Source organism: Streptomyces sp. NPDC002133, from assembly GCF_040296405.1.
In the GTDB taxonomy this organism is placed as follows: Bacteria; Actinomycetota; Actinomycetes; order Streptomycetales; family Streptomycetaceae; genus Streptomyces.
The window spans coordinates 1-55074 of the sequence record NZ_JBEOXF010000048.1 but is presented as its reverse complement, the minus strand read 5'-3'; the positions used below and the strand labels follow the sequence as shown (position 1 = coordinate 55074).

At 68.6% G+C, this 55074-nt stretch carries 51 protein-coding genes and 8 pseudogenes (1 of these 59 only partly in view); 26 read left to right on the top strand and 33 right to left on the bottom strand.

Annotated features, from left to right (window positions below; genetic code table 11):
* Positions 1–548: the 3' portion of a DNA polymerase Y family protein gene (locus ABT078_RS31935; RefSeq protein WP_351233911.1), read on the top strand. It extends 412 nt beyond the left edge of the window; the window shows 548 of its 960 coding nt (coding positions 413–960); the start codon falls outside the window, past its left edge; it ends in the stop codon at positions 546–548.
* 24 nt (positions 549–572) lie between these two features.
* Here ABT078_RS31935 and ABT078_RS31930 read toward each other — a convergent pair whose 3' ends face one another.
* The 3 genes from ABT078_RS31930 to ABT078_RS31920 are packed head-to-tail and all read right to left on the bottom strand — an operon-like array spanning position 573 to position 2565.
* Complete coding sequence (locus ABT078_RS31930) at positions 573–971, bottom strand: hypothetical protein (RefSeq protein ID WP_351233909.1); 399 nt, start codon at positions 969–971, stop codon at positions 573–575.
* A 32-nt stretch (positions 972–1003) separates the two neighbouring features.
* Positions 1004–2056, bottom strand: a complete 1053-nt coding sequence (locus ABT078_RS31925; RefSeq protein ID WP_351233907.1) for a DUF6292 family protein — start codon at positions 2054–2056, stop codon at positions 1004–1006.
* A gap of 56 nt (positions 2057–2112) precedes the next feature.
* Positions 2113–2565 carry a hypothetical protein gene (locus tag ABT078_RS31920; protein ID WP_351233905.1) on the bottom strand — a complete coding sequence of 151 codons (453 nt, stop codon included), beginning with the start codon at positions 2563–2565 and terminating at the stop codon, positions 2113–2115.
* Positions 2566–2986: 421 nt separating this feature from the next.
* Here ABT078_RS31920 and ABT078_RS31915 point away from each other — a divergent pair, with 421 nt between their 5' ends.
* Together ABT078_RS31915 and ABT078_RS31910 are read left to right on the top strand one after the other, a co-directional pair.
* Positions 2987–3517: a hypothetical protein gene (locus ABT078_RS31915; protein WP_351233900.1), complete on the top strand. Its 531-nt coding sequence runs from the start codon at positions 2987–2989 to the stop codon at positions 3515–3517.
* A gap of 159 nt (positions 3518–3676) precedes the next feature.
* On the top strand, positions 3677–4030 hold the full coding sequence (locus ABT078_RS31910; protein ID WP_351233898.1) for a DUF8825 domain-containing protein: 354 nt from the start codon (positions 3677–3679) through the stop codon (positions 4028–4030).
* Between the two features lie 89 nt (positions 4031–4119).
* Here ABT078_RS31910 and ABT078_RS31905 read toward each other — a convergent pair whose 3' ends face one another.
* The 3 genes from ABT078_RS31905 to ABT078_RS31895 form a co-directional block, all read right to left on the bottom strand.
* The gene (locus tag ABT078_RS31905; protein ID WP_351233896.1) at positions 4120–4371 is read right to left on the bottom strand and encodes a hypothetical protein; all 252 of its coding nucleotides are present in this window, start codon (positions 4369–4371) and stop codon (positions 4120–4122) included.
* On the bottom strand, positions 4371–4586 hold the full coding sequence (locus tag ABT078_RS31900) for a hypothetical protein (RefSeq protein ID WP_351233894.1): 216 nt from the start codon (positions 4584–4586) through the stop codon (positions 4371–4373). Before ABT078_RS31900 ends, ABT078_RS31905 begins: the two co-directional genes overlap by 1 nt.
* A gap of 84 nt (positions 4587–4670) precedes the next feature.
* A complete protein-coding gene (locus ABT078_RS31895; RefSeq protein ID WP_351233891.1) occupies positions 4671–5570 on the bottom strand; it encodes a hypothetical protein in 900 nt (299 codons plus the stop codon).
* Positions 5571–5635: 65 nt separating this feature from the next.
* On the opposite strand from ABT078_RS31895, the gene ABT078_RS31890 reads away from it, so the two are divergent.
* The 5 genes from ABT078_RS31890 to ABT078_RS31870 all read left to right on the top strand — a co-directional run bounded on the left by ABT078_RS31890 (position 5636) and on the right by ABT078_RS31870 (position 10363).
* Positions 5636–6202 carry an ATP-dependent DNA ligase gene (locus ABT078_RS31890; protein ID WP_351233889.1) on the top strand — a complete coding sequence of 189 codons (567 nt, stop codon included), beginning with the start codon at positions 5636–5638 and terminating at the stop codon, positions 6200–6202.
* A gap of 5 nt (positions 6203–6207) precedes the next feature.
* A complete protein-coding gene (locus tag ABT078_RS31885) occupies positions 6208–7191 on the top strand; it encodes an ATP-dependent DNA ligase (protein ID WP_351233887.1) in 984 nt (327 codons plus the stop codon).
* A gap of 230 nt (positions 7192–7421) precedes the next feature.
* Positions 7422–8429 carry an IS110 family RNA-guided transposase gene (locus tag ABT078_RS31880; RefSeq protein WP_351233885.1) on the top strand — a complete coding sequence of 336 codons (1008 nt, stop codon included), beginning with the start codon at positions 7422–7424 and terminating at the stop codon, positions 8427–8429.
* A 1068-nt stretch (positions 8430–9497) separates the two neighbouring features.
* Entirely contained in the window at positions 9498–10034 is a 537-nt protein-coding gene (locus ABT078_RS31875; protein WP_351233883.1) for a DUF6232 family protein, read from the top strand.
* A complete protein-coding gene (locus ABT078_RS31870) occupies positions 10031–10363 on the top strand; it encodes a hypothetical protein (protein WP_351233881.1) in 333 nt (110 codons plus the stop codon). Before ABT078_RS31875 ends, ABT078_RS31870 begins: the two co-directional genes overlap by 4 nt.
* 407 nt (positions 10364–10770) lie before the next feature.
* On the opposite strand, the gene ABT078_RS31865 is transcribed toward ABT078_RS31870, so the two are convergent.
* From ABT078_RS31865 to ABT078_RS31855, 3 genes are read right to left on the bottom strand one after another with little or no spacing between them, the layout of a single operon-like run.
* Positions 10771–12933, bottom strand: coding sequence for an AAA family ATPase (locus ABT078_RS31865; RefSeq protein ID WP_351233879.1), 2163 nt, complete (start codon positions 12931–12933; stop codon positions 10771–10773).
* The gene (locus ABT078_RS31860) at positions 12930–13796 is read right to left on the bottom strand and encodes an alpha/beta hydrolase (RefSeq protein ID WP_351233877.1); all 867 of its coding nucleotides are present in this window, start codon (positions 13794–13796) and stop codon (positions 12930–12932) included. Before ABT078_RS31860 ends, ABT078_RS31865 begins: the two co-directional genes overlap by 4 nt.
* A gap of 37 nt (positions 13797–13833) precedes the next feature.
* Positions 13834–16155: a WD40 repeat domain-containing protein gene (locus tag ABT078_RS31855; RefSeq protein WP_351233874.1), complete on the bottom strand. Its 2322-nt coding sequence runs from the start codon at positions 16153–16155 to the stop codon at positions 13834–13836.
* 280 nt (positions 16156–16435) lie between these two features.
* Between ABT078_RS31855 and ABT078_RS31850 the strand changes: the two genes are divergently transcribed.
* Both ABT078_RS31850 and ABT078_RS31845 read left to right on the top strand, forming a co-directional pair.
* Complete coding sequence (locus tag ABT078_RS31850) at positions 16436–16783, top strand: SDR family oxidoreductase (RefSeq protein ID WP_502981407.1); 348 nt, start codon at positions 16436–16438, stop codon at positions 16781–16783.
* 119 nt (positions 16784–16902) lie between these two features.
* Positions 16903–17391: pseudogene (locus tag ABT078_RS31845) on the top strand (helicase associated domain-containing protein); the annotation flags it as partial.
* A gap of 218 nt (positions 17392–17609) precedes the next feature.
* On the opposite strand, the pseudogene ABT078_RS42915 reads toward ABT078_RS31845, so the two are convergent.
* The 6 genes and pseudogenes from ABT078_RS42915 to ABT078_RS31820 form a co-directional block, all read right to left on the bottom strand.
* Positions 17610–17708: pseudogene (locus tag ABT078_RS42915) on the bottom strand (IS6 family transposase); the annotation flags it as partial.
* A gap of 434 nt (positions 17709–18142) precedes the next feature.
* A pseudogene (locus tag ABT078_RS31840) lies at positions 18143–18346 on the bottom strand (WhiB family transcriptional regulator); the annotation flags it as partial.
* 249 nt (positions 18347–18595) lie between these two features.
* Positions 18596–18826, bottom strand: a pseudogene (locus ABT078_RS31835) (WhiB family transcriptional regulator); the annotation flags it as partial.
* A gap of 88 nt (positions 18827–18914) precedes the next feature.
* The gene (locus tag ABT078_RS31830; protein ID WP_351233872.1) at positions 18915–19403 is read right to left on the bottom strand and encodes a hypothetical protein; all 489 of its coding nucleotides are present in this window, start codon (positions 19401–19403) and stop codon (positions 18915–18917) included.
* Positions 19400–19684 carry a hypothetical protein gene (locus ABT078_RS31825; protein ID WP_351233870.1) on the bottom strand — a complete coding sequence of 95 codons (285 nt, stop codon included), beginning with the start codon at positions 19682–19684 and terminating at the stop codon, positions 19400–19402. The genes ABT078_RS31830 and ABT078_RS31825 overlap by 4 nt, the downstream gene beginning before the upstream one ends.
* Before the next feature lie 91 nt (positions 19685–19775).
* The gene (locus tag ABT078_RS31820) at positions 19776–20048 is read right to left on the bottom strand and encodes a YjeF N-terminal domain-containing protein (protein ID WP_351233868.1); all 273 of its coding nucleotides are present in this window, start codon (positions 20046–20048) and stop codon (positions 19776–19778) included.
* 151 nt (positions 20049–20199) lie between these two features.
* Here ABT078_RS31820 and ABT078_RS31815 point away from each other — a divergent pair, with 151 nt between their 5' ends.
* Positions 20200–21408, top strand: coding sequence for an RNA-guided endonuclease InsQ/TnpB family protein (locus ABT078_RS31815; protein ID WP_351233866.1), 1209 nt, complete (start codon positions 20200–20202; stop codon positions 21406–21408).
* Positions 21409–21449: 41 nt separating this feature from the next.
* On the opposite strand, the gene ABT078_RS31810 is transcribed toward ABT078_RS31815, so the two are convergent.
* The 11 genes from ABT078_RS31810 to ABT078_RS31760 all read right to left on the bottom strand — a co-directional run bounded on the left by ABT078_RS31810 (position 21450) and on the right by ABT078_RS31760 (position 31595).
* On the bottom strand, positions 21450–21947 hold the full coding sequence (locus ABT078_RS31810) for a hypothetical protein (protein WP_351233864.1): 498 nt from the start codon (positions 21945–21947) through the stop codon (positions 21450–21452).
* A 95-nt stretch (positions 21948–22042) separates the two neighbouring features.
* The gene (locus tag ABT078_RS31805; protein ID WP_351233862.1) at positions 22043–22582 is read right to left on the bottom strand and encodes a hypothetical protein; all 540 of its coding nucleotides are present in this window, start codon (positions 22580–22582) and stop codon (positions 22043–22045) included.
* Positions 22583–22619: 37 nt separating this feature from the next.
* A complete protein-coding gene (locus ABT078_RS31800) occupies positions 22620–23327 on the bottom strand; it encodes a DUF6197 family protein (protein WP_351233860.1) in 708 nt (235 codons plus the stop codon).
* A 101-nt stretch (positions 23328–23428) separates the two neighbouring features.
* Positions 23429–23677: an SPFH domain-containing protein gene (locus tag ABT078_RS31795; RefSeq protein ID WP_351233858.1), complete on the bottom strand. Its 249-nt coding sequence runs from the start codon at positions 23675–23677 to the stop codon at positions 23429–23431.
* A 123-nt stretch (positions 23678–23800) separates the two neighbouring features.
* Entirely contained in the window at positions 23801–24403 is a 603-nt protein-coding gene (locus ABT078_RS31790) for a hypothetical protein (RefSeq protein ID WP_351233856.1), read from the bottom strand.
* Between the two features lie 187 nt (positions 24404–24590).
* Positions 24591–25787, bottom strand: a complete 1197-nt coding sequence (locus tag ABT078_RS31785) for a hypothetical protein (RefSeq protein ID WP_351233854.1) — start codon at positions 25785–25787, stop codon at positions 24591–24593.
* A gap of 192 nt (positions 25788–25979) precedes the next feature.
* Entirely contained in the window at positions 25980–28622 is a 2643-nt protein-coding gene (locus tag ABT078_RS31780; RefSeq protein WP_351233852.1) for a DNA translocase FtsK, read from the bottom strand.
* 108 nt (positions 28623–28730) lie between these two features.
* On the bottom strand, positions 28731–29120 hold the full coding sequence (locus tag ABT078_RS31775) for an RRQRL motif-containing zinc-binding protein (protein ID WP_351233850.1): 390 nt from the start codon (positions 29118–29120) through the stop codon (positions 28731–28733).
* The gene (locus ABT078_RS31770) at positions 29120–30703 is read right to left on the bottom strand and encodes a hypothetical protein (RefSeq protein ID WP_351233848.1); all 1584 of its coding nucleotides are present in this window, start codon (positions 30701–30703) and stop codon (positions 29120–29122) included. Before ABT078_RS31770 ends, ABT078_RS31775 begins: the two co-directional genes overlap by 1 nt.
* Positions 30700–31116, bottom strand: coding sequence for a hypothetical protein (locus ABT078_RS31765; protein WP_351233846.1), 417 nt, complete (start codon positions 31114–31116; stop codon positions 30700–30702). Before ABT078_RS31765 ends, ABT078_RS31770 begins: the two co-directional genes overlap by 4 nt.
* The gene (locus ABT078_RS31760) at positions 31113–31595 is read right to left on the bottom strand and encodes a hypothetical protein (protein ID WP_351233844.1); all 483 of its coding nucleotides are present in this window, start codon (positions 31593–31595) and stop codon (positions 31113–31115) included. Before ABT078_RS31760 ends, ABT078_RS31765 begins: the two co-directional genes overlap by 4 nt.
* Before the next feature lie 282 nt (positions 31596–31877).
* Here ABT078_RS31760 and ABT078_RS31755 point away from each other — a divergent pair, with 282 nt between their 5' ends.
* The 3 genes from ABT078_RS31755 (at position 31878) to ABT078_RS31745 (ending at position 35408) form a co-directional block, all read left to right on the top strand.
* Positions 31878–32606 carry a GntR family transcriptional regulator gene (locus ABT078_RS31755; RefSeq protein ID WP_351233922.1) on the top strand — a complete coding sequence of 243 codons (729 nt, stop codon included), beginning with the start codon at positions 31878–31880 and terminating at the stop codon, positions 32604–32606.
* 766 nt (positions 32607–33372) lie between these two features.
* Positions 33373–34695, top strand: coding sequence for a helix-turn-helix domain-containing protein (locus tag ABT078_RS31750; RefSeq protein WP_351233842.1), 1323 nt, complete (start codon positions 33373–33375; stop codon positions 34693–34695).
* Complete coding sequence (locus ABT078_RS31745; RefSeq protein ID WP_351233840.1) at positions 34692–35408, top strand: GIY-YIG nuclease family protein; 717 nt, start codon at positions 34692–34694, stop codon at positions 35406–35408. Before ABT078_RS31750 ends, ABT078_RS31745 begins: the two co-directional genes overlap by 4 nt.
* Positions 35409–35915: 507 nt before the next feature.
* Here ABT078_RS31745 and ABT078_RS31740 read toward each other — a convergent pair.
* Positions 35916–36773 carry a hypothetical protein gene (locus tag ABT078_RS31740; protein WP_351233838.1) on the bottom strand — a complete coding sequence of 286 codons (858 nt, stop codon included), beginning with the start codon at positions 36771–36773 and terminating at the stop codon, positions 35916–35918.
* 369 nt (positions 36774–37142) lie between these two features.
* On the opposite strand from ABT078_RS31740, the gene ABT078_RS31735 reads away from it, so the two are divergent.
* The 5 genes and pseudogenes from ABT078_RS31735 to ABT078_RS31715 all read left to right on the top strand — a co-directional run bounded on the left by ABT078_RS31735 (position 37143) and on the right by ABT078_RS31715 (position 39805).
* Positions 37143–37391 (top strand): antitoxin MazE7, encoded by a 249-nt coding sequence (locus ABT078_RS31735; RefSeq protein WP_351233836.1) that lies wholly within the window; start codon positions 37143–37145, stop codon positions 37389–37391.
* Between the two features lie 2 nt (positions 37392–37393).
* Positions 37394–37771, top strand: a complete 378-nt coding sequence (locus ABT078_RS31730; protein WP_351233834.1) for a toxin Doc — start codon at positions 37394–37396, stop codon at positions 37769–37771.
* Between the two features lie 171 nt (positions 37772–37942).
* Positions 37943–38065, top strand: a pseudogene (locus ABT078_RS31725) (DUF6207 family protein); the annotation flags it as partial.
* A 269-nt stretch (positions 38066–38334) separates the two neighbouring features.
* On the top strand, positions 38335–38937 hold the full coding sequence (locus ABT078_RS31720) for a hypothetical protein (RefSeq protein WP_351233832.1): 603 nt from the start codon (positions 38335–38337) through the stop codon (positions 38935–38937).
* A 181-nt stretch (positions 38938–39118) separates the two neighbouring features.
* Complete coding sequence (locus tag ABT078_RS31715; RefSeq protein WP_351233830.1) at positions 39119–39805, top strand: hypothetical protein; 687 nt, start codon at positions 39119–39121, stop codon at positions 39803–39805.
* A gap of 217 nt (positions 39806–40022) precedes the next feature.
* Here the strand turns inward: ABT078_RS31715 and ABT078_RS31710 are convergent, their stop codons facing one another.
* Complete coding sequence (locus tag ABT078_RS31710; RefSeq protein WP_351233828.1) at positions 40023–40166, bottom strand: hypothetical protein; 144 nt, start codon at positions 40164–40166, stop codon at positions 40023–40025.
* A gap of 76 nt (positions 40167–40242) precedes the next feature.
* The gene (locus tag ABT078_RS42910; RefSeq protein WP_502981406.1) at positions 40243–40470 is read right to left on the bottom strand and encodes a DUF7848 domain-containing protein; all 228 of its coding nucleotides are present in this window, start codon (positions 40468–40470) and stop codon (positions 40243–40245) included.
* Positions 40471–40574: 104 nt separating this feature from the next.
* On the opposite strand from ABT078_RS42910, the pseudogene ABT078_RS31705 reads away from it, so the two are divergent.
* Positions 40575–40646, top strand: a pseudogene (locus ABT078_RS31705) (DUF6207 family protein); the annotation flags it as partial.
* Positions 40647–40734: 88 nt separating this feature from the next.
* Here ABT078_RS31705 and ABT078_RS31700 read toward each other — a convergent pair.
* Positions 40735–41289 (bottom strand): hypothetical protein, encoded by a 555-nt coding sequence (locus ABT078_RS31700; RefSeq protein ID WP_351233826.1) that lies wholly within the window; start codon positions 41287–41289, stop codon positions 40735–40737.
* A gap of 990 nt (positions 41290–42279) precedes the next feature.
* On the opposite strand from ABT078_RS31700, the gene ABT078_RS31695 reads away from it, so the two are divergent.
* Both ABT078_RS31695 and ABT078_RS31690 read left to right on the top strand, forming a co-directional pair.
* Positions 42280–43629 (top strand): competence protein CoiA family protein, encoded by a 1350-nt coding sequence (locus ABT078_RS31695; RefSeq protein ID WP_351233824.1) that lies wholly within the window; start codon positions 42280–42282, stop codon positions 43627–43629.
* A gap of 205 nt (positions 43630–43834) precedes the next feature.
* Positions 43835–45156 (top strand): annotated as a pseudogene (locus ABT078_RS31690) (IS1380 family transposase).
* A 742-nt stretch (positions 45157–45898) separates the two neighbouring features.
* Here the strand turns inward: ABT078_RS31690 and ABT078_RS31685 are convergent.
* Positions 45899–46228, bottom strand: a pseudogene (locus ABT078_RS31685) (helix-turn-helix domain-containing protein); the annotation flags it as partial.
* Between the two features lie 1141 nt (positions 46229–47369).
* On the opposite strand from ABT078_RS31685, the gene dnaE reads away from it, so the two are divergent.
* The 4 genes from dnaE to ABT078_RS31665 all read left to right on the top strand — a co-directional run bounded on the left by dnaE (position 47370) and on the right by ABT078_RS31665 (position 53396).
* Positions 47370–50933, top strand: a complete 3564-nt coding sequence (dnaE, locus tag ABT078_RS31680) for a DNA polymerase III subunit alpha (protein ID WP_351233820.1) — start codon at positions 47370–47372, stop codon at positions 50931–50933.
* Complete coding sequence (locus tag ABT078_RS31675; RefSeq protein ID WP_351233818.1) at positions 50930–51280, top strand: DUF6300 family protein; 351 nt, start codon at positions 50930–50932, stop codon at positions 51278–51280. The genes dnaE and ABT078_RS31675 overlap by 4 nt, the downstream gene beginning before the upstream one ends.
* Positions 51281–52138: 858 nt before the next feature.
* Positions 52139–52744, top strand: a complete 606-nt coding sequence (locus ABT078_RS31670; RefSeq protein ID WP_351233816.1) for a hypothetical protein — start codon at positions 52139–52141, stop codon at positions 52742–52744.
* 85 nt (positions 52745–52829) lie between these two features.
* On the top strand, positions 52830–53396 hold the full coding sequence (locus ABT078_RS31665) for a BAR domain-containing protein (RefSeq protein ID WP_351233814.1): 567 nt from the start codon (positions 52830–52832) through the stop codon (positions 53394–53396).
* Here the strand turns inward: ABT078_RS31665 and ABT078_RS31660 are convergent.
* Positions 53314–54108 carry an IS5 family transposase gene (locus ABT078_RS31660; RefSeq protein ID WP_351233812.1) on the bottom strand — a complete coding sequence of 265 codons (795 nt, stop codon included), beginning with the start codon at positions 54106–54108 and terminating at the stop codon, positions 53314–53316. The genes ABT078_RS31665 and ABT078_RS31660 overlap by 83 nt on opposite strands.
* 133 nt (positions 54109–54241) lie before the next feature.
* Positions 54242–54982, bottom strand: coding sequence for a group II intron maturase-specific domain-containing protein (locus tag ABT078_RS31655; protein ID WP_351233810.1), 741 nt, complete (start codon positions 54980–54982; stop codon positions 54242–54244).
* Positions 54983–55074: the final 92 nt, after the last annotated feature.

The following is a 55074-nucleotide window of genomic DNA, read 5'->3' as shown; positions in this document are numbered from 1 at the left end:
TGACCGTGCAGCGCATCCTCGGCGCCCAGGCCGGCCGCATGCTCCACGCCCGCGCACACGGCATCGACGACCGCCCTGTCATCCCACAGGCAGCCCCCCGTTCCACCGCTGCCGAGTACCGCTTCGCCCGCGACGAACTCGACCCCGCCTCCCACCGGCGCGCTCTTCTTGGGCTGGCGGGGCAGCTCGGCGGCCGGCTGCGCGGCGAGGGCCAGATCTGCCAGTCCCTGACGCTGTCCGTCCGCTACGCAGACAGGACCACCAGCAGTCGCAGCCGTACCCTCGCCGAGCCGACCGACCATTCCCCAGCCCTCACCGCCACCGCGTACGGCCTCTACGACGCGCTCGGCCTGCAGCGGGCCCGCGTCCGCGCCATCGCGCTGCGCGCCGATGGCCTTCTGCCGGCCGAGCGTGTCGTACGGCAGCTCACGTTCGACCCGAGTGACGACAAGGCCCGGCGGATCGAAGCCGCCGCCGACCGTGCCCGTGCACGCTTTGGAGACGACGTCGTCAAGCCCGCTGCACTGGCCGCCCCGCGACGGCACTGACTACCTTCTCCGACCGTGGGCAGGTCAGCGGCAGGGGTGGAGCGTGGCGGTGCCTCCTGGCGTTGCCGTGCCGTAGCCGTCCCGGTCGCAGTTCGTGCACCGCCAGTGGGTGACCTCGTCCGTCTCCGGGTCGCGGCGCGTGGGAACCGGGGTGTGCCCCAGGTCGATCATCAGTCCGAGGATGCTGGGACGTTGCGAGCAGTTGCATCGGTCGCCGGCGCAGCCGTTCTGGGAGGCACCGGCGTCGTGGGTACGGGCGCCGCGGTATACCCAGCGGTCGCCGCTTGGGAGTTCGGGCGACCAGCTGTGGTGTGTTTCCGTCTCAGCGGTCGCACGCTCGACGGCGACGACGTTGAGGTCGAACGGTGTCACCGTGCGCGTGCGGCCGTCCATCGGTCCGCCGACGAGGGTCACAGTTCGCATCAAGCACTCCAGAGGATTCGGGTCGGCGGCTGTCAGACCTTGGGGCGCTTGGAGCCCTTGCGGCGGTCCGCGAGCGCCTCGAGGACCTCGGCCGGCTTCGGCCTGACGCTGTGGCCGAGGTAGCGAATGCCCTCGCCCTCCGGCGCGGTGCCGGCGTCCCTGCCGATGGGGTGGCGCCGGCTGGTTGCGGTGCGCCAGCCGTACCGCTCGTCCCACACCAGGGCCGGCACATCCTGCTCGGTGGCGAGCGGAACCGCGGCCGCCAGGTGCTCATCGGCGAGCCGGCGGACCTCGACCTGGACCGGCTCGGCGACGCCGGCCTCGGCGAGGGCGTCGGCCACCTGCTGCACGTACGGGCGTGCCTGGCGGGCGCGCAGTTCGGCCTCGGCGATCGCCACGGCGCCGCGGTGGGTGACGGTGGGGTATCCGAGGTGTTCCGCGGCCTGCAGCGGGGTGAGGTCGGGGTCGGCTTCGACCTGGTCGGCGATGCGCCGGCCGCGCACCTGGGCCAGGCCGGCCTGGGCGGTGGGGAACTTGGCGATGCCCAGGGTGTCGGCGACCTCGGTGAGGGTGATCGCCGGGTTGTTGTCGAGGAGTTCGGCGATTCGCGGCAGGATCTCGTCGCGCGGGATCATGTCGCCGCTGCCGAGGCGGCGGCCACCGCCGGCGCCGCGGCCGGGCCTGGACGCCTTGAACTCGCGCACCACACGGCGGGGCCAGTGCTCCGTGCCGTCCTGTTCGGGGACGAGGACGACGTGCTCGGTCAGCTTCGGGTCGCTCTTGTACTTGTTCCAGCTCGCCGGCGACACACCCAGCTCGGCCGCGGCCTCGTGACGGTCCAGCAGGTCCTCGTCGTCGTCGACGTCCGGCAGCGCCGGGACGGGCTGGCTGGCGTGGAACGCCTTGGTCTGCTCGCTGTCCCACAGCAGCGCCCTCGAGGTGGGCGAGCTGATCGGGGCGGGGTGCCCTTCCTGGGTGTGCGGCTTCTTGTTGCGGAAGGTGCCCAGCGGCATGCCGAGCTGGGCGGCCAGGTCGGCCATGGTCTGTGCGTACTTGATGCGTCCGGCGCGAATCATCTTCTTCATCTCTCCATCACGGGGCGGGCGGGGCACCGGTGTCGGCGCCCCGCCCGGAGTGGGCGTTAGACGGTTGAGGGGTCCGTACATTTCGGCAGGCACGGCTCGCCGGGGTCGGCGCCGCATCCCTCGCATCCGCGGGCGGCGGCGTCGATCAAGGGCTGGAGGTAGGCGAGGATGCCGGCGGCGTGAGTGAGCGGGACCAGGTCGGCGGCAGTGATCACATAAAGGGCATGCGGGGCGCGGCTCGTGGTACGCACGCGGATGCCGGCGGTGTCTTCCGAGCTTGAGGCGAGGTCCGGCAGGACGAGACCGTCGGGGCGCCATTGCACGGTGACGCCGGCGTCGGCCACGTTGCGGGCGAGGTCGGCGAGTTCGGCGGTCGCGGCCGCGGCGCTGGTGGGCCATGCGAGGTGGGCGCCGCTGGTGGCGGCGTGGTGCGCGGCGTCCGGGGCGGTGGGTGCCTCGAGCTCGCGGACGGGATGGCCGGCGTCGTGCCGGGTGAGGTAAACGGGCATAGGGGTGCTCCTTGCGAGAGGGTCTTCGGTGCTGGTGCGCTGCCACCACACTCCAGCAAGACAACAATAACCCTTTTACGTCACCACGGCAAGGGAGCTCGTACCGGGCGCCGCGCCGTGCGGATACACTCGATAACGAGATGCGCCTCTCGGGTTCTCCCGCGGAGTGTGTGTTTTCGGTTGGCCGGCGCCCTTGCCACCCGCTTCGGCGGATTGGGCGCCGGCCGTTTGCGTTCCTTCGCCGCGGGGCCGGTTGCAGCACGGTCGCGCACGGCGACCGCGGTCGCGTCCCGGCACGCGCGTGCGTGACTGAGCGCGCCACTTGACCTGGTTCGCCAGGATGAACGCTCAGTTCCCGCAACGGCACGCCACGGGCGTCCTAGCCTGCTCTTGACCGCCACACCTGAAGGGATGGGCAGCCATGGACCAAGGGTGGGCGGCGCTGCTCGGCGCCGCGATCGGTGCCGTCCTCGGCGGCGGCGCGGCGATTACCGCCGCATGGCTCGGACGTAGCGGAATGAAGATGCAGGCACGGGCGATGATCCAACAGGCGGGCTGGCAGGCCGACGCCACGCGCGAGCAGTGGAGACGGCAGGTATTGCGGGACGCATGTATCGAGTTCGTGGAGGCGTCCCGCTTACACGTCCATGCCATACGCCGGTACCACGCGCTGGTCATGTTCGATCAGCAGGGCTTCGATCGAGACCCGGAGCAGATCCGCCGGAACTACTTCAATCGTGGGATGCGGACACAGTCCGCCGGCCTGGTCCTGGAACTTGAGGGCAGCCACGAGCTACGGGAGGCCGCTGCGAGGGTCCTGGAAGCAGCTCGAGGGATTCCGCACCTGGGAGAAGATCACGGCAACTATCCCGAGGCCCAGGAGAAGACCCAGCACATGTGGGATGCCATCGACGAGTTCGTGCGGGTTGCCCGCACGCGCCTGGCACTCTGACTCTCCCCCGGCGCCCACGTACCGTGCGGGCAAATCGCGACGCGCAGTCCGGGTCAAATGGACGCTAAGCGGGCCAATTAGCGCGCCATGTCTCAGCGCGAGGATCTGCGCGCGGGTCGCTCCACGCCCACGAATTCGAACGGGCGTATTATTCAGGCCGTGGCCGACAACTTCCCTCCCGACCTGATCGACGCCCAGTTCCGCCTGCACCAGGCCCGGGCCGAGTACGAGGCTCTGTGCCGCTCTCTCCCCTGGTCGGTTGAGCCGGCCAAGGGCTGGCCTGGCGAAGAGAACCCCCACACCGGGGCCGTGACGGGCGGCCGTGAAGACAGTCCCGGCTACACCGCCACGCAGAAGACCGAGGTACTGCGTCTGCGCGCGCTCCTGCGGGAGCTGTCACTCGAGGTGTCGACGCATCCGCACTGGGACAGCGTTGAAGCCGAGAAGCGGATGGAGGCCCGCATGGCACTCAAGCACCACCCCGACGCCGTCCGGTCTCCCGCCACGGTGTAGCTGAAGGTCGGACCGGCCCCTACTCCTGCCGGGCAAGGTTGATTCCGGCGCGCGACGCATGGACGGGACCCCCTGGTTTGGACCGGGGGTTAGGCCTCGACGTAGGCGACGAGGACGAGGGTGCCCAGGGCAGTCGGCACGTACAGGCAGCGGACGCCGTCGCGGGCGTATTCGCGGTACGAGGCGTTCTTCGACACGGTGCCGATGTGCGGATCGAGCGAGATGGCGACGAGGGCGGCGTCGAGACGCGCCCGCTCGGGGAGGGTCATGTGTTCGACCTGCTCCTGGGCGACGTCGTAGAGGACGATCCGTGCGCGGCGGGGGGCGTGCTTGCCGCCCATCAGGCGACGTGCGGGGTGGGCTCGTCGCGGGGCGGGAGACCGGCTTCGAGGCGCAGGTCTTCCCAGTCCTTGCATGCCTCGAGGTCAATACCTTCGGCTGCGAGGCGCTCGAGGACGTAAGCGACTCGGGGGTCGTCGTGGGCACGCTGGCGCGCGTCGGCTTGCAGGGCCTCTCGTTCGGCCGGGTCGAAGACGATGCGCATCTGGTCCTCCATGGACGGTTCCACATCCACGGTAGCGCCGCCTGCGCGTTCCGTCAGCCAGATGCCAGGTGCGCTGCCACCCGCCGGAGGGCCAGGTCACTGATTCGATTGCAGGCGCTCGGCTCGGGATTGGGCAGTCTTGGCGTCGCGCCGGGCGTTGCCAGCAGCGCGGTCTGCCTCCGCTGCCCGGCGCCGCGCTGCCTCGACGTCCCCGCGGGCCGCGGCCTGCCGTTCCTGCGCCGCAGTCAGCTCCTTTGCCAGGGTGACCGTCCGCTGGTCCGCCTCCCGCATCTCGGCCTCGGCCCGGTCACGCTGGGCTTCCGCTTGCCGAAGTTCCTCCTCGCGTTCCCGGGCCAGCTGCTCCGCCCTCTCCGCGTCCCGTCGGGCCTGGGCAAGCTTCCTGCGCCGCTCCTCCTCGCGCCGCTGCTCCTTGGCGCTTGGCCGTGGACGCTCTGCGGCGGCCGGCTCGGGTGTCGGCTGTTGTGTGGGAACGGGTTCGGGTGCCGCGCGGGCCACTGCGGCGGCGGTGAAGCCGACGGGAGGAGTCAGTCCTTTGGCGAGTCGGCCGGAGGCCCACTCCCGTGCGGCCTGCGGGTCGGCCAGGACCGCGTGCAGGGTGGCTTCGACCTCGCGTTGCACAGTCTCGGTGACGGGGTGGCTGGCTTCGGCGGTGAGCCTTCGGGCCTGCCGTGCGAGCTCGCCGATCAGCTGGTGCTGCTGCCTGCTCAGCTCACGCAGCTGATCGGGGTCGAGTTGTTCGTGCGCCTCGCGTAGGCCTTCGCCGAGCTTGAGCAGGCGCGCCACTTGGTCAGGCTGGGCGCGGACGAGAAGGTTGCTGGCCCAGGCCGCGAGTGTCGGGCGTCGAAGTGCCTTGATCTGGGCTGCCAATGCGCGGTCTTTCGCCTTGCCGGCGGCGGCCGCGTACTCGGTGCGGGCATCCATGAAGTCCTGCGGCCACAGCCCGTACAGCTCGTGCGCGACGCTTTCCAGATCCACAGCTCCCGGCACCCATCCGTCCGACAAGGACGAGTCTGCTCCGTTTCGCCGGGTACGTAACTTCTATGAGTCTTGCCCATCCGCTGGAGCCCATGCTGGCCAAGCCCGTGCCGCAACTGCCGGGACCCGGCGCCCTTCCTGGGGGCCTTGCCTTCGAGCCGAAGTACGACGGGTTCCGGCTCCTGGTCTTCGCCGGCGCCGACGCCTTCCTTCAGTCCCGCAGCGGCGGTGACCTCACCGGCGCATTCCCGGAGATCGCCGCGGCGGCCGCCGCACTGGACGAGAACGTCGTCATCGACGGCGAGGCCGTCATCTACTCGGGCGGCCGACTCGACTTCGGCGCGCTGCAGCAGCGCATGGGTCGCCGCCCCCGGAACGTGGCCCGGCTGGCGAGCGAACAGCCCGCGCACCTGGTCGCCTTCGACCTGCTGCAGCACGCCGACGCCGAGATGCTCGACTGGACGTACCAAGAGCGGCGGGCAGCACTCGAGTCGCTGTTCCAAGGGCACGACATGCATGAAGTCCTGCGGCCACAGCCCGTACAGCTCGTGCGCGATGCTTTCCAGATCCACAGCTCTCCGCACCCATCCGTCCGACAAGGACGAGTCTGCTCCGTTTCGCCGGGTACGTAACTTCTATGAGTCTTGCCCATCCGCTGGAGCCCATGCTGGCCAAGCCCGTGCGGCAGCTTCCGGGACCCGGCGCCCTGCCTGGGGGCCTTGCCTTCGAGCCGAAGTACGACGGGTTCCGGCTGCTGGTCTTCGCCGGCGCCGACGCCTTCCTTCAGTCCCGCACTGGCGGTGACCTCACCGGCGCATTCCCGGAGATCGCCGCGGCGGCCGCCGCACTGGACGAGAACGTCGTCATCGACGGCGAGGCCGTCATCTACTCGGGCGGCCGGCTCGACTTCGGCGCGCTGCAGCAGCGCATGGGCCGCCGCCCCCGGAACGTGGCCCGGCTGGCGACCGAGCAGCCCGCGCACCTGGTCGCCTTCGACCTGCTACAGCACGCCGGCACCGAGATGCTCACCTGGGCGTACCGGGAACGGCGCTCCGCCCTGGAGTCACTGTTCCAGGGCCACGACATGCGCGCGCCGTGGGCCCTCACTCCATCGACGACCGACCGCACACTCGCCGAGGGGTGGCTGACCGAGTGGGCCGCCGTGGGGGTTGAAGGTCTCGTCGTCAAAGGCCTCGATCAACGCTACGAGCCGGGGCGGCGCGGCTGGCTGAAGTACCGCACGCGTACGACCGCGGAAGCGATCGTGGGCGCGGTCACCGGCAACCTCGCGCATCCCGAGACGGTCCTGCTCGGCCGCTACACCTCTGCAGGTCGCTTCATGTTGGTCGCTCGCAGTACACCTCTGTCGCCGCGGCTACGTGCCGAACTCGGTGGCGGCCTGCTCCAGGCCGCAGCCCTCGACCATCCGTGGCGCGACGTCACGTTCTCTGCTCACTGGGGAAGCCGGGAACCGCTTGCCTTCATCCCTGTCGCGCCCCAGCTGGTTGCCGAGTTCCACGGCGACACAGCCGTCGATCGGGGCCGCTGGCGCCACCCCGTACGCCTCCACCGGCTCCGCATCGACATGGGCCCCAACGACGTCCCTGCCCACGGGTCGTAGCGGGGTCCCCCGACGCACGGGCGACGGTTCGGACCGCCACATCAAGCCCCCGCCTGGGCGGAACATCAGCTTCAGGGATTGGCCCGCCGGGCCTGCGTTCCGCGTAATTCGCCGCGCCTAGAGCAACGATAGGCGCCCTGACCTGACCCTATGAGGGCCGGGCCCCCTTCCCTGCTCAGCCCGGTGGATTCTGGTTCCGGGTGCATACGAGCTCAGAAGGGAGGCCCTCCATGTCTGTCTACGTCGGCATCGACGTGCATCGCAAGCGGTCGCAGATCGCCGTGGTGGATCACGACGGAGCGGTGCAGGTCAACCGGAATGTGCCGAACGGCATCGGAACGGTGCTGGGAGTGATCGGAGATCTGCCGATCGGGGCACCGGTGGCGTTCGAGGCCGCCTACGGCTGGGGCTGGCTGGTGGAGCTGCTGGAGGACTACGGCTTCGAGCCCCACCTGGTGCACCCGCTGCGGTGCAAGGCCATCGCCTCCGCACGGCTGAAGAACGACAAGGTCGACGCGGCCACCCTGGCCCAGCTGCTGCGCGCCGACCTCCTGCCGGAGGCCTGGATCGCCCCGCTGGACGTGCGACAGCAACGGGCCCTGCTGCGGCACCGCTGCCAGCTGGTGCGCCTGCGCACCCTGCTACGCAACCGCGTCCACGCCGTCCTGGCGGACCACGGCTGTGACCGCCCCGGAGGCTACTTCACCGCCCCTGGCCGGGCCTGGCTCGAGGGGCTGGACCTACCGGACGCCTCACGCCACGTGGTCGAGGACCTCCTCGGTCTGATCGACGCCCTCAAGGAACCGATCGACGCGCTGGACCGGCAGTTGCTCGCCCAGGCGCGGGGCGATCCGCGCGTCAAGGCACTCACCCAATTGCCCGGGGTGGGCACGCTCACCGCGCTGATCATCGTGGCCGAGACCGGTGACATCACACGCTTCCCCTCCGCACGCAAGCTCGGCGCCTGGGCCGGCCTGACGCCCACCGTCCGCGGCTCGGACCTGACCGTCCGGCACGGGCACATCTCCAAACAGGGCTCGGACTGGCTGCGATGGATCTTGTGCGAGGCGGCCCAGACCGCGAAGCGGTCCCCAGAATTCTCCGCCGCCTACCAGTGCCTCGCCCACCGCCGCGGCAAGAAAATCGCCACCACCGCCATCGCCCGGCGCCTGCTGACCCGCGCCTACCACCTGCTGCGCGCCGTCCATGACCGGCAAGACCGCCAGGGGGCCCGATGACGGCATCCGACAACCGCCACCGGCGGTCGCAGACCCCGGGTGAGCTCGCCTCTCCGCATGAGACGGCCCGATGGCCGCGCTCGATGACCTGACTGAGCAGCCCGGATCCCCGTACCACGGTCATGGCGCCGGCCCTGGCGGCCAGACGCCGAATAGGTGCTTGCGAGACCACTCCGCCGACCAGCGCGTACCGGGGATCTCAACGACCGCACCTGTAAACAGCCGTGACGCTTCCTCGTCCCCCAATTTCGACCGCCGCTCGTCGGCCTCCAGCTCGTTCGTCCTCGCCCCGCTCGTTCCTCGCGGGGTTCCGGGCGCTCCAACTGGACCCCTCCCACGCGGCGGCCCCAGGGCAGAGACGCGGAAGATCCACAAGGAAAACGCCTCGGCATCCACCCGAAAAGCCGCAGGCGCGGCCCGCCCACACCCCTTGACAGGCCCGGCCCTCATGGGTGCGGGGACGCCCCCGAGGGGCCTGCAGAGGCGTTTCTCTAGGCATAGAGAAACGGCCAGGTCAGAAGGGGTGACGATGTGCGTCAAGGCTCCAACAATGCAGCGAAACATGATCGCCCAAATCGGAATCATCAGGGGCAAGTTGACAAGTCTTGCGCCGGGTGAGGCACGACCCCTCTATCGTGGCTCCCGGCTTGATCGGCCAGGCGCCGCCCGGCAGTCCGATGGTGGTCGGATCCAGGACCTGCTCTGACCTGCGAGAACGTCAAGCCCTAGAGAAACGGCCTGCAGTGCCCGAAGAGGAGAAGCTGCAGGCCAGTAGGCGTGCCGTGACTCTATGAGCTCCGAATTACGCGGAACGCAGGCCGGGCATCTATTCAGAGACACATGTAGCGGCTGGACCGCGCCTGCCCAACGTGGATGTCGAGGACGAGAGGCTGCGCACCAAGGTCGACGACGAACCCAGGGACGCGGAACTGGATGAGAACGGAAAGCTGATGAGGGCGTGAGTTCCGAGCGATTTCGTTGCCCGCCAACTAACCCTATCCACAAGGCAAGTTGGTGAGGCCTAATAGTCTTGCGCGGCCATCGAGCCGCATGGCGTACGGGGGACTTATGGAAGCGAAGGAATTCTCGCCGACGCCGCCGCTGCCGGCGGCGCCGCCCGAAGGGAGAAGCGTCGATCTGCACGTCGGCAAGCGGATGCTGTGGGTCGGGGAGGCTGCCTATCCGCTGCACAACCTTGCGCGGGTGAGGACCGCCGAGTTCAAGCCCAGACGCTGGCGGGCGTTCGGGTATTTCGTGATCGGGAGCCTTATCGCGTACCTGGCGGCCGGTCCGGTCCCCGAGCTGCGAGTCGTCGGCATCGGTCTGGTGATCGTTCTGTTCGCATGGTTCCTGAAGGTACTGACGTCGCCGAGCCAGTATGCGCTTGTCATCGAGACGTGCGGCGAGGCAAGCGCATGGGTGACGCTCCCCGACCGCGAACGCCTTCGCCAGCTCGTCGCTGACATCGTGGAGGCCGTTGAGAACCCGGAGAAGGAACTGCGCGCGAGGGTGGAAACCATCAATTTCAACCGCAATAACTACGACTACGGCGACAAGGTCAACATGTACGGCGGTATGGGCAACGTGGGGGTGCAGAAGAAGTGAGCGGTGACACCGTCAACATGAACGGCGGGACCCACAACATCGGGATCCAGCACCTGCACTCCGGCGGGGCGCAATCGGCGCCCCCGGCTCTCCTCGAAGCGATCGGGGAACTGTCACGCCTCCTGAAGAAACTGCGCGATCAGGGGGTCACGCCCGCAGCCGCGCAGGTCATCGACAACTCCTTGCCCGTGATCTCCTCGCAGGCGAGCCCCCCGGAGGATCGGCGCGGCGCCCTGATCGCCGTCGCCGGCATCGCCCAGAGCCTTGGAGCCCTGGGGACGACGGTCGTCGATGCGGTCGACAGGGTCCTTGGGCTGCTGGGTCCATAGAGCGGCCCTCGACGCGCCCAGTTCGCTGGCCACGCTCGACGTGGGCCCCAACGACGTACCCGCGGAGCGTAGCGGGGTCCCTGGCAGATGCGTACGCGCCCCGGGCCAGAGCGGCGATCCCGGGGCGCGATGGCGGGGCTTGTGAAGCGGACACCGGATGGTGAACCCCGCCGGGCCACAATATCCACTTCGGCTCGCGACCGGATCAGCTGTGCCTCCAGAGCGCAAAAGCGGGCCCGTGGACGTGCGAAGTGGCACGGGCCCGCTCCTTGCGTGATCTCGCGTCCTGTCAGGCGAGACGCCTTCACGCTATGAAGAGTCAGCAGACAAGGCGACCCGAAGGTCTGCAGATGCAGCAGCCGGTGGACGATCACCAGAGCACGACGTTCCGGCGAGGCTCCGCTCCGTCAGCTGCTACCGGTCGTCGTCGAGTCCGTGGTGGAGGTAGTCGTAGGCGTGGCAGGCCTTGCCCCAGAGCTCGGCGGCGCGGTCGTAGCCTTCCTGGGCGATGAGCCTGGCGTAGAGGTCGGGGAAGTTGCGGCCAGTGCCGGGGTGTGAAGGAGGGTGTGCCAGTGGTCGCGCAGGGTGGTGCGCAGGGCGTCGTGGAAGAGGCGGTAGACGGTGGTGCCATCGGCGGTGTCGGTGGTGAGGTAGCCGCCGAGGGGTGAGGCGAGGAGGTCGGCGATGTCGGTGTCGCCGTAGGTGCGGTCGGGGTCGTCGGCGACGGCGTTGGCGATGGCGGGCCAGATGCGCCGCCAGGGGATGCCGCGGCCGCGGGCGAAGGCGACGGCGCGTAGGAGGTGGACTGCTTTGAGACGGTCTTCGGGGTCGGGGCGGTGGGTGTGAAGGTCGGTGCGGAAGACTCCGAGGATGCCGTCGTCGATGGTGGCCAGCCAGGCGGGGTCGCTGGGGTCGACTGGTGTGGGTCGGGCGGCGAGGTTGGTGGCGGCGATGCGGGTGATGAGGAAGGAGGTGCCGGCGTGATCGGCCAGCGCTTGTGAGACGGCGGTGGCGGTCTGGCGGTGGGTGTAGGGGGTGTTGGGTGTGGTGGTAAGGATGCTGGCCGCGTAGTGGGCGAGGTCGCCTTCGTGCCACCAAGGGGCCTCATCAACGCGGATGCGGTGAGCGGTCAGCCCGCGTTCGGCCTGGTCGGCCAAGGGCGTGCCCCATCTCGGGCGGGCGTCGGGCGGCGTGTTGTCGTCGCCGCCGGGTGAGCGGACACCGACTATCAGCCGTACGTGCTGATGGTTGGGGTCGAGGCGGGCCAGGACGCCGGTGAGGACGGTCAGGGGGGCGTCTGCCTCGTCCAGGGCGTCGACGACCACGGTCACCGGCGCGGGGCAGGTGGCCACCCACTGCTGCCAGGCAGTGATCCATTCATCGAGCGAGGGGGTGTCGTTCGCGGTGGCCGGAGAGGGGACCGTGAGTGCGGTGCACAGCTGGCCGATGATCTCGTGGGCGGTCTTGCCCGTGGCGAGCACGGCCACGTCCACCGCACCCTCGGGCGGCTGCAGGTCTGCGGGTACGTTGTTGATGCGGGTGGCGTAGCGGGCGCGGAAGTCGGGGTCGCTGAAGGTCACCAGCCTCGCCAGCGCGGCGGACTTACCCGTGCCCGCACCGCCGGTGACCACTGTTGCCCCCGCCGGTCCGCCAGCTGCGGCGATCAGGGCTGTCATCAGCTGCTGGCGGCCGGTGAACAGCCAGCTGGCATCGCCTGTCAGGGTCACACCGCGGGAGCGGGGGTCCCAGTGGGCGTCCACGTCTCGTTGGGGAAGGGCCAGGTCACTGCGCTGTGTCTGGACGGTGGTGATGTCCTGCGTGCGGTAGTGGGGATTGGGCAGGCACGGGTGGGGCCCGGAGTGCTGGCTGCCCGGCAGCGGGATCAGCCGCTGTCCTTCACCGAGTTTGCTCTGCACGCCGTCCAGGAAGTCCCGCACATCCAGGAGTCGGATCTTCGGGCCGGCGTAGGAGGCGCCTTCTCGGGCGTGCAGGTCGGCCAGGAACGCGGTCACCGCGCCGGTCAGAGCGCCCGTCACCGCCTCCTGGTTCTTGGTGGCGCTGGGCAGCACCAGCCAGGTGCCTGGCAGGTCTTGGTCGAACGCGGCCGCCTCGGCGATGGTCCGGCCGGCGAAGCACTGGTCCAGGATCAAGAACAGGTGCTGGATGCGGGTGTCCTTCAGCCAGCTGATCAGATCCGCCGTGCGGATCGCGGTGGAGGGCACACGGTCGGATTCGGTGGCCTGCAGGACCGTCCAGTGCGCCCCATCCGCGGTGACGCCGTGTCCGGTGACGAAGACCACCGCGGCGTCCGATTCGCGCCACCGCCGCTCGTCCGGGGGATCCTCAAGCGCATCGCGAACGGCGCGCTTGCTGGGATTGTCCGCCAGCTCCGGGTACGCGGGCGTGAACACCCGCGCGCCCAGCCCTGGGGAGCACAGCCAGTCCCGCATCGACTGCAGTTCGGCCCCGACAGCCAAGGGCTTGTAGCTCGGGTCGTCGTACTGGGAGGTGACAATGGCGACGAAATGCCGCCGCAGGATGTCCCCATCCTGCGGGTGCGCGGTGCTCACCTCGCCAGCTCCGGAAGCGCCGCCAGCAGTGCCGCGCCGGTCTGCCGCTTACCCAGGTACCGGGAGGCGGAGTGCGCGTCGCCCCCGTTGTCCACGGTCACGTCCCGCACCTGGGCCCAGCGGCGGGACAGGTCGCCAGCGAAAGCCACCGGATCGCGTGGATCACGCACGTTCACCCACGCCTCCACTCCCTGCGGCAGTCCCTCCGCGCCATGGTTCGGGTCGGGCATCAGCGCCCGCACGAACCGGGCCCCCAGCGGCGAGCCCACCGTCAGCAGCAGGTCCAGTCGGCGCGCCGGGTTGCGGCGGACGAACTCGAAGGCCACCACCGACCCCAGCGAATGCCCAATCAGCACCCGGCACCGCTCCGTTACCGCCTCATCAACAACCGCGTCGATGGCGGCCTTCAACCCCGCGTCGCGCAGGTAGCGCCGCACCTGCCGAAACGCCCCCGCGAACAGCAGCGCTGCCCCCGGGCCGTACCGCCAATCCAACGCACGGAATACCACCTGTAACCCATGTGGCACCCGCGTATACCCCTTGGCTGCCTGCTCCTGACCCGTTTGCAGAGCCTCGGCCCCGGCCGCTTCCTTCGCCGCCGCGACCAGTTCGTCCACCTCGTCCAGGGAAATGCCGGCCAGTTCGTCCTCGCTTGTACCGGCCTTGCTGCCGGTTGTCGACGAGCCGGTGGCCTCTAGGAACAGGCGCCCGTAGTAGGCCAGATCGAACGGCACCTCAGCCACACGCTCACCGGACAAGGCCGCTTCCACCCCGTCCGCCAGCGACGGCCCCCATGCACCAGCAAGCTGATGCCGGCCCAACTGTTGCTGAGCAATCCCGTGCACCCCGACGATCAACGCCATCACACACCTCCAAACACCCGGCCTGACACGACCCCGGTCACGCATCCACCCGCACCGACACCACAGCCACGCCCTTGCCCCCCAGCACTACTACCAATTCCCCGTCCACCACCTGAGCCGCCAAAGCTTCCACCGGCCCGGGCACGTGCAACGGAACACCCACCGCACATCCGGTGGTCAGGTCCCACACCCGCACCGTGCGGTCGCTGCTGCCGGTGACGGCCAGCGGGCGACCATCGGGCAGCACCACCGCAGACACCCCAAGTACCTGGCCGGTGTGGCCAGTCAGCAGTTCGCCGACGCTCTGCCCAGTCGCCAGGTCCCACACCCGCACCGTGCGGTCGCTGCTTCCGGTGACGGCCATCGGGCGACCATCGGGCAGCACCACCGCAGACACCGCCCCCGCCCGGCCGGTGTGGCCAGTGAGCAGTTCGCCGACGCTCTGCCCAGTCGTCAGTTCCCACACCCGCACCGTTCCAAGGCCGTCGCTGCCGGTGACGGCCAGCGCGCGGCCATCGGGCAGCACCACCGCAGATACCCCCAGTACCGGGCCGGCGGGTCCGGTCAGGGGCTCGCCGATGCTCCGGCCGGTGATCAGGTCCCACACCCGCACCGTTCCAAGGCCGTCGCTGCCGGTGACGGCCAGCGGGCGGCCGTCGGGCAGCACCACCCCCGCCACTGTCCACACCCAGCCGGTGTGGCCGGTCAGGGGCTCGCCGATGCTCCGGCCGGTGATCAGGTCCCACACCCGCACCGTGCGGTCGCTGCTGCCGGTGACGGCCAGCGGGCGGCCGTCGGGCAGCACCACCGCAGACACCCCAAGTACCTGGCCGGTATGGCCGGTCAGCGGTTCGCCGATGCTCCGGCCGGTGGTCAGGTCCCACACCCGCACCGTGCGGTCGTCGCTGCCGGTGAGGGCCAGGGCACGGCCGTCGGGCAGCACCACTGCAGACACCGCCCGCACCGGGCCGGTGTGGCCGGTCGGCGGTTCGCCGATGCTCCGGCCGGTGGTCAGGTCCCAGACCCGCACCGTGCGGTCGTCGCTGCTGGTGAGGGCCAGCGGGCGGCCGTCGGGCAGCACCACTGCAGACACCGCCCGCACCGGGCCGGTGTGGCCGGTCAGCGGCTCTCCGACCCTCTGGCCGGTGGTCAGATCCCACAGCCGCACCGTGCCGTCGTAGCTGCCGGTGACGGCCAGGGCGCGGCCGTCGGGCAGCACCACCCCCGCCACCGCCCCCACCGGGCCGGTGTGGCCAGTCAACCGTTCTCCGACCCTCTGGCCGGTGGTCAGATCCCACAGCCGAACCCCATCGTGGCTGCCGGTGACGGCCAGGGCGCGACCGTCGGGCAGCACCACCCCCGCCACCGCCCCCACCCCCACCGGGCCGGCGTGGCCAGTCAACAGTTCTCCGACCCTCTGGCCGGTGGCCAGATCCCACAGCCGCACCGTGCCGTCGTAGCTGCCGGTGACGGCCAGGGCGCGACCGTCGGGCAGCACCACCCCCGCCACCGCCCCCACCCCCACCGAGCCCAGCGGTTTGCCGACGCGCCGACCGGTGGCCAGATCCCACACCCGAACCCCATCGTCGCCGTCGGTGACGGCCAGGGCGCGACCGTCGGGCAGCACCACCCCCGCCACCGCCCCCACCCCCACCGGGCCGGTGCGGACGATCAGCGGTTCGCCGATGGTCCGGCCGGTGGTCAGGTCCCACACCCGCACCGTGCCGTCGTAGCTGCCGGTGACGGCCCGGGCACGGCCGTCGGGCAGCACCAGCGCAGACACGGCGTCCACCAAGCCGGTGTGGCCGGTCAGCGGTTCGCCGATGGTCCGGCCGGTGGTCAGGTCCCACACCCGCACCGTGCCGTCGTAGCTGCCGGTGACGGCCAGGGCGCGGCCGTCGGGCAGCACCACCCCCGCCACCGCCCACACCCGGTCGGTGCGGGCGCTGAGGACTTCACCTTCGCCCAGAGGCCAGGAGGCCCAACTCCCAGTCCAACTATGGTCAGTGACCCGCGCGCGAGGAATGTCGGCGCACGCCGCGAAGAGGCTCAGTGTTCCCGAATTGGTGAGCGGTGAGCCCCAGTCCCATGCGTGCGCGGCATGCCGCCACACCCTGAGCAGGTCACGCCCTGGTGTGGCCGTCACCGTGGACTCCACGGAGGCGGAGGCCGCGCGCAGGCGGTCGGCATCGACGTAGGGCAGGAACTCCCACGAGATGTACCGCTCGTCCAGCACCCCGCCCGCCGCCGCGTGTTCCACCGCGTGGCGACGCACATACGCGGGAGGAGCGGCACCCGCGCCGGACGGACCAGTCGGCCTGGTGAAGCGGGCCAGCTCCGTGGCAATACGAGCTTCCACCGCACGGCATTCCAGCGAGGCCCCGGCATCCACTGACGAGTCGGCCTGGCTCTCCCGCGCTCCCACGTACGCCCCCGAACGTCGCCCCTACGTGGAGGCCCACTCTAGAAGCAACCGCGCGCCGCCTCAGGCGGTTCATGCATCCCTGTCTACACGCTCAGCGGTGTAACTCCCCGTCAGCAAGTGAAACTTGGTGACTGCTTTGCTGTCCCGGCCGAGTGACTGGCTATCGGCTAGATCACCCAGATGCTGGCCCCAGGGCGGGGGCACGATCGTCAACATGGCTTCCATCGCCGGGATGGTCGGCCTGCCGCTGGGCATCGCTGACTACTCGGCGGCCAAGGGTGGCGTGGTCGTGCTGACGCGCACGGCGGCCATCGAGTACGTCAAGCAGGGCATCCGCATCAACGCCGTGTGCCCGGGTGTCGTCCGCACCGCGCTGCTCGACCAGGCGATCAACGCCGGCATGTTCACCGAACCGGAGGCGGCCGCGCTGCACCCGACCGGTGTGCTGTCAATCCCGAGGACGTCGCCCAGACGTTCCTGTACCTGGCCTCCGACGTGTCGAGGCACGTCACCGGGCACGCCCTGCCGGTCGACGCGGGCATGGCGGCTGGCTGACGCCTGACCCGGCGCGCGGGGCGTGACCGGTCCTCGCGCGCCAGCCTTCGTATCCACAAAGGACACTCGACCGCCCTGGCCTCCCGACTGGACCGGGGGTACGACGACCCGCGGTGAGAACCCTCACCCCGGCCGCTGGATTGGCAACGGCACTACCGCGTGCTCACGGACCTGGTCGACGCCGACGGCCACCTGCCCGACATCCAACCCGGCGTGCTGATGGACGGCAACGACATCGGCGAGTGGCTACAGCGGCAGAACCAGCCCGGCACCCGGGCGCAACTGTCCACCGAGCAGCAGCGGCTGTCCCAGCTGGGCGTGCAGCCGCTTGAGGCACCGTCTCCCACCCCGACGGCCACCCGGTCGACGAACAAGCCCGAGCAAGGCACAACAGGCCTTCCAGCGCGGCCTCGCGGCCCTCGCGCAATGGGTGGAACGGGAAGGCGCGGACCGGCCGGTGCCGCGCGGCCACAGCGAACAACTCGCCGCCGACAGCGAGACAGAGCCCGTAGCCGTGAAACTCGGCGTATGAGTGTCCAACACGAAGTCGAGGCGAAACAAACTCACCCCGAACAGCTCGACGCACTGCGGGAACTCGGCCTGGAGTGGGCGTAGCCGCGCCCAGAGGCAGATGCCCCCTCGCCGGCACGCCCCCGGGGGCTCCCACAACTGACCACGACCGGCGCTGCACCGGTGCGGGCGCCTGCCCGTCGAAGGCGTTGGTGCACAGCAGGTCGGCGGACGCGGCGGGGGCGAGCTGGCCCAGGGGCATGGTGGGGGCGAGGGCGTGCCAGCCGGTGGCCCGGCGGCTGGTGGCCAGACACCGGGACTGGCAAGGGGAAACGCGCCGGGTAGCGAACCTGGCACACACAGTGGGAGATCACCTCGACCGGGTACCGGTGACCCCTGTACCACGGCGACGTGCTCCCCACAGGGGATCTCCCTCCATGATCAACCAGAAGACCGCCCCATCCGGCCAGCCAACGTGACAGCACCGGCGGGAGCTTGTCCTCGGCGGCGGTGAGCTGTCCCCTCGCTTCGGCAACCGCCCTTTTCGCCTCTTCGATCTTTGCGTTGTCGCGCCGGGTCTGCAGAAGCTCGGTGAGGCCGGCACGGGTGCGCTGGGCCAGCTTCTGGATGCGGGCGGTGTGGTGGTTCTCGCCCCAGGTCAGGGCGGCAAGGGCGTGCACCAGCTTGGGGTCGAGGTCCGCAGTCGGGAACGATCCGGCCGCAGTCTGGTTCAGCCTGTCGGTCTCGGCGATGCCGACGATCGCACCGACGCTCACGCTTGGGATCTTGTTCTGGATCTCTTCGGTCGAGGCACCTTCGTTCAGCATGCTGACGATGGCGGCGCGGGTGGCGTCGTTCACGTCGACTCCTTTGCGGCGGTGCGGGCGAACTCGCGGCGCAGCTGCGTGCGCCGCTTGCGGGTGGTGCCGGCCCAGATCGCGTCGCCGGCTTCGGTGGGGTGGTCCAGGGCCCAGGCGAGGCACGCCTCGCGGGTCGGGCAGATCAGGCAGGACAGCTCGGCGGCGACCCGATCGGTGTTGTCGCTGCTGGTCCACCAGTTGGGGTCGGCGTCCGGGCCCTGGCCCTGGCAGGGCTCAGTACCGGTGAACCGGGGGAAGGGGGCGAGGCGGGCGCTCACGACATCGCTCCGATCGGGCGGCCGATGTGCAGCTGCGCGTGCTCGTAGCGCTCGTGGTCCTTGGCCGCGACAGCTTGGACCCAGTTCGGGCCGAGCCTGTTGATGAGGCGGTTGCGGAGGATGGTCCGGTCGCGTGCCGTTGTGGCCGCCGCCGCTCGGGGTGTGCTGCGGGTGGGCCAGCGCCCAGGTGAGGCATCGCTGAACGATCGGGCATCCGGCGCAGACCCGCTGGGCTCGCTGGAGGGTCTTGGTCCGCTCGTTGCTGGTGGCCTCGTCTCCCGGCTCATGGTCGAACAGTTCGGGTTCGCTCTGGCAGCGGGTGAGCGTCTCACTGTGCGGGAAGGGGATGCGGTCGTCGGCGGGCAAGAGGCCAGGGACATTCGGGGTGCCGGCCCGGCTCATCGTGTGGCCTCCGGAATGGACGGGGTGGTGTGGGTGACGAGCACAAGGCCGTCGGTGCGCCGACGGCGGTTGTCGTGGTAGCTGGTGGTCATGACTTGCGCTCGCCGTGCGGCCGGACGTTGCCGATCTCGCCGACGGTCGGCAGCAGGAACTCGAACGGCTCCCAGGCCTCGAGCTCGTACAGGTAGAGCAGCTCGACCGTGAATTCGGCACCTTCGGAATGGTCGTTGTGCCACAGGTCCCTGCCGGGGAGGACGCAGGACTGCCCGGCGTCGTCGGCATCGGCTGCCTCGTCGATGTCGACGTAGGCAACGAAGATTCCGGTGTCGGTGCGCTCGAGCATGTACAGGCGCCGCACGGGGGCCTCGTCGGGGTCGACGTCCGGGCGGCGGACCCAGGTCTGGCGGGTGGCGGCGAGGACGGCCGGGTCGCCGGCGTCGGCCGCGTCGGTGATCCGCTGGTAGGCCTCGGCGCTGTCGAACTGCTCGCGGTGGATGAGGGCCTGGACAGCGGCGGTGAGGTGGTCACCCAGGGCCTGGGCGCCGACGAGGTCGGTGAGGAATGTCAGGGTGCTCACGCCTGGGCCGCCTTCCCGGTGTTGCGGGAGCGGATGACATGGGAATCGACGCCGGCGAGAAGTCGCTGGAGGGCGGAGCCGCGCCGGTTGCTGCGGTGAGTGGCGGGCAGGCCGCAGTTCCAGCAGTCGGCCTCTTCGCCGGCCCACGCGACGAAGCAGTGCTGCCGCTCGCAGAGGGACTCGCGGGTGCGGCGCAGGTGCGGGTTGCGGTGGGCGATGGCCCGCGTGATCGTGGCGGCGGTGCGCTGGGTGGGATTCGGCCGGACGCTCGAGGCGTGCATGATGGGGTTTCTCCTTCTCCGCTGCTGCGGGGTGAGGGGCCCGGGGCGGCCGGCGGTTTCTCAGGCCTTGTGCGGCCGCCCCGGGGCGTAGTCAAAGGACGATCTGCTTCTTCTCGGCGCGGTCCCACTGGAGCTCCCAGTCGGGCCGCAATCCGCGGGCGGACCAGTCGACGCGGCTGGTGCCGGCGGGAATCGGCTGGCCGGACATGGCGTGCAGCTGGGCGATCTCGCAGGCGCGCAGGGCGGCGGCGATCGCGTCGCTGCCGTTCTCGGCCAGGCCGGTAAAGACGTGGACGCCCTTGCGGGACGGGTCGTACCGGTGCTCTATGGGGACGTCGATCTCCCAGACAGTGCGGCGGTCCATCAGACCTACTTTCGAGGGGATCACCGGACTCAGCCGGTGGGGGAATCGAATCGATGGTCGGAGCCGCGCAGCGGCGGAGTCCACTGCGCTGTCAGTGGCGGCCGGTACGGTGATCGCATCAAGTTGGCCAGGGGAGACGGGGGTGCGCTGGATGATCCGTGCGCACAAATTCCTTATGCGGCCGACCGTCCGCCAGGCTCTGGCACTCGGCGAGATGCTGCGGGATCACTGCTCGCTGTACAACGGTGCTTTGCAGGAACGAAGGGACGCCTATCGGCACGTCTCGAAGACCACCGTCCGGTACGGAGACCAGTCCGCACAGCTCAAGGAGATCCGGGCGTTCGACCCAGAGCGTCAGGGCCGCTGGTCCTTCTCCTCCCAGCAGGCCACCCTGCGGCGGCTGGACAAGGCATTCGCTGCGTTCTTCCGCCGTGTCAGGGTCGGAGACAAGCCCGGATACCCCCGGTACAAGGGCGTCGGTCACTTCGACACTGTGGTGTTCCCGAAAGACGGGGACGGGTGCCGCTGGGACTCCACCCACAACGACAGCCAGACCCGTGTCCGGCTGCAAGGTGTCGGGCATGTGCGAGTGCACCAACACCGGTCCGTACGAGGCCGGGTGAAGACGATCAGCATTAAGCGCGAAGGCCGCCGGTGGTACGTCATCCTCGCCTGCGACAACGTGCCGGCCGAGCCGCTTCCAACCACTGGGGTGGTCGTCGGGATCGACATGGGCACCGTGCATCTCTTCACCGACTCGGGCGGGAACCACAAGGAGAACCCGCGCTTCCTGAAGATTGCGACTGAGGCCCTGACCGAGGCACAGCGGCACCTGGCCTCCTTCCCAAAGCGGACGCGGCGCCGGACGAAGAAGCACCGTGCCGCCGCTCGGAAGGTCGCCGGGCTCCACGCCAAGGTCCGGCGCCAGCGACTGGACCACCACCACAAGGCCGCGAACGAGCTTGTGCGCGACCATGACGTGATCGCCCACGAGCGGCTGAACACAGCAGGCATGACCCGCTCCCCTAAAGCCAAGCCCAACCCCGAGAAGCACGGCGCGTTCCTTCCGAACGGCGCGGCGGCAAAGGCCGGGCTGACCCGCAGCATCCTGGACGCGGGTTGGGGCATCTTCCTGACGATCCTGGCGAACAAGGCTGAGAGCGCCGGCCGCCGAGTGATCGAAGTGGATGCCCGCAACACCTCCCGCACCTGCCCCGAATGCGGACATGTGAGCAGGGAGAACCGCCCCACCCAAGCCAAGTTCGAGTGCGTCAAGTGCGGGTTCCTTGCGAACGCGGACCACGTGGGTGCGTTGAACGTTCTCAGTAGGGCCGGGCTGGTCCTCTGCCAGGTGGTTTAGCCACCAACGCAGGAAGCCCGCCGCGCCAGCGGTAGGTGGAGTCACCACTCCTCGGCCTCCGGGTCGTACACGCAGGTGAGGGTGAGCGGGGTGACGAGGTAGCCGGTGGAGCTGTTCTCGTCGTCCTTGCCGGGGCCGAAGACGGCGAGTTCCTCGATCGCTTCGTCGTCGCCGAAGTCGGGGATCCACGTGATGACGGCGTCGGCGGGGAGGCCTTCGCGGGTGATGAGGTCCTCGCCGTGGGCGCGGGCGGCGTCGCGGTTGGTGTAGAGGCCCAGCGGCACCTGGCCCTCCTCGTACTCGGCGCGGTAGATGGTCAGCTCCACCGGCTCGCCGGCGGTGAGCTGGGTGATGCCGGGGAAGACGGCCTCGGCGGCGGCCAGGCGCTGCTCGAGCGTCTCGATGTGGGCGAGCAGCTGCGGCACGTCGTGGGTCGGTTTGGCGTTGCCGGCGGCGGTGCGCAGGCGGATGTCGTGGACCAGGTCGCTGCCGTCGGTGGGGGCCGCGGGCGCCGGGCGGTTCAGGGTGGTCGGGGTCACGAAGTGCTCCGTTTCAGGTCGCGGGCCGGGCTGTCCGATCCCCCGCGTCGTCCGGTCCGGTGGCGGCGGACCGGACGCACGGCCGGGTGGACAGATCAGGCGGGGAGGTCGGAGGCGAGGGATTCGGCGCCGTAGGCTTCGACCTCGCGGCGGTCGATGAGCCGCTCGTACTGCTTGACCTGCCGGCGCGGCAGCTTCTCGACGTCCCAGCAGTGCCGCAGGTACGCGATGTGCTGGGCGCGGGCCTGGGCGTTGCCGAGCTGGTGGGCGTGGGTGAGTTCGTGGACGACGGTCTCGTTGATGTCGGTCTCGGTGCGGGCCTTGCACAGGTTGATGGGGATGACCACGCCGTTCGGGCCGAGCACGGTGATGCCGTACCTGCTGCGTCGGCCTCGGCGGCACTCGCGCCGGTGCGCGGCCTGGATCCGGTCGGACGCTGCGGGGACGAGGGCGAGTTCGGTGTCGGCCGTGAGGGCCGACCAGCGGTTGAGGTCGCCGACCATGACCAGCTGGACCGGCGGCAGGGAGCCGAATCGTCGGGTGACCAGGCGGGCGGCTTCGGGGGCGATGGATTCGGCGTGCTTGACGAGGCGGCGCTGGAAGAAGCCGACCCTGTCGCTGGTGACCGTGAGCATGGTGAGTCCTTCCGAAAGCGGTGCGGTGGATGGGTGGTCAGCGGACCGCACGGGCGCGGGCGGCGGCGGCCAGGAGCGCGTGATGAACCTGGGCTTCGGTGCGCCTGAGGCCGTCGTTCCACAGGGGCACCGAGCGGGCGCCGGTGACGGCGAGCAGGTGCTGGTTGGCCTCGGCAGCGGTGGCGCGGTTGCCGGCGCCGGAGCGGATCAGGTCACGCTGCGCGCCGATCAGGCACACGCCTCGCTGGGACGCCAGGACGAACTGCGTCCAGCCGCGGGCCTTGATGTGCTCGGAGGTGGCCTCAAGGAAGTCGGCGGAGCTGAGGGAGCGACCGGTGCGGGGCGCCGGCTGCGGGGCAGCTTTCGGGCTGGCCGTTGTGCTGGGGGTTGCGGCGTAGCGCCACAGGCGGATGATCTCGACCGGGGCGGCGACGGCGAAGAGGACGGTGTGCTTGAGCAGCCACCAGGCGGCCCGGGCCGTGAAGACGGCGGCCCTCTTCGGCCGGCGGCCGCCGGCCGTGGGCTTGCGGGGGTCGGGCGGGCACGGCCCGGTGACGATGCCCGCCTCGCGGATGAGGGTCTCGGTGTCCGGCAGGACGATCGCGGGCCGCTCGGGGGTGCGGTCGGCGAGGGCAACCGTCAGCTCTTCGGCGAGCGCTTCGGCGAAGACAGCGTCGACCGCTGCGGCGAGGGCTGCTTCGGACCAGAAGGTCCGCGGGACCGTGACGGTCGCGGATGCAGGCATGGCAAAGCCTTCCTGTCGGCGGTGAACGGGGTGGGAGGTGACCCGGGGGCGGCCGGCTGAGTGGTTGGCGACCTGGCGGCCTGGCCCCGGGGGTTGGTGCGCTAGCGGTACTTCTTGGTCTGCTTGAGGACGTAGTCGCGGGTAACGCCGAGAATCTTGACGGCGTCGGTGCGAGCACCGTGGTAGGCGCCGGCGAGCTCGTCTGCGACGGTCTTCCACATCTCGGCGTCGGCGTCCTCGCGGAGCTTGTCGGTCTCCGCGAAGATCTTGTCCCGCTTGGCCTTGGCCTCGGCCAGAGTCCTCTCCAGGTCCTCGCGGGCCTTGGCGATGTCGTCGGATCGGGGGGGCATGGTTCTGCTCCTCGCGGTGATGAGGGACGATGGTTCCGGCCCCCTGCTCCGGTCGGAGCGGGTTGGGAGGCCCGGGGACGGTGGGCTGAGTTTGGCGACCTGGCCGCCGTCCCCGGGGCGTAGCTACTGCAGATTGCCTTCAGCGGTGTCAGCCTCGAGTTCGGTGATCTGGCCGTGGCCGTAGCCGATGTTCTTGTCCGCGTTGCGCAGGTGCAGGACGGCGGCGAGCAGCCGCTGGTTCTCGTCCTCGTCGCCCCGGGCGGCGTATGCGGCGGCGAGGGTGCGCAGCGTTCCGAGCAGTTCGGGGACCAGGTGGCTGGCGCTGAGGCCGTCCAGGACGTCGTCGATGTCGGCGCCGTTGTCGATGTCGGTGCGCAGCTGGGTGAAGCCCTGGGCGATCTCGTAGGCGATGTCGCCGTCCCATCGGTCGGGGTCGACCAGGCTGATGATGAATTCGGTGAGGAAGTCGATCGCGGCCTTGGTGCCGACAATGGCGACGGCGTACAGCAGGAGCGTCCAGTCGCTGGCGGTGGTCAGCCAGGAGGGGCCGGTCTGGGTGGCCCACAGAGCCACCATGATCACCATGGTGATGCTGGCGGCGCTGTCGGTGCGCATGAGCGCGTGCCTCAGGGCGCGGACCGTGAAGCGGCGGGCCGGGACGAATCGGCGGGGCGTGGTGTCGTCGGCGGGTCGGGGCTGCCCGGTCTGTTCGGCGATCTGTGTCACGTGATGCTCCTCAGTGCGTTTCGGTTGGCGGGTGGGAAGGCCCGGGGCGGCCGGCTGAGTTGGCGACCTGGCGGCCGCCCCGGGTGCTTGCCGGCATCCCAATAATGCAGACTCCGAGTATTCATTTCAAGGGTATGCATACATTGAGTTCGCGTTTCTGTGTTGCTGCACGTCAGCGCGCAGGAGGTCAGCCGTCCCCGGCAACCTGGACGGTGTCGCCGTTGACGACGCTGGTGATGACAGAGTTGTTCTTGTCGGCCACATGCACACCGCCGGAGGTCCTGCCGCCAGCCGCTTGTACCGCACGGTCGGCCGCCTTGACGGCGTCGCGGACCGCGTCAACCTCCTTCGCCGTCAGCGGGCGGCCGGCACTGGCGCTGGCATCGGCCACGTTGACCTGTTCGCGACCGCCCGCGACCTGGATGGTCTGGACGACGCCGGTGTTGCGGACGCCGGCCACGTTCTGAACGCCGCCGTTCACCCGGCTCACGGCAGTAGACGCAGGGCGGCCGGCCTTCCCCTTCGCTCCGCCTTCACGGGTGCGGCGGCCGGCCTCGGCGGGCTTGGCCGGGCGCGCGGCGTGGGCGCTGCCGTTGCGGGCGCGCTCGGCCTTCCGCTCAGCCTTGGCCATCGCGGCCGCGGCCGGTCCGGCACATTCGGTGCAGGTGACCCTGATGCCGGGCGCGGTGATGTGTCCGGCGCCTTCACAGACCAGGCAGCGCGGCCCCTTCTTAGGTGCCGGGATCCCCAGCGCTGCGCGATACTTGGCGTACGAGGGGATCTTCAGCTCCGGCTCGGTCTTCCCCCGCTCCGTCTTGGCTTTCGGCGCCGAGTCAGGCATGCCGCCGGCCTGCCACGCCCAGGTCGCGCGCAGCGCCGCGGCGACCGGGGTGAAGGCGAGGTTGAGGGCCTTCTTCTTCGCTTTGCGAATGGGCTTGCGTACGGCCTGCCTGATCCGGGTCTTGGCCTTGCGCTTGGCGTACCTCGCGACGTACTTGGCCGCGCCGGTGATGTCGCCGACGTAGTCGATGGGCGGCGGAGCCTCTTCCCCGAATCCCGCGTCGATGATCCACAGCATCTCGGGGTCGGGGTCGGCGTAGAACTGCAGCTCCGAGTAGGTCGTGAAGTGGGTGGTGTCGATGAGGTGTTCGTGCCAGAGGTGGCCGGCCGGGCAGAGGGCCTGGACGGTCTCGTCGACGCCCCGCTCGTAGGCGAGGGTCAGGCCGGTGTCGACGGTGCACATCGGGCAGGTGACGGGCAGGGTCTGCCAGACGACGCGCAGGGTGTGCTCGGGGTCCTGCTGGAGGTACATGAATCGGCGCTCGGCGGTGATCCGGTGGTAGCCGGCGGCCGGTTCGGGGTGCCGATGCGGGTCGAAGCTCATGACAGACCTTTCGGATCTTTCGGGCGGGGAACGGGCGGGAACCGGGGGAAACGTGCAGGTCAGAGCGGGGGAACGGTGCCGGAACGGTGGCCCGGGGGCGGAACACTGTTCCCGATCTCTCGAGGTGTTCCGCCCGTGTTCTCGAGCGGTTCCGGGCCTCTGACCTGCAGGTTCCTGCGGTGTTCCGGTCGGTCAGGAGCCGTCGGCACCCTCACCGGTGATCTTCTTCAGGTCGCGCAGGCAGTAGCCCTTGACCGTCCCCTTCGCGCCGGGGCGCCGGTAGCTGTCGGTTGTCCAGGACTTGCCGGTGGGGGCGAGCACCGCCTTGATGACCGCCTTGAGCGCGGCGGCTCGGGCCGCCTCCTGCTCGGTGTCGTCGTTGCCGTCGAAGCCGGTGAGGTCCCAGCGGTCAGGGTCGATCTGGCCGAGGCCGGCCGCGATCTCCTCCAGCTGCAGGCCGCTCGGGTCTCCGAGCGCCTGGTAGACCTGCCGGATGAGGGCGATCAGTTGCGGGGTCACCTCCTGCGGGTCTCCTCCGACGCCCATGAACGCGTCCTCGCTCGCCGCCATCAGCTGGGGCAGGGTGATCCGGCTGAACTTCGCGGACTCGGTGTCGACGTCGACCAGGCCTGCTGCGGCCCGCTCCTTCCCGCGGCGCAGCAGCTCGTCGTCGGTGGCGTAGCACGCGCGGTACGGGATGGGCTCGCAGTAGGCCTTGCCGGCCATCACGTACGCCACGGAGGCGTCGTTGAGTTCGTCGCCCATGGCGGGCACGAGCCGGTCCGCGCGCCAGCCCTGGGCGAGCATGCCGTCGCCGAGAATCTGGATCACGTCGTCCTTGTCGCAGGCGGCGAGCACCTGGACGGGCAGCTCGACGAGCCAGGTGTTGTCCTTGACCTTCTCCTTGGTCACGCCCTGTCCGGCGATGACGACGGTGACGTCGCTCTTCGCGCAGGTGACGAACAGTTCGCCGAGCAGGCCGTCCAGGTCCCAGGGGACCTGTCGCTTGAGGTCCTCGTCGTAGTAGCCCTTGCGGCTCTCGCGGACCAGCGCCGGGAACTCATCCACGACGATCTTGATGCCGGGGCGCTTGCGGGAGGTGACCCAGTTCTCCCCCATGCCAAGCCGGTTGAACAAGGCGGGGCGGCCCTTGCCGACGGCCAGTGCCCACTGCAGAGCGCGCCGCGCCTCGGCCGGGCTGGTGACCACTGCGTGCATCGCGTGCCGGAGACCGCCGAATCCGGATCCGGCACTGCCCAGGTCGATCCCGATGATGATCTGGTCCTCGGTTGCGGTGAGCGCATCCAGAATGGCCCGCAGGATCGTGGACTTCCCGGAGCGGCTGGCGCCGACGACATTCACGTTGGTGCGGCACATCGGCAGGGCAAGGGGACGCCCGGCCATGTCGCCGCCGATCTGCGCCTTGTGAATGTCCCTCGTCGAAAGCGACTGGGGTGCCCGGTAAGGAAGTTCGGGAACGGCCTGCCACGGGTTCGGGCCGGGCACACGAATGACGCAGTAGTTGCGGGACTGGGCGGACTGCTGCAGCAGGATGCTGCCAGTACGCACACCGGGCAGGCAGGCCTCCAGCAGGTCCAGGCCGGCGGAGATCTTCTCCGGGCTCATCCGCTCCAGCCAGACATGGACCTCGAAGCCCCAGGGGTACGGGTCGACCCGCAGCGCGGACAGGGTGGTCTTCAGGTCCTCGGTCAGGGCCTGGCGCATCATCTGCTCGAACATCCGCGGGGTCATGCCGACGCTGAACTCCTGCGGGATGCCGGCCTCGATCTGCTCCAGCTTCTCCATCTCCTCCTCGGTCACCTCGACATCGCGGCCCAGCCACGAGGCGCCGGCGAGGTTGAGCACCAGGGCGCCGAGGAAGCCCCAGACATCCGCGAGTCCGTATGCCGCCGCATCGGCCACGAGCAGCGGTCCGTAGGTGACGCCGGCACGGATGGCGACGGCCCTGTTCGCGCGCTTCTTCGTGGCCTCGGCGACGACCAGCTGCTTGCCGGCCTCCTGCTGCAGCGTCTGTGCAGCTGCCCGCTTCTTGTCGCGCTGCACGAGGGCGCGGCCAGCACGGCTCGCGGCACGGTCAGCCTCCTTCACCGTGACCAGCGCAAGGTTGAGGTCCGCGCGGGCCTTGGCGCCTTCGACTCCTACGACCCATGAACGCATCCGCTTCTCGCCGCGGAAGACACGCGGCACGAAGCCGTGGACGGTGCGCTGCCGGGCCGCGGCCTTGCGCGCCCGCCGGCGCGCCTGCCGGCCGATGTACTTCCTGCGGGTCTTGCGGCCCTCGGGGGTGAGCAGCGCGGGGTTGATCCACGGCCGGTCGCCCTCGGGGTCGGGACGCAGTTCCCACTCGTCGGCGGTGTAGACGGTGCCTTCCACCGCCCGCCCGTGCTCCGGCTCGGGCTCGGGCTCGGTCTCGGGCTCGGGCTCGGGCTCGTCGACCGTGCTATCCGGAGCGGCAGCCGGACCGTCAGGCTTGGTGAAGTCGACCGGCGGGGCCTCGGCCGGGCGGGCTGACGGAAGCACGGTCACCGTGGGGGCCGGCCCGTCGCCGTACAGCGCCTCAAAGACCTGCTCGAGGTCCTCGACCAGCTTGATCCGCACGTCGCGGGCCTTCGAGCCCTGGTCCTTGCCGACGACGCCAAGGTTCTCCATCGCGTCCATGACCAGGCCCGCCTGCTCCCAGCCGATGCGGAGCTTGCGGTGGAGCATGGACATGGAGCCGAACTGGGTGGAGACGAGCAGCTCGGCGGCGTCCCACAGCAGCTTTCGGTCCAGGGCACTGCTGCCGATTTCCGTCGTGGTATCGATCTCGGTCATGCTGGTCTCGCCTCCTTTGGGGAGGGCGCGAGACGGGCGCCGGGCTTCGCTTTGGTCGGTAGAGACCGGCGGTTTCGTCTCGCGCTCTTCAGGTGGTTGGTCTTCGCCTTACGCGGCGGCAGCCGCTTCGTTCGCGCCGCCGGGGCAGTCGTTGCAGACGCCGTACCGCTTGGGGATCTCGTAGTCGCGTACTTGCTTGCAGGCCGGGCATATCCGGCGGGCCTGCGTCGCCTTGTGGATAGAGGCCCACTTCGCCTCCGTCATCGGCCTTCGTGGTCGGGCCAGTTCGACCCGGTAGAGGTAGGCGAACTTGTCGCCGCTGCGGGTCCGCCAGCCGAGCTGACCGGCAACCGGCTGACCGCCCGGCCGGAGTCCGCGGGCCTTGAGCTGCCGCATCGTGGCCCACTCCTCCGAGGGCGGCCCCATCCGCCAGGGCCAGGTCGGGATCCCGAACCGCTCGCCGTCCGGATCCAGATATCGACGGTTGACCCGTGGCATCACGCACTCCGCCGATGCAGCTTCGCCTTGCCGATCCGGTCGTAGATCCACGTCCGGCTGGGCTCGCTCTTATCCCGCTTGCTGCGCTCCTGCCGGCGGCGCATCGTCTCGGTCTTCACGTCCGCGGGAGTCACGTCACGGCCGGCCTTCAGCTCGTCCGCGATCCACTGCTCGATGGCCTTGTTCTCGTCCGCCGAGGCACGCTTCGCGGTGACCGAGGCGGCCCTCTTCGCGCCCGTCGACAGCTTCCGAACGGTCTGCTTCCCGGAGTCCTTACGCGTGCGCGCGGGTGCGGTATCGCGCGTCCGCGCGGGCGCGGATTCAGACGTGCGTGCGGACGGGGGGACGGACGGGTTGATCTGCGTAGATACCGTCCGCAACAGGGGCCTTCCCGGACGAATTATCAGCCCCGTGGAGGACGCCTCGAAGACCCGCGTAGGGAGGGTTGCACCACCTTCCGCGGACTCGCTCGCGGACGCTTCAGGCCCCGCCTCGGAGGTCTTGCCGGACAGCTTCGCGGACGCTTCCCGACGCCACGCCCGAGCCTCGGCAAGGTCCCCGAGGACGACCGCCAGACGGGACTCCGCCTCCACCCGCAGGCCGAGCATGTCGGCCGACAGCAGCTGGAGCAGATCCTGCGGGAGCCCGTCCTCACCAGCCCCCTCATGAACCGCGTACGCGGCCAGCCACGCGTTGTCCTCGCTCAGCGCTTCGTGGCCAGCAATGGCGCGCAGCCGACGGGCCGTTGCCCACACCGCGGGCAGTTCGCTCTTGCGCCGCGCCCGCGTCTTCGCCGCCGCCTTGCGCGCCTCGCGGGCCCGCTTCATCCGCTCGCGGTACTCGCCGTGCCGACCGAGCTGGACCAACTGCCACACCGCGATCGGGATCACGGACGACGCGGCCAGGACCGACCCCAGGATGACGCCGTACTTCGCGCCACCAACATGCGCCCCGTGAAGGTAATTAATCCACGCGGCCAGGCCGGCGAAGAGATACACCGCAATCCGGTACGGCCACGGCGAACGCTGATCCTTCATGGCCTTGGCCTCGCCGGCCGTCGCAGCCCACGCCGAGCACTCCAGCATCACCGGCAGCAGGCCAACCAGCAGGTAGCCCAGCCAACCCATCTCCTCGACAATGCCAGTCGTCCTCAGCGACGCGGCCTGAGACATGAGCGCCGGCACGATACTGCAGCCCATGACCGCGAGCGCCGCGGACAGATCCAGGTGCTCCGCCAGCCACCTAGGAGCAGCGTTCAGCCGGGCAACAAACCGCTCACGGCGCTCCTTACGCCGACGCTCCTTGTCAGCCTGCACACGCCGACGCTCCTTGTCAGCCTGCGCCCGAGCCGCATCCTCGCGATCCTTCTTCTCCTTAGCCTTGCGCTCACTGTCCAATCGATCCTGCTCACGCCGCGCAGCCTCGTCCTCGCGCTCCAGACGGCGACGCTCGACCTCATCCAGCCGCGCCTGCTCCTTCTCCTCCCGCACGAGCTCGGCGGCAAGACGACGGTCCTCGCGGTCCTGCTCACGCGCCGACGCCTGGTCCTCGCGGCGGGCAGTACGGAAGTCGGTGATACTCATCGCGTACCTCCAGCGGGGGCCGCCCCGTGCGGGGCGCAGCGGTACAGGGCAGCAACCAGGCCGATGACGGCCCCAATCGCGAGACGCTGGCCCGCGTCAGCCATGAGGCCGAGCAGCCACGCGCCGCCGGCAACGGCGAGCGGGATCTGCGCCCAGTCGAGGTCGGAAAGCGCGCGGGTCAGGCCGGCGCGGATCTCTATCACGGCGTTGAAGCCGCGGGCATCCAGGTAGGCCAGCCCGACGACCGGGAGCGCGAGGAGAATGCGCTGCCACCAGCTCGCCTGCAGACCCAGCACCCAGGCGGCACCGAAGAGGATCAGGCCCGTGATGGACCAGGTGGTGACCACGGCCTGAAGCCAGACCATGGACGACTTCGTCGCATCGGTCGTGGGGGTGGCGGTCGTAGCGCTCATGCGGCCCGCACCTCCGCCATCAGCCGCCGGACGACGGCCGCGCGGCCACTGCGCAGCAGGGCGGAGAGCTCGTCGACGACGATGAACAGCTCCGGCTCCGTGGACACCTGGTCCGCGCGGGCGATGTTCTCGTAAGCCTCGAAGTCAGCCTCAGACCAATCGGCCGGATCACCGTGCGCGTGCCGAAACAGCAGCGCCGGCGCGTCCACCAGCTCGCCGAGAGCCACACGGTGCAGCACCGCCACCCGGGCCGCCTTTGCCTTGGCCTCGGGGTTCGTCGCCCCGCCCTCATCGATGCCGAGGATCACGTCGGCCAGAAACTCCAGCCGCTCCGCCCGCAAGTCCACCGGCTCGTCCGGCGTACCCACCCACAGGCCGGTCGTCACACCGGTCAGCAGCTGGAGCTCGAAGAGGGCCTCGACCCGGGCCAGTTCAGTGGACTGGGGGGCGGGTCGGTGACCTGCAATCATGGTGTTCACGGGTCGTACTCCGTTTCAGTCGGACGGCTCGTGCGACGGTCCCCGGGGCGCAATCCCGGGGGCCGTTTTTGGCATGGCAGTGCCGTTGCGCCAGGCGGCCGTTTCCGACCTCGCTAGCGACGTTCCGAGAAACAGGAAACGCTGCTTCGCTATGGATGTCAACACCTCGCTATCGATGTACCATCCGGTGTCGGATGCCAACGTGATCGGCGTTTCCTGTGGGTCGTAGGATCGCTAGCGAGGTAGGGAGAGGGTGTGACTGGCCGAAAGCGCGAGAAACCGATGTACCGGCAGATTGCCGATGCCTTGAAGGCGGCGATCGATGCGGGCCAGTACGGCCCTGGCGATCGACTTCCAGGCGAAAACCCCTTGGCCGCAGAGCACGGCGTTGCCGTCATGACCGCCCGTCAGGCTCTGCGAACGCTCGCGGCTGAGGGCGTGGCCGAGTCTCGGAAGGGGGCCGGATTCTTCGTCCTTGCCCCGTTCACTCCGATTCGGCGACGTGGTGTTGCGCGGCTCGCACGGGAGCAGTGGTCATCGGGCGCTTCCATCTTCTCCGCTGACGACAGTCGCGACCTGACCGTGGAGAGCAGAGTGCTGGGCCCTGTGACGCCTCCGGACGAGATCGCGGATGTCCTGCAACTGGATGCAGACGGACGCGCCTTCGGTCGCTACCGCCGACACATCGTTGAGGACCGCCCTGTGTTGGTCTCAACGTCATACCTACCCCTCGCTCTGGTCGAGGGGACTGCCATGGCTGAGGCGGACCCGGGCCCTGGGGGTATCTACGCGCGGCTCGCCGACCTGGGCTTCGCGCCGGCCCGCTTCCGAGAGGAGATCCAGGTCCGCATGCCCTCCGCCGACGAGAGGGCTGCCCTGAATCTGTCAGGCGGCACTCCCGTGATCAAAGTCTGTCGAACCGCCTACACAGACGAGGGTCGCGTCGTAGAGGTTAACGAGATGACGTTGGACTCCCAGGCTTATGTCCTCGAGTACGACTTCGACGCCTGACACCCGGCCCACGAGCCACAGAGGAAGGCCCACCGTGATCATGACGCTTCCCGCGTAAACGGGCGACGGCCGCCCTGCTGTCACAGGAACGGCCGTCGTAAGCGACTCCCCAGCCGGCAAGCATCCGGAGTCGTGGTCAGCACGGTGACCGTGCTGGGTGCCTGGACCACCAGGGCCCGTCGGTCACCGCTATCAGAATAGACAATGATTCCCGGGCAAGCCCAGTACGGGCCCAGCTCCGTGATCAACGTCCCTATATCTGCTGATCTCGGCTCCCTAGAAATCTAGGGACCAAAGTGCTCATCCAGTACATCCCCGCAGCTCACGCAGCTACATCCTCAAAGGATCAGCTCGCAAGCCGACGCGCAGGATCCGTGGACATGCCCGCGCACGCCTTGCCCACTCTCCAACGATCCGGGCAAGCCTCTCCCGCGCTCGCTTCGAGCTCAGGGCAAGCCTTCGGGCAAGCCAGCCTGAGGAGGGTTCACGGCACAGCATCCAAGAGGAGGTGTGCCGTGCTCGACTGCGGACATGCGCAGGGGCCACGCGACCCAGACATCACTGACCAGTCGGCGACCCTCGAGCGCCGGTCGGATGGAGCGCAGCCCAGTGGTGTCGCGGGGGCTCCAGTGAGCCAGCCTAAGGGTCAGCGCGTCTCGAGCGCGGCCGCGGTCAGTCATGACGGTCTTGTTGTCCATGGCGTGAAGCCTGTGCCTGCGGGCATCGTGCCGAGGGGCGAGATGATCCGGGTGCCGGAGGGGGCCCGATGACCGCTGCACACATGGGTCTGGTGTTCGCAGCCGAGGGCCTCGACGGTCCCGAGAAGCTGCTGCTGCTCGCCTACTGCAATCGCACCGATGATCACGGCTACTGCTGGCCGGGACAGAAGCGGCTCGTCGACGACTGTGGGACATCGGCAGCCACGGTCAAACGCGTCAAGAAGTCGCTGGTCGACAAGGGCCTCATCAGCTCGGTCCGCCGCGTCGACCCGGTCACGGGCGATCCGATTACGAACCTGACGCGGGTCAATCTGCGACTCCTGGAGCAGTTGGCGCGGCCCAAGACGGCCTACGAGGACAACGTCATCGAGCAGCTCACGTTCGCCGAGGGCACCGCGCTTCCGGCGAAGCGCAAGAAGACTAAGAAGAGTGCCTCTGACCAGGTGAGGGCTCAACCTGAGCCCGACCCTGACCTGCTGATGGCCCAAGATGAGCCCACCCCGGGCTCATCTTGGGCCCACCCCCGGCTCAACATGAGCCCACCCCCGGCTCAAGATGAGCCACTAACCCTCACCCATCCCTCAGAGAACCCTCACCCATCCCTCCATCCTTCCGGCGCGCCTTCACCTGCGGTTCCTGCGGGACGGGATGGAGGGACGGACGGAAGCGGTCGCGGCATCGAGGAGCAGTGCCGGCGCGAGGATGCAGCGGTCCAGTCGCCAGCGACGCCGGGCGCCTGCCAACAGATCAGGCAGGCCGCCCCAGGCGTGAACGTGCTCAACGCGATTGCGCAGGAATGCGGCCCCGAGTTCCTGCTGACCGGAAAGATCCTTTCTGATCAGGCTGCGGTCGTGGATTCGATGCTCACCGCGGGCTGGACTCCGGCACAGATCCGGCACGTCGTTGTGGGCCCCGGGTGGCCGAGCGTGATCAAAACGAGCCGCGAGGCCCTCATTGCTGCTCGGCTGCGCCGTGCTGCCGACGGCCCAGTTCCTGCAACTGCGCCGGCCATTCCAGCTCCATCTGCCCCGGAACTTGGCGAGTCCTGGGACAACGGGATCGTGGACAAGGGCGCGACATGGACGCCGCCCGCGTGGACGGGAGAGGTGCAGCACGTCCTGGCTGAGTGCAAGGACTGCGGAAGTCCGGCCCTCGTTGATGGGCACGACATGTGCCCGGCATGTCTCGGCTGGCCTGAGTGCGTTGGCAACTACTGCGGGATCCCTGGTACATCGAAGCGGCGGGTACGGCCTGACGAGCCGACTGGCATGTGCTCGGCCTGCAGGGAGAGGCACGGAAGTCTGGAGGAGGGCATCGAGCTGGCTCTACGGGAGATGGCCATGCAAGGGCATGACGGAGATGCGAAATGAGCAGGTCTCTCGAGTGGGTCTACGTCATCGGCACCCCAGGGCTCCCGACGGTGAAGATCGGGCGGTCGGTTGACGTTCAGCGAAGGCTTCGCGCCATTCAGCTGATGTGCCCTATCGAGCTGTCTGTCCTCTGGTCGTGCGAGGGCGGGAAGGAGCTGGAGGGCGCGCTTCATTCGCGCTTCGCCGAATACCGCTCCCACGGGGAGTGGTTCGCCTTTCCTGGTGACCCTGTGCCGTCGATCACGGAGGCAGCAGCTGGGCTCAAGGAGCCCCAGGCTGAGCTGCCGTCACCCCGCCTCACGACAGAGGCTCGTGTGGTGGGTCAGCATGGACAAAGGTTGGTGGACTGGGACTGCGGCACTCCGCTCGACTTGACCATCCCCGTCGCGATGTACCTCCAAATCCGCCGAGCTTTTGGTGACACAGCCTTCACCTACCAGGACGTGGCCATCCGGCTGGCCGAAGCCGAGAGCATCGTGAGAGGCCGGATGCGGCGCCTACGGGAGATGGGGTTCATCGACCCCGCGGGGGTGGAACCCGGGGCGTACGTCAACACCACGCGACAGCGCTTCACTGCTCGCTGCCTTCCGCGCGGAGTCCGTCTGGGCTCTGCCCGTGGTGTCCGAAGACAGGACCTTGAGCTGGCTGATCTCGCCTACGCCTACGGGCCGGCTCATGGGAATCGCCAAGAGCCCTTGCACGCTGAAGTTTGAATCGGGAGCCCAGCGACGCGTATTCGTGACCACGAGCATCACGACCTCCCTCCCGCTCCCGACCTGGCTGATCAAGATCAGGACGAGTCGGGAGACGATCACCGCCGGCCGCTGCGATGCCCTGCCGTAGCCCTGGCCCGGGGCGGTCCATACCTTGCGTCAGCGTGGCGCACCCCCTGTCACGGATGGCTCTCTACTGTGACCGTGCACGCTAGTTGGCCCGGATGGACAACTCTGATGCTCAGAATCGGCCCGACGGTGACGCCGAGCGCGAGCTGGCCCGCCTGCTCGTGTCGAGCATTGGAACCCGCGCCTTGACCGCGGGTCCCACGCGGGGCACAGGGAATCAGCGCAGCAGAAGAGCGCCGGGCACCTGCTCGTCGAAGATTTCGATCAACCGGTCGAAGACCGTCTGACCCTCGCTGGCACGCGCCGCGGCAAGCTCCTTGCGGGACTGGCCGTCGGATGGTCGGCGACCGGGTCGAAATGGTCTTTCCAGTGCGGGTATCAGCTGCTGAGGTCGAACACGCCCCACGCGGTGAACGGCTCGGCCTGGACGTAGATCCTGCTTCCTCGGCCGACGACCCGCCGGCGGCCGGGGGCAGAGCCATCGGGCAGGGTGAGCAGGCCGACGTCCGTTGGCTCGACGGATGTTTCGGTGAGCTCTCCGTGGGCGAGTCGGTCCAGCTCCTCGCCGTAGCCGCCGTAGAAGGCCACCCGATCGCCGTGGACGGCCACCGCGTGGGCGCCCCGTACGCGGTTCGCCCACACTCTCACGGGCCGGTCGGGGCGGATCTCGACGAGCGGGAAGTCCGTGTATGGGCACGCCCAGGCGGCGGTGCCCGAGACGTTCAGGGCGTAGCAGTCGAAGAGACCGGGGATGCGGGCGCCGTCTGACGTCCAGGCGAGCCGGCCCGTGGCGCTCCAGCGGCGGATGCCGGCCGGGTTCTCGTCGAAGTGCCCGACCCAGATATGGCCGGCCTCGTCCACGAGCAGGTGCTCGATGGCGTCCCCGACGGAGAAGGACGAGGTCTCGCGGCCGAGCGCGTCGAAGACCTGGACCTGGTTCGCGTCCTCGTACCGGCGGGCGCGAGACGCGGCGACGACGAACCCGGCGTCGGGCAGGCGGTCCAGGTGCGGCCAGCGGGCCCGCACGGCGCTCAGCTCGGTGAGTTCGACATTGCCGCCCGGATGAACGGAGACGACCAGGGCGTCGAAGGGAAGGACATCGCCGCCGGGCTGCGGAGCGCGTTCGGCGAGCAGCCAGTGGGCGGCGCCGAAGACGTCGACGGTACTGGTCAGGACGTGGCGGTCGTGGTGCGCTCGGGGGAGGTGGGCGTAGGGAATGAGGGCGGTCTTCTGCACGGGCGGGCTCTCCTGGGTGGGCGGTCACGGCCATCGGGCGCTGCGGTGAGCGGCGGTCGGTGGCGCGCGAGCGGTGGAGAGGGGAGCGGGGCGCCTAGACGGCATGGCCCTTTCTGGTCGTCATGAGGTGATCATCGTCGACGTCCGACCTCTTGACAAACCTTTTCGGTGCGCCGCCCCAGTGCTCGAATGCTTCGCGAGCATGGACCTGACCGCACTCGCAGTACTACCGAGACCACCTCCCTGTGGAGGGTGCGTCGAGCTGAGCATTCGGCCTGCTGGGCAGTGCCAACTGGAGTACCCGACCTCATCTACGTTGCGCCCTCGAGTAGGTATTCACAGAGGTAGTCATTGGTGCATACTCAAGGTATGGCTGACACCACCGTCAAGATCGACAGCGAGACTCGGGACCGGTTCGCCGCGATTGCCGCCTCCCGCGGGCAGAGTGTGCGCGCCTATCTCGCCGAGCTCGCCATAGAGCAGGAGAACCAGATCAAGCTCGGCATGGCCACAGCTGCCTTCCATGACGCCATCACGCGGCCTGGTTTCCTCGAGAGCTTCGACCGTGACTTCGGCGGGTTGCCGGCCGCGACGCGCTCCGGCAACCGGGCGGCCTGACCTTGGACCTGCACATCGACATCCGGTGGCTTCTGGACCGCCAGGAGCAGTTGCTGGGCAAGGATCTGGCAGTGGCCGATTACTCGGCGCTGGTCGCCGCGGTGGCCCGGCACCGTGTGAACACTCCGCATCTGGATGTCAGCTCCCCTGATGCGTTTTGGCGGGCGGCTGCGCTGCTGCAGCAGATTGTGCTGGTGCAGCCTCTTCCTGCGCGGAACGAGGCTTTCGGGTACGCCGTGGCTACTGCTTACATTCGGGCTTCTGGGAGGGAGATCCTCGGTGCCTACGATGAGTGGCGGGACCTGATCAGCGATGTCCGTGCCCTTCGTCTCGACGTCTACGACATCGCCGATCGTCTTCGCTCATTGCAGAGCCCTTGATCGTCAGGGGCAGTCGGCTGCACCTGGTTCGTCCTCCCAGGATTCCTCGCTGTTCGGGACGCACGGCTGCGGCAGCTCTTCCGGCCCAGGTCACCGCTGGTGCCCGGCGGCGGCTTGAGGGGGGCTGCTCACAGCTCAGTCCTGGGCCCGGAGTGATCGCTCGCGTGGGTGATGCGTGTTTCCCCGGCGAACCGGGCCACCATTGGTCGCGTCGGTCGGGTCATGAACCGTATCGACGAACAGCACGTGAGCGAGCCGGGTCTGGTGGTCCTGGATATCACCGCCCACGATGAGGCGACTGCACTCGCCGGGATGCGCGAGTTGGACAGGTGGTGGGCCACCTCCAACAGCACCGAGTCGTGCCATCGCAAGTTCGACGCCTGGCAGGCGCAGCGCCGTACCGGCCTGCCCCTTGCTGTCGCCGTCGCCGAGATGCTCGCGCATGAGCGAGTTCGAGAGTATGCAGGCACCCCCAGCCCGAGGGTCGGCCGGCTCACAAGTGCTGTTGATCAAGTCCCCAAAGTTCAGTACGAGTTGGCCCGCCCTGACAGCACACTGGAGGCATGGACGAACTGTATGTGGTCAGGCATGAGCCGACCTGGCGCGAGGAGCCGGAGCCTGAGCCGGACGACGAGTACGACAACGACACGGACCACAAGACCGTGTACGCCCTCTTCGGCCTGGCCATCTACAAGGCCAACTGCCTTGAACACTCGCTCGTCAACCTTCTCGCGTTCACCAGAATCATCACGGCGAGGGAGCAGGGAGAGCAGCTCATCCGCGACCCCTGGACTCAGGGCTTCAAGGACATGATGGGCAAGCTCATCAAACGCGTCGAGCCGCACACCAGCGCCTACCCAGAGGTCATCGACGACCTCACCAGGTGCCTGAAGCGGCGCAACGACTTGGTTCACAACTTCTGGCGCGAGCGTATCCAAGACATGATCAGCGAGGCTGGCCGGACCAGACTGTGCACGGACCTGAAGGCGGACTGTCGACTGCTCACGCAGACAGACGAACGCTTCAGCGAGAGGGTCTTGGACCCCATCATGGAGAGCATGGGAATCACCGCCGAGGCTGTTGAGGCCCAGTATGCGAAGGAACGCCGCGAGGCGATGACTCGCTACGAGAGCGAGGCGTTCACCGCCGGGGAAGACTCGGCCTGACCTACGTGTTCGCTTTGCTCTCAGGTCTCTGGCACCCCTGACACTCCGCTCGCCCGCCTCCGGGCCTTCGCCGCCGAGCATGGTCCCGAGACTGTGACCAGGGAGCACATCGAGCTGGCCGTGCGCGGAGACTTGTAAGACGGCTCCCGTACGGCTGCCGTAAATGGTTCAATGCGTCACCATGCAGATCACAGCGCCGGCATGGTATGAGTCCGGGTCCTTCTGGCAGTTCGGCATCACGATCTTCGTCGCCATGGCCCTCGGCGCCCTCGGCGCCTTCGCGACGCTGCGTGCCAACAACCCGAAGCGTCGCCTTGTGTACCGGACTCTCGCCAATACCTCGCTGTTCACGGCGTCACACAGTCAGACCGGGGCCCTTGCGGTGACTCACGGCACCACTCCCGTAAGCCGCCCCCGAGTCGTTGAGCTGGAGCTCAGGAACGCAGGGCGCCGTGACATCACTGTCGCGCAGTTTCACCGCAGCGACCCGATCAAGTGTGACCTCGGCGCCGACATTGTTGCCGTGCTGGACGTATCGACGGGGCCGGCAGGTAGCACCCCTCCGTCCGTAGCAGTTGACCCCGCCTCGCGAGCCGGGCTTCTCATTGGCCCTTGCCTCCTGGCCCGGAAGCAGGTCGTTCAGATCTCAGTGCTTGTCGACGGCCCCCAGTCGGACGTGGAGTACCTGAGCGTGCCTCTGATCGACGTGGACCGCCGCAAGGAAGAGGTGGTCGAGTTGCCGTTTGAGCCCATTCGGCGAGTGATGACGTCTTTTGGGGTGACGTGGGCCATGTGGATGATGATGGCGGCAGTCGGGGCGCTCGGCATCATCAACCTGATTGCTCGGCAGGGGTGCGGTTTGCTGTAACCTCTTGGGCCAGATCGACCCTGAAACCGTGGCGCGATCTTGGCCGGTAAGACTGGGCGGTGAGGAAACCGCACTTCAGAGGGTCATCCCCCACCCCCCTTCGCCGACCTCGGCTGCCAGGGCACTGGGCCCGGCGACTCCTGCCTATCGTCGCGCGACGTCAGCGGTGGGGTGGGCCCTCGGGGCGCGGCGGCTCCTTGAGAAGGATGCGAGCAAGTTAAAGCCGCTGCTCCTTCGACCACTTGCCCCTGCGCCACTCCACCGTCACCTGCGGGTTGGTCGTCGACCGGTAGCAGATGACCTGAGGCCGCTGGGCCGACGGCTCGCCTTCGGGCAGCTCCGTTACCGGCGTCTGGGTCATGAGCCAGCCTCCCGTATTTCCGCTCGCGCATCGTTACGTGCGGGCGCTTCGCGCAGTACTCGCGCCTTGCTCGTGTTCAACGAGCCGAGGCCGCTTCGGTACCCACCCTGGTCACCATGGCGAACGAGGTACAAGTGCGCCGGCACCCTGAGTGTCTTGTCCGGCCGGTGTGGCTCATGCACTCGACGTCGACCGCCGCGCCGTCCTCCGATGGCGTGGCCTGCCAATCGCACTTCAGACACTCGGCTTCGAACGTGACGTCACTGTCTGGATGCTGTGCGATCCGGTGCGTCACGTACCTCATGACGGAGCGCACCATCACTCGGCCCCGCCCTCTTCCCGCAGGTGCGTACGGAGCACCACGTTCGCATCCGACGCCTTCGAGTAGTCCCCGACTGACCGGGCGTCCGGGTGCCCGGCGAGCCCGGGGTGCGGGCCCGCGTGTACGCAGACATCCGGCGCGCCGGCAGTCGCATGTAGCGCGCGTTCTGGTGAACATCGCCCGGCCAGCTCGGGCGCCGGCTGGCGCTGCGAGGCCCGCGGAGCGCCAGCGAGGCGGTGGGACAGGTCAGACGTTCTTCCATCCGTTGCGGAAGGCGGTTTGGGACTCCCAGGTGGGGCGAGTTCGGTCCGCGTACAGCAGGCGCCAGGCGGTGATATCGACATCGCGCAGCCATAGTTCCCCCAGGCCGGGGCCTTCGTTCTCGGGAAGGCCGGCGTGGTCCGCGAGGTGCTGGCCGATCAGTGCAGCGGCGGCGGTTCGCTCCTCGGAGTTCATGTCGGTCATCGCGGTAAGGAGCTGGTCGGCCAGGCCTGCCCCGTCGCCGTCCAGTGCGCGCAGGATTTGTCCTTTGACGTTGGTGGGCATGAGGACCGGTGTGCCGGAGGCCTGCCAGAGCTGGAACCAGAAGTCCTTTGGCTCGTCGGACGGGATGGGCAGGCCTGCGACGAGGGAGAGGAGGTGGCTGGTGGCCGCGTAGTGGGCGGAGTGTGCGGTGGCGAGGAGAGCGATGTCGGCGATCTGCTCGACGCTGAGTTGCCCGGCGGCGAAGTCGGGGGTGAGGTTCAGGTGCTGACGCAGGTAGGCCGTCAGTGACTCGGGCTGGTGGACGGCGGGGACCATCGGCTTCTCCTGTATGCGAGACGGGCGCGGCCTGCCCGCGCCTGGCGATCTTCGATCGTGCAGTGCTGCCCTCGTCCGTATGGCGGGTTCGGCAGGATCTGGCTGGTAGCCGCCCTACATCGGCGAAGGGCCGGCCTCGCCTGGTGGGGCACAACGGCAATTCCCGGGGGCTCGCGCGGGAACGCACCTCTGCGGGAAGAAACGTGCTGCCCAAGAGGCAGGCGGGTAGCCCATAGTGGACCGACTTCATCACTCTCAAGCAGCAACGAACGGACGGCCTGCGTGACGACCGCGTACAGCGAATCCTCCACCGAGCGCATCCCTGGACGGTCCTGGACGGTCCGGCTCATCGGACACGCCGACCGCTCGGCAACTGTTACGTGCACAACCGCGGCGTGCCGGATGCCGGCCCGGTCCAGAGACCTTGCGGCTCTTCGGGCCTTCGCTGCTGGGCACGCGGCCGCCCATGCGAAGGCCGCTACGGTCCGCGCCAATGCGTCCTGCCACTGCCGTGCTCAGCAGTGCGGCGCCCACCCAGAGGCCAAGGTCCTCTGCAGCGGCGGTGTGGTGCTGATCCTGCGCCACGACTCGACCGTCGGACGGGTCTGGAGCGTGGAAGAGGTCTGTGAGGCCTGCGCGCCGCTGATCCCGAACGCCCGGGTGCTCGCCCGCGCGCAGCGCCGGCCATCTGCAGCGACGCCGCCCACGGTGAGTGTGCCGGCTCCCGCCCGCCCCAGTGTTCCCGGCGGGTTCTCCTCGGCCGGTGCCGCCGACAGCGGCGATGAGGCTGTGCGCCGCCCGCGTCGAATGCCGCGCAATCCGCGCCGGCGACATCCTGGACAGGGCCGCTGACTGGAACCGGCTTCGTGATTGCCCGGTGCCACAGAGGTAACCACCGGTGCGCTCCTGTCACTTGAATAGATAGCTGGCCGTCGGGCTCGTTCTCGATACCGGTTCCGTGGGGGTTCTGCCCCTGTTGGACTGTCAGTGGTGGGTCATACCGTCTTTTGTATGGCTCATGGTGTGTTCCACACGAAGCTGGGCATCAAGATCAATTTGTCTCTTCCTGACCTGGGGCATCCGGATCGTCCCGGGCTGTGGGAGCAGCTCTATGGCAAGACCAAGCGTGGGGATCTGCAGTGTCTGGAGTGCATGGAGCGCGATCCTGGCTGTCCGCAGTGGATGTACCTGCAGGTCTGGCGCGGCCGGCGGCGTGCCTGCCATTTCAACACCGGGATGCGGCACGTCAACGCCCCTGAGTCTCCGCGGCACAAGGCGCTCAAGGAGCGGATCGCGGTCGCTGCCGGGCGTGCGGGATTCCATGCCGAGCTCGAGGCTTGCGGGCCGGACGGGCGGCGCCGTACGGACGTGCTGGTCCACGGCGACCGCGGGTTGAAGCTGGGCTGTGAGATCCAGCTGTCGCACGCGACGGCGGCCGCGGTGGTCAAGCGCAGCGACATCGCGCGGCGGGACGGGCTGAGCCCTCTGTGGACGACCGACGATCGTACGGCGCCGCTCATCGAGAGGACTCCGTGGGCGCGTATCGACCGGATGCCGTGGGAGGACATCTCCAAGGGAAACACGATCCTGGTCCGCGGTGGCGTTCGGCGGTTGACGATGACGCGGTGCGCGGATCCCCGAAACCCCTTGCCGTGCCCGGACCGCGGGTACGGGCGCTGCGCTCACTGGCACGGCACATGGTCTCCGGCGTTCGGCGTCTACCTGGACGATCTGATCGGGCTGACGGCAGCCGGCGAGTACGTGCCGCTCTACCTACAGCGCCGGGCTGGGCGGTCGCGCGCAGCGCACATGTGGGTCACCGCCAGCGACCGGCAGAAGTACCTGGAAGCAACTGGAGACGAGCCTGTTGAGCCCTCGCCAGGTCACGTCGACGACGACCAAGCTGTCGAGCCGGCACCGCAGGCGCTGGACCCGGAGTGCAGCTGGGAGCCGTCGCACCGAGAGCGCGAGGAACGTGAAGGGGCAGTCCGCGACGCCGGGGGCGCGGTCCGCGGCTTCACCCTGCGGAATCCGGCGGTCGCGGCCGCGCCCACGCCTGCGGCGCGGCCTTCGACGTTCCTGTCGTACGTCGCGGAGCAGCGTCGGCGAGGCGGCCTGCCACTCCCACCGCCTGCTGTGATCCCGGCCCAGTCCCGTCGCGTCGCGGCTGCCGGGGCGTCGCCCGTCGCGTCGCAGGGCCCAGTCCTGGACCGGCGGGCGGCAGCGGAGCGGCTCGGCTGCGGGGTGGATCAGGTCGGGCCGTGCGCACGGTGTCGCGGGCTCACCGTCCGCTACGGCGCCGGCGCGAACACGCTCTGCCCCGATTGCCGCGGCCAGTAGCCCCGGTAAGGGCCCTGGCGCCGCTAGCCTCGCGCTTTCACGAAGCGGGCTGTCCGACTGGTGATCGCGAAAGTAGAAAGTGCCTCTGACCAGCGAGAATGAGGATTGCTGAGGTCCTTGTTCCCGCCACCGCCGGAGGCACTTTCCAGGTGAAGAAGCGTATCGGGCCTACTCGCGTGTCCGTGTCGAGGGCGGCGGTCGCGGAGTGGTTTCGCAGGCCGGCGCGGTGCTGCTGGTCGAGACGGTCCGCAAGACCGGCCTTGATCGGGCGATATCGGCGGCGCTCGCCCCGTGGCGCAAGCAGCGGGCCGTCCACGATCCGGAAAAGGTCCTCCTGGACGTCGCCCTCGCGGTCGCGCTGGGCGGGGACTGCCTGGCCGATGCGGGCATGCTGCGGGCGGAGCCGGCCGTGTTCGGGCAGGTGGCCTCCGACCCGACGGTCTCCCGGCTCATCGACACACTGGCCCGGGGCGGGAAGCGAGCCCTGGCCGCGCTCCGTGCGGCCCGCGCCGAAGTACGCGAACGCGTGTGGAAGTTGGCAGGTGATGCAGCGCCGGAAAAGGGCGGGCAGGTGATCGTGGACATCGACGGGGTCCTCGTCCTGGCGCACTCCGAGGAACAGGATGCCACCGCGACCTGGAAGAAGACCTTCGGGCACCACCCGCTGATGGGCTTCGTCAACCACGGCACCGGTGGGTCCGGCGAGCCGGTCGTGGGCCTGCTGCGGCCCGGCAACGCGGGCTCCAACACCGCCGCCGACCATATCGAGGCCACCAAACTGGCCCTGGCCCAACTGCCGAAGAAGTACCGGCGTGGACGCCGGACACTGATCCGTTCCGACTCCGGCGGCGGCACCCACGAGTTCGTGGCCTGGCTCGCCCAGCGCGGACGGTGGCTGTCGTACTCGGTCGGCATGACCATCACCGACGCCATCCACCAGGCCGTCCTCAAGATCCCGGCCACGGCCTGGACTGCGGCTGTCGAACCGGACGGCGACATCCGCGACGGCGCCTGGGTCGCCGAACTCGACGGCGACTGTCTCAAGGGCTGGCCCACGGGCATGCGGCTGATCGTCCGCAAGGAACGCCCCCACCCCGGCGCCCAGTTGCGCTTCACCGACGCCGACGGGATGCGCCTGACCTGCTTCGCCACCGACACCAAGAACGTGCCGATCACGGAACTGGAGCTGCGGCACCGCCAGCGGGCCCGCGCCGAGGACCGCATCCGCGCCGCGCGGGCCACCGGCCTGCGCAACCTTCCCCTGCACGACACTGCCCAGAACCAGATCTGGCTGGAGATCGTCCAGATCGCCCTGGATCTGCTGGCTTGGATGCCGATGCTCGCGCTGACCGGCACCGCCCGCCGGTGGGAACCCCGCCGCATGCGACTACGACTGTTCTCCACCGCCGCGCCCAGCTCGTCACTACCGGCCGCCGCCGCATCCTCCGCCTGGCCAAGCACTGGCCCTGGACGGACGAGATCACCAACACCCTCGCCCGGCTCGATGCCCTCCCGAACCCCGGCTGACCAGCAGCATCCCGCCCCTACGAGCAGCACCACCCCGGAGCCGTGGAACCCGGCGCCCACCCGACGCGATAGCCGGGCCCTCAACCTGCCCACAAGCAGAAATCTCCACTCTGAACAAGCAAAAAGGGTCCGTCAGCAAGCTGACGGACCCTCATGCAAGATCGAGGCTAGAGGCGCTGTTCCCGGCAAGTGTCGGCGCCCCAGTCGTCTTCGCAGATCACTATCCTGGTCACCGCATGGTTCCAGCCGTTGAAGGATCCGCAGCCCGCGTCACTCCCGTTCGGGTCAGATATTTTCTTGTATGAAGGCGTCATGAGCGTGTAGAAGGTGGCGTAAACCCCGTTACCGTCCCGTTCGTTGTCGCAAACCTGCAGGTTGGATGTCCCGTTCGAGGGCCCGTAATTTGTGCCGCAGGCGCGGTCGTAACCCTCGTAGGCGCAGCCCGAACTTCCTGCTGAGGCAGTTCCCGCGGTACCCACCACCAGCACTGCCGGGACGACAAGTACGGCCAGCGCCAGCGAGGCCAACTTCGCCCGTCGTGCTACTCGCATGCCTAATCCCCTTCCTTTACCCCCGACTCTCTTGTCGTGGGCACATTTGGCCGGACGCCCGCGTCTGTCGCACCTGTCACGACGAGGCGGCGCAAACCAGGCGCTTTGAGTGTCGTGGATGATGAATGGGATGTCTTTGTCGACCAGCGACAAGTAGTTGACGATGCGTGCCACATGGAGGCTCGGGCAGGCTACTGATGCTGCTGGCGGTAGTCCTTGGGACTGTGTCCGTAAGCGGCCCGGAAGGCTCGGCTGAAGTGCGCAGGATCGGTGAACCCCCAGCGGGCCGCGACGGCACGGACCGGAGTGGAGTGCATGAGGGGGTCGGCCAGGACCCGGCGGCAGCGCTCCAACCGCCGGGCGCGGATCCACCCGGCTACGGTCTGACCTTGGTCCCTGAAGAGCCGGTGCAGGGAGCACAGGGAGATGTTGTGGGCGGCGGCGATCGTGCCCGGAGACAGGTCCGGCTCACCCAGGTGCTGCTGGATGAAGGCGTGGATCTCCAGCAACAGGGCGCGGCGCGGGCGCGGCCATGAACCGTCCGTTCTTCTCCCGCACCAGCCAGCCCTGCTTCTCCAGCGCGTAGGCACGGTGACGGATCTTCCACCTCGTTCTTGATCTCCGCTTCCCGGCCCACCATCCGCGTCAACTCCACCCCACTCACCGGCCCCGCCGCGGCCACGCCGTGGCGGGTGGTGTCGGCGACTCATTCGTCGCCGAGTGAATCAGAGGTCGCCGACGACGGGGAGCCGGCGCCGCGCGGTCTGCAGGCGGTCGCGCCGGGTACTCACCAGGGCGCGCCACCGGCCACGGGTGGCAGACGACTCATCGATCCACTGGCCCGCACTCGGGCTGTCGAGCGGAAGGCCAGCCATGAAGTGGGCGATGTCGGCGACGACCAACCTGTCGAGCCGACACCGCAGGCGCTGGACCCGGAGTGCAGCTGGGAGTCGGCGCACCGAGAGCGCGAGGAACGCAAAGGGTCCGTCCGCGACACCGGAGGCGCGGTCCGCGGCTTCACCTTCCGGGATCCTGCGGCTGCCTCCGCGTCCACGGCCGCGTTGCGGCCGACGACGTTCCTGTCCTACGTGGCGGAACAGCACCGGCGGCGGCCGAACACCCGGACCGCGCCGGGTGATCCCGGCCCAGCCCTCTTGCTCCCGGGCTCACGCGGCGCTGCCGCGCGCGTCCCAGAGCGTGACTGGCGACCGGCAGGCGGCTGCGATGCGGCTCGGATGCTGGGTGGAGCAGGTCGCTGTGTGCGCGGTGCCGCGGCCTGACCGTCCGCTACGGCACCGGTGCAAGCACGCTATGCCCGGAGTGCCGGACACCGCCAGCTGGGCGATGACCGGAGGCTGTCGACAAGCTGGACCGCGGTCTTTGCTCCACATCGCCATCCATGCGGGGCCAGGCCCGCGAAGGGTGTCTCGTGGGCCCTTCCGCGACAGGTACGGGTCTTGGCCCGGAATGCGCGTGTGCGCGGTGCGGTCCCGGCAGGGAGGGTGATGACGGCGTGTTCAGGCGCACAGTGCGGTCAGCGTGCCGGTCACGGCGGCTGCCCTGTTTTCGATCTTGTCTGGAGGCGGCGGAGCAGCCGATTCCTGTGGGTGCCGAGGCATAAGGTGGGGGCTTCCCGCGACCCGCTCCGGAGGTGCCTGCCCGGTGACCGATTCCTTTGTTCACCTGCACAATCACACCGAATACTCGATGCTCGACGGCGCTCAGCGTCTCAAGCCGATGTTCGCGGAGGTCGCGCGTCAGGGCATGCCCGCCATCGCGATGAGCGACCACGGCAACATGTTCGGGGCGTACGAGTTCCAGCAGGTGGCCAAGGGCTTCGAGAGCGTCAAGCCGATCATCGGCATCGAGGCATACGTGGCGCCGTCCTCCCGCCGGAATCGCAAGCAGGAGTTCTGGGGGCCGGGCGGGCAGCGGGCCATGTCGGACGACGGCGAGGGCTCGAAGGATGTCTCCGGCGGCGGCCGGTTCACCCATATGACGATGTGGGCACAGAACGTCGAGGGCCTGCGGAACCTGTTCTACCTTTCGACCGAAGCCAGCTACACGGGACAGTTCCCGGCTGGCAAGCCTCGCATGGACATGGAGCTGATCTCCGAGCATGCGAGCGGGATCATCGCAACGACGGGCTGCCCGTCCGGGGCGATCCAGACCCGGCTGCGGCTGAACCAGTACGACGAGGCGCGTGAGGTTGCGGCTGCCTATCAGGGCATCTTCGGGACGGAGAACTACTTCCTGGAGCTGATGGACCACGGCCTCAGCATCGAGCGGGACGTCCGCGACGGCTTGCTGCGTCTGGCCAAGGAGCTCAGCATCCCCCTTCTGGCTACGAACGACGCCCACTATGTGGTGGAAGAGCACGCCGACGCGCACGACAACCTGCTGTGCATTGGTGTTGGCAAGAACAAGGACGCCCCGGGCCGTTTCAAGTTCCAGGGCACCGGCTACTACCTCAAGACCGCCGAGCAGATGCGGGAGCTGTTCAGCGAGCTGCCCGAGGCATGCGACAACACCCTCTTGATCGCCGAGCGCATCGAGTCCTACGCCGAGGTCTTCGATGAGGTCGATGAGATGCCTCAGTTCCCGGACGTGCCCGAGGGGGAGACGCAGGAATCGTGGCTGCGGCGCGAGGTCATCAAGGGGCTGGAGATGCGCTACGGATCTCCCGTCCCGGATGAGGTGTTGGAGAGGTTCGAGACCGAGATGAAGGTCATCGGTCCGATGGGTTTTTCCTCGTACTTTCTCGTGGTCGCTGACATCTGCAAGTACGCACGCGACAACAAGATCCCGGTCGGGCCGGGCCGTGGCTCGGCGACCGGCTCCATCGTCGCCTATGCCACCCGTATCACCGAGCTGTGCCCGCTGGAGCACGGCCTTCTGTTCGAGCGGTTCCTCAACCCTGAGCGCATCAACCCGCCGGATGTCGACCTCGACTTTGACGACCGTAAGCGTGACCAGATGGTCCGCTACGTCACCGAGAAGTACGGCGACGAGTACACCGCCATGGTGAACACGTTCGGCAAGCTCAAGGCCAAGAACGCGATCAAGGACACGTCACGCCTGCTGGGTTACCCATACGCGCACGGTGAGCGGATCACCAAGGCGCTGCCGGCAGACGTGATGGGCAAGTCCATCCCGATCAGCGGCATCTTCGACCCCGAGCACCCTCGGTACGGCGAGGCCGGCGAGATTCGTGCCCTGTACGAGAACGAACCGGATGTGAAGAAGGTCGTCGACGGCGCCAAGGGCGTCGAGGGCCTGATCCGGAACACAGGCGTTCACGCAGCTGCGGTGATTCTGTCCAAGACCAGGCTCACCGACCGCATCCCGCTCCACATGCGCGCCCGGGACGGCGTCAAGATCACCGGCTTCGACTATCCGTCCTGTGAAGCCATGGGCCTGATCAAGATGGACTTCCTTGGTCTGCGGAACCTGGGCGTCATCGACCAGGCCATCCAGAACGCCCGGGAGAACCGCGGCGTCGACTTGTCCACCGAGACAATCCCCCTCGATGACGCCACCACCTACCAGCTCCTGGCCCGCGGCGACACCTTCGGTGTCTTCCAGCTCGACGGCGCCGGCATGCGCACGCTGCTCAAACTCATGGAGCCCAGCCGGTTCGAAGACATCGCGGCCGCGCTCGCCCTCTACCGGCCGGGACCGATGGCCGCGAACGCGCACACCAACTACGCGCACCGCAAGACAGGCCGCCAGGAGATCGCCCCGATCCATCCGGAACTCAAGGACGCTCTGGAGCCGATCCTGGGAAACACCTTCCATCTGCTGATCTACCAAGAGCAAATCATGGCCATCGCCCGGCAGCTCGCCGGCTACACCCTCGGCGGCGCCGACCTGCTGCGCCGCGCCATGGGTAAGAAGAAGCCCGAGGTGCTGGCCGCAGAGTGGGAGAAGTTCCATGGCGGCATGAAGGGCAACGAGTACTCCGAGGAGTCCATCAAGGCCCTGTGGGACGTGATGCTCCCGTTCTCGGGCTACGCGTTCAACAAGTCCCACACCGCCGGATATGGCCTGGTCTCGTACTGGACCGCCTACCTCAAGGCCAACTACCCGGCCGAGTACATGGCCGCGTTGCTGACCTCCGTCGGCGATGACAAGGACAAGGCCGCCATCTACCTCGCCGACGCCCGCAAGCAGGGCGTGACGGTGCTCCAGCCGGACGTGAACGAGTCCGTCGCCGAGTTCACCGCCGTCGGTGAAGACGTGCGATTTGGCCTCCAGTCAGTGCGCAACGTCGGCGAAGGCGTCATCGACTCCATCGTCCAGACCCGCAAGGCGAAGGGTAAGTTCACCTCGTTCGCCGACTTCCTCGACAAGTCGGAGATCAGCGCCCTGAACAAGCGGGCCGTGGAGTCCCTGATCAAGGCGGGCTCGTTCGACTCCCTTGGTCACAGTCGCAAGGGTCTCTCGGCTGCACACGAGATGGCGATCGACGCAATCATCCCGGTGAAGAAGGCCGAAGCCTACGGCCAGGACGACCTGTTCGCCGGACTCGGCGGAGACGAGGACGACACCCCGGCCCTCGGCCTCGACTTCCCCATCGGCGAAGACGAGTGGCCGCGCAAGCAGCTCCTCGCCACCGAGCGCGAAATGCTGGGTCTGTACGTCTCCGCTCACCCTCTGGATGGCACCGAGCACATCCTCACACGCAACCGGGACACCACGATCGCGGACATTCTGGCTTCCGGTCAGGAAGGGCCCGCAAAGATTGCCGGGCTGATCACCAACGTCGAGCGGAAGATCACCAAACAGGGCAACGCCTGGGCAGCCATCACGCTCGCCGACCGGGATGCCTCGATCGAGGTGTGCTTTTTCCCCGCCACCTACCAGCTCGTCGGCCACGCCCTCGTCCCGGACGCCGTTGTCGCCGTCAGCGGACGTGTGCAAGACCGCGACGGCACGATGAACATCATCGGCAGCGAGGTGCAGGACCTGGACGTGTCATCCGCGGAGCACGGCGGCAGGCCTCCCGTGCATCTCGCTCTGCGCTCCCACAAGATCAACGAGCCGACAGTGAGGGAACTCAAGCGCATCCTGAGCGCACACAAGGGTGAGAGCCCCGTACGGCTGCGTGTTCAGGCCCCAGACAAGACGGTCGTGTACGAGCTCGGCTTCCTCGTCGACGCAACTTCCGTCGCCTCCGACATCAAGGGAACCTTCGGCCCGGCCGCCTGGGCCGGTGTGGCGTGAGCGTCCAGGAAGAGGAGATCATCCTCGCCCTCGCAGACCCGCCCGTGTGCGACCGCTGTAGCGGTCTGACGCTGCTCCTGGCGCAGTTCCCGCACTCCCGGAGGAACTCCCGCGGCGAGGACGTGAACGGCGTCCGCGAAGCGGCGCTGTGCCCAGCCTGCGACCAGGGAGAGACCGCTGCCGACGCGCTGATGGCGCTCTTCGCGGTTAACGAGCAGATCGACTTCGCCAACGCGGAGACGTTCGCCGAGCTCGTCGCCGCTTGGGTCGAGTCCGTGCGGCACCGGCACGTCGACAATGCAGTGTTGGACGAGGAACACGAGCGCTGGCGACGCGGAGAGCTGTGACAGTCAGATGGGGCGGCCCGGGTCACAGGTAGGTCCCATCGACGGTCCGGTTGCTACTTCCCTCAGAACACTCCTCCGGCCGGCACCCTGATATCGCCGGTGCCATGCTCGGCGGCACTGCCGTTCTCGACGACGGCAAGCTGTTCCACAAAGAGCTTGCGCATGCCGTTCGCCTTCTCCGGCGCGCAGGTTTCGGGAGGCTACTGGCCCGGGGCGAGCCACCTATGTCCCTAGTTTGGAAGTTCCCGTATGCGCCTTCGGCTTGACCTGGCAAGTCCCTGACCTGCGCGGGAGCGCCTACAGCGCCGCTGTTCCCCGTGAGTCCCCGGCAGATGCGGCCGCACCGGGCACGCAGCGGGCACGGGGCATGAGTCGACCTTCCACTTTCAGGCGAGTTGATCGGACGGCATGGGGCTCGATTCGTGCCGACAACCATCAAGGCTGACACACCATGACGTACCGCTGCGTACCGTGGCGTTCGCTGTCGTTGCCGTCAGACTGCCGTCACGTGACGGGCCATCTTCTGATCCGTAGCTCTAGCCAGACCGGTCAGCGGCGGCCATACCGGCCGACGAGTCCCCAGGGAGACGGTAGCGGAAGGGGGTGGTTGCTGGGATTGCGGTACTTCGCTGCTGTATCGCAGGGGATAGCCCTCCTGCCATACGATCTACGTGCCTACATCGATCTCAACCGGTTGGAGGCGCGGTGGACCCCTGCTGTCAAAGGCCGTGAGGCGGAGCGACGGTGGAGACGGTCGCTGCCACTGATCTTCCTCCTTGCGGGTGTGTCCTCGTTCGCCACTTGGATCTTCACGCATTGGCTAGGCCCACACACGGCCCACAGGTCACACTTGGGCCCGTGCCGATCAATGCTGACAGCGGGGCAGTTGACCCCTGGACGCTCCTTCTGCAAACCGATTGGAGCGCGTTTGAACATGCCTATCTGACCGAACCCCCAGCGACCCCAGACATTTTGGCGGGACTGCTGGACGACGACGAATACGTACAGAGAGCTGCCCTGGGCAACCTCGTCCACATGGTGACCCACCAGAACACCATCTACAGCGCCACGGCACCGGCCGCTTGTTTCGTCATCGCTATCCTGGACCACCCTCGAACCATGACCAGTGGCGTCTACTTCCACGATGAGCGTTGCCGGCCGATGCGCGCCGCGCTCCTGGAATGGCTGGGCGACCTTGCGGACGACGCGACCTACACGGAAGACGGCGCGGGAGAACCTGAAGATGTCGCTGCGGTGCGCGCCATCCTCCCGCAGATCTACGAGGCGGCCCAGTCGTACTTTTGCGATGCGAACTCTCCAGTCAGGGAAGCTGCTGTGCACGCAGCGGCGATGACGCTGGCCGCGTCTGAGTTGGCGGTACACATCCCGGAGATGGTGCCCCTGGTACGCAGCACCCTGGCCAGCAGTGAGTGCGTTGTGGCAAAGGGAGTCCCTGTTCGATGAGCAGGGGCTTCTTCGTGTGCGGGGCATGATCGCGGAGGGGTAGGGGCAGGCAGCGGACGGCTTGTTGTTGATCGAGGAGGGTGCGATGCCGTCGGTGCTGGGGCTGATGGAACGGCGTGAGGCGCGGGCGAGGCAGGATCTGGAGTCCTGGACGGAGGTTCTGGAGCAGGCTCAGGCGGAGGTGGATGCCGCGCGGGAGCGGGTCGAGCGGGCCCGGGTGGGGCGTGAGGAGCTCGTGTCGGTGCTGGCCGAGGAGAGCCCGGTGAATACGCCGGTTTCCGTGCCGTCTGGTGGTGAGGCGGCTGCCGGCGTGGGATCGAGCGGCTCCGGCGCGGGGCATCGCGAGAGGCCGCCGGTGTGGCGGTCGGGCATGGGCGAGGAGGTGCTCAGCGGCCTGTATCGGGAGGTGTTCGCCGCTGCGGTGGCTGCTTCGGGGCCGGTGAACGGGGTGGAGCTGACGCGGGCGGTGGGCCGGGAAGCGGAGATCAAGAACGAGGTGGAGAAGATCCGTCACCGTGCCTACGTGCTGGAGAAGCGGGGCTGGCTGGTGCGGGCGGAGGACAGACGGTTCATGCCCGCGCCCGGAGCAGTCGGCCGGGGCGTTTCTCCGGCCAGCGCGGAGCGTCTGCGGCCAGGCGTCGGGACAGCCTGATCACGGCGGCCCACCACACCATCTGGGCGTGGTGGTCGGGGCGGCGTTCGTGGTCGCGGTTGAGGCGGCGTGAGCGGGAGAGCCAGCTCAGCGTGCGCTCCACCACCCACCTGCGGGCCAGTACGACAAATCCGCGTTGCCCGTCGGATCGGCGCACGACCTCGATCCGGACTCCGTGACGGGCGAACGCCTTCGCCAGTGCGGGACCCTGGTAGGCACTGTCGACCCACACCAGCTTCAACAGCCGGCCCGGCTGGTCCATGAACGTCTCCAGCAGCGTGGGGGCGGCCTTGGAGTCGTGCACATCGGCCGTGGTCACGGTGACCTCCAGGAGCAGGCCTTCGGAATCGGTCAGGATGTGGCGCTTGCGCCCGTCACGTGACTTGCCGCCGTCGTATCCGCGGCTGTCCTCGCCGACGGTCTCGGAGGCGTCTACCGACTGACTGTCGATGATTCCCGCACTGGGCTCGGCGTTGCGGCCTGCGCGTGCCCTCGCCGAACATCGCAGGCGTTCGTACAGCTCACGCACGTAGTCGCAGGCCCGCCAGCGGCGGAAGAAGTCGTAGACCGCCCGCCAGTACGGGAAATCGACCGGCAGAGCCGTCCACTTCACACCGTTGTCGACCAGATAACGCACAGCGTCGAGCATCTCGCGGTGGCAATACGCCTCCGGACGCCCGCCCCGCTTGAGGAGCCAGGCCGGCACCGGCATCGCCGAGCGGACCTCGGCCCGCTGAGTAGGCCCGGGGCGCGGTGCCGGGATTACTCCCGGTCCGTTTCCCCGGACCTCTCGCCGAACCCGCCGTGCGCCTCTCAGCGCAACGGGCTCTCCACGGTCGTTGCCGTCAGGCTTCTTGCAGGGGCCAGGGAGTGGGGATCGAGTTGCCGCGGTAGCGATACCGGGTCACCGGGATCGCGCCGATCTTCCGCAGTTCGATCTCGCCCGCCGTGATCGGCAGCCACCGCCCGGAGGCTGTGACGAACCGGCGGCGGACGTCCGACCACGTCCAGTGGTGCCGCTCGCGCAGCATGCGGATCAGTCTCCACCAGGTGAAGTTGTCCAGCATGCCGAAGGTGTTCTTCGCGACGGCGTGCCGGAAGTAGTTGGCCCAGCCGTGCGTGATCATGTTCAGGCTGGTCAGCACGTAGCCGAGATCCTGCTGCGACGTCTTGCGGGTCAGGGCACGGATCTTCGTCTTCACCGACCGCAGGGGCCGCTGGGCGACGAAGGTGTAGACGTGCCACTTGCTCGTTCCTCGTCTGCGGCGCCACTGGATGCGGAACCCCAGGAAGTCGAATCCCTCGCTCATGTGCACGACCCGTGTCTTGGCTGGTGACAGCCGAAGGCCGACCGGTCGTAGGACGTGAGCGATCTCCTCGTGCAGCGTCTCGGTGTCCTGCCTGGTCCCGTGGACCAGAACCACGAAGTCGTCCGCGTAGCGGACGACGCGCCAGTTCGGCAGGCCCTTGAGGCGCCGTTGCCGCCGCCTCGACTGCGTCGACATCACTCCGCCTGGCTCCCATGCCGCGTGCAGGTGCTCGTCGAGCACCGACAGGGCGATGTTGGCCAGCAGGGGCGAGATCACGCCTCCAACGCAATGGGCAACTTCACCTTCGAAGTGACGCTGTGCTACCGGAGGTTGGAGAAGCTGCCTCGCGGCGAGAGTAGGCCGCGTCA

What these genes read in the sequence shown, in the direction of transcription:
- ABT078_RS31930 (WP_351233909.1), bottom strand. Translation starts at nt 971, where the DNA reads ATGCGAACTGTGACCCTCGTCGGCGGACCGATGGACGGCCGCACGCGC.
- ABT078_RS31925 (WP_351233907.1), bottom strand. Translation starts at nt 2,056, where the DNA reads ATGAAGAAGATGATTCGCGCCGGACGCATCAAGTACGCACAGACCATG.
- ABT078_RS31920 (WP_351233905.1), bottom strand. Translation starts at nt 2,565, where the DNA reads ATGCCCGTTTACCTCACCCGGCACGACGCCGGCCATCCCGTCCGCGAG.
- ABT078_RS31915 (WP_351233900.1), top strand. Translation starts at nt 2,987, where the DNA reads ATGGACCAAGGGTGGGCGGCGCTGCTCGGCGCCGCGATCGGTGCCGTC.
- ABT078_RS31905 (WP_351233896.1), bottom strand. Translation starts at nt 4,371, where the DNA reads ATGGGCGGCAAGCACGCCCCCCGCCGCGCACGGATCGTCCTCTACGAC.
- ABT078_RS31900 (WP_351233894.1), bottom strand. Translation starts at nt 4,586, where the DNA reads ATGGAGGACCAGATGCGCATCGTCTTCGACCCGGCCGAACGAGAGGCC.
- ABT078_RS31890 (WP_351233889.1), top strand. Translation starts at nt 5,636, where the DNA reads ATGAGTCTTGCCCATCCGCTGGAGCCCATGCTGGCCAAGCCCGTGCCG.
- ABT078_RS31885 (WP_351233887.1), top strand. Translation starts at nt 6,208, where the DNA reads ATGAGTCTTGCCCATCCGCTGGAGCCCATGCTGGCCAAGCCCGTGCGG.
- ABT078_RS31880 (WP_351233885.1), top strand. Translation starts at nt 7,422, where the DNA reads ATGTCTGTCTACGTCGGCATCGACGTGCATCGCAAGCGGTCGCAGATC.
- ABT078_RS31875 (WP_351233883.1), top strand. Translation starts at nt 9,498, where the DNA reads ATGGAAGCGAAGGAATTCTCGCCGACGCCGCCGCTGCCGGCGGCGCCG.
- ABT078_RS31860 (WP_351233877.1), bottom strand. Translation starts at nt 13,796, where the DNA reads ATGGCGTTGATCGTCGGGGTGCACGGGATTGCTCAGCAACAGTTGGGC.
- ABT078_RS31850 (WP_502981407.1), top strand. Translation starts at nt 16,436, where the DNA reads ATGGCTTCCATCGCCGGGATGGTCGGCCTGCCGCTGGGCATCGCTGAC.
- ABT078_RS31825 (WP_351233870.1), bottom strand. Translation starts at nt 19,684, where the DNA reads ATGCACGCCTCGAGCGTCCGGCCGAATCCCACCCAGCGCACCGCCGCC.
- ABT078_RS31820 (WP_351233868.1), bottom strand. Translation starts at nt 20,048, where the DNA reads ATGGACCGCCGCACTGTCTGGGAGATCGACGTCCCCATAGAGCACCGG.
- ABT078_RS31815 (WP_351233866.1), top strand. Translation starts at nt 20,200, where the DNA reads ATGATCCGTGCGCACAAATTCCTTATGCGGCCGACCGTCCGCCAGGCT.
- ABT078_RS31805 (WP_351233862.1), bottom strand. Translation starts at nt 22,582, where the DNA reads ATGCTCACGGTCACCAGCGACAGGGTCGGCTTCTTCCAGCGCCGCCTC.
- ABT078_RS31800 (WP_351233860.1), bottom strand. Translation starts at nt 23,327, where the DNA reads ATGCCTGCATCCGCGACCGTCACGGTCCCGCGGACCTTCTGGTCCGAA.
- ABT078_RS31795 (WP_351233858.1), bottom strand. Translation starts at nt 23,677, where the DNA reads ATGCCCCCCCGATCCGACGACATCGCCAAGGCCCGCGAGGACCTGGAG.
- ABT078_RS31785 (WP_351233854.1), bottom strand. Translation starts at nt 25,787, where the DNA reads ATGAGCTTCGACCCGCATCGGCACCCCGAACCGGCCGCCGGCTACCAC.
- ABT078_RS31780 (WP_351233852.1), bottom strand. Translation starts at nt 28,622, where the DNA reads ATGACCGAGATCGATACCACGACGGAAATCGGCAGCAGTGCCCTGGAC.
- ABT078_RS31775 (WP_351233850.1), bottom strand. Translation starts at nt 29,120, where the DNA reads ATGCCACGGGTCAACCGTCGATATCTGGATCCGGACGGCGAGCGGTTC.
- ABT078_RS31770 (WP_351233848.1), bottom strand. Translation starts at nt 30,703, where the DNA reads ATGAGTATCACCGACTTCCGTACTGCCCGCCGCGAGGACCAGGCGTCG.
- ABT078_RS31765 (WP_351233846.1), bottom strand. Translation starts at nt 31,116, where the DNA reads ATGAGCGCTACGACCGCCACCCCCACGACCGATGCGACGAAGTCGTCC.
- ABT078_RS31755 (WP_351233922.1), top strand. Translation starts at nt 31,878, where the DNA reads ATGTACCGGCAGATTGCCGATGCCTTGAAGGCGGCGATCGATGCGGGC.
- ABT078_RS31750 (WP_351233842.1), top strand. Translation starts at nt 33,373, where the DNA reads ATGACCGCTGCACACATGGGTCTGGTGTTCGCAGCCGAGGGCCTCGAC.
- ABT078_RS31745 (WP_351233840.1), top strand. Translation starts at nt 34,692, where the DNA reads ATGAGCAGGTCTCTCGAGTGGGTCTACGTCATCGGCACCCCAGGGCTC.
- ABT078_RS31735 (WP_351233836.1), top strand. Translation starts at nt 37,143, where the DNA reads ATGGCTGACACCACCGTCAAGATCGACAGCGAGACTCGGGACCGGTTC.
- ABT078_RS31720 (WP_351233832.1), top strand. Translation starts at nt 38,335, where the DNA reads ATGGACGAACTGTATGTGGTCAGGCATGAGCCGACCTGGCGCGAGGAG.
- ABT078_RS31715 (WP_351233830.1), top strand. Translation starts at nt 39,119, where the DNA reads ATGCAGATCACAGCGCCGGCATGGTATGAGTCCGGGTCCTTCTGGCAG.
- ABT078_RS31710 (WP_351233828.1), bottom strand. Translation starts at nt 40,166, where the DNA reads ATGACCCAGACGCCGGTAACGGAGCTGCCCGAAGGCGAGCCGTCGGCC.
- ABT078_RS42910 (WP_502981406.1), bottom strand. Translation starts at nt 40,470, where the DNA reads ATGAGGTACGTGACGCACCGGATCGCACAGCATCCAGACAGTGACGTC.
- ABT078_RS31700 (WP_351233826.1), bottom strand. Translation starts at nt 41,289, where the DNA reads ATGGTCCCCGCCGTCCACCAGCCCGAGTCACTGACGGCCTACCTGCGT.
- ABT078_RS31665 (WP_351233814.1), top strand. Translation starts at nt 52,830, where the DNA reads ATGCCGTCGGTGCTGGGGCTGATGGAACGGCGTGAGGCGCGGGCGAGG.
- ABT078_RS31660 (WP_351233812.1), bottom strand. Translation starts at nt 54,108, where the DNA reads ATGCCGGTGCCGGCCTGGCTCCTCAAGCGGGGCGGGCGTCCGGAGGCG.